42 protein-coding genes and 1 tRNA gene (1 of these 43 running past the window's edge) are annotated in these 57,671 nt (G+C 31.7%); 34 read left to right on the forward strand and 9 right to left on the reverse strand.

Annotation, left to right across the window (positions count from 1 at the left end; all coding sequences use genetic code 11):
- Positions 1-126 precede the first annotated feature (126 nt).
- From pth to Q8S45_RS12185, 3 genes are all read right to left on the reverse strand, one after another.
- On the reverse strand, positions 127-690 hold the full coding sequence (gene pth / locus Q8S45_RS12175; protein WP_305605210.1) for an aminoacyl-tRNA hydrolase: 564 nt from the start codon (positions 688-690) through the stop codon (positions 127-129).
- Between the two features lie 155 nt (positions 691-845).
- Positions 846-1,484, reverse strand: a complete 639-nt coding sequence (locus tag Q8S45_RS12180; protein ID WP_305605213.1) for a 50S ribosomal protein L25/general stress protein Ctc — start codon at positions 1,482-1,484, stop codon at positions 846-848.
- A gap of 24 nt (positions 1,485-1,508) precedes the next feature.
- The gene (locus Q8S45_RS12185; RefSeq protein WP_305605216.1) at positions 1,509-2,450 is read right to left on the reverse strand and encodes a ribose-phosphate pyrophosphokinase; all 942 of its coding nucleotides are present in this window, start codon (positions 2,448-2,450) and stop codon (positions 1,509-1,511) included.
- A 131-nt stretch (positions 2,451-2,581) separates the two neighbouring features.
- On the opposite strand from Q8S45_RS12185, the gene Q8S45_RS12190 reads away from it, so the two are divergent.
- The 30 genes from Q8S45_RS12190 to Q8S45_RS12335 all read left to right on the forward strand — a co-directional run bounded on the left by Q8S45_RS12190 (position 2,582) and on the right by Q8S45_RS12335 (position 48,323).
- A tRNA-Leu gene (locus Q8S45_RS12190) sits at positions 2,582-2,665 on the forward strand.
- A 198-nt stretch (positions 2,666-2,863) separates the two neighbouring features.
- Complete coding sequence (locus tag Q8S45_RS12195) at positions 2,864-3,184, forward strand: DUF6660 family protein (protein WP_305605219.1); 321 nt, start codon at positions 2,864-2,866, stop codon at positions 3,182-3,184.
- A gap of 123 nt (positions 3,185-3,307) precedes the next feature.
- On the forward strand, positions 3,308-7,687 hold the full coding sequence (locus tag Q8S45_RS12200) for a CusA/CzcA family heavy metal efflux RND transporter (RefSeq protein WP_305605223.1): 4,380 nt from the start codon (positions 3,308-3,310) through the stop codon (positions 7,685-7,687).
- Positions 7,688-7,690: 3 nt separating this feature from the next.
- On the forward strand, positions 7,691-8,884 hold the full coding sequence (locus tag Q8S45_RS12205; RefSeq protein ID WP_305605226.1) for an efflux RND transporter periplasmic adaptor subunit: 1,194 nt from the start codon (positions 7,691-7,693) through the stop codon (positions 8,882-8,884).
- 342 nt (positions 8,885-9,226) lie between these two features.
- Complete coding sequence (locus Q8S45_RS12210) at positions 9,227-12,034, forward strand: LuxR C-terminal-related transcriptional regulator (protein ID WP_305605228.1); 2,808 nt, start codon at positions 9,227-9,229, stop codon at positions 12,032-12,034.
- A gap of 226 nt (positions 12,035-12,260) precedes the next feature.
- Positions 12,261-15,275 carry a TonB-dependent receptor gene (locus Q8S45_RS12215; protein ID WP_305605231.1) on the forward strand — a complete coding sequence of 1,005 codons (3,015 nt, stop codon included), beginning with the start codon at positions 12,261-12,263 and terminating at the stop codon, positions 15,273-15,275.
- Positions 15,276-15,287: 12 nt separating this feature from the next.
- The gene (locus Q8S45_RS12220; protein WP_305605234.1) at positions 15,288-16,820 is read left to right on the forward strand and encodes a RagB/SusD family nutrient uptake outer membrane protein; all 1,533 of its coding nucleotides are present in this window, start codon (positions 15,288-15,290) and stop codon (positions 16,818-16,820) included.
- Positions 16,821-16,851: 31 nt separating this feature from the next.
- Positions 16,852-18,564: a LamG domain-containing protein gene (locus tag Q8S45_RS12225; RefSeq protein ID WP_305605237.1), complete on the forward strand. Its 1,713-nt coding sequence runs from the start codon at positions 16,852-16,854 to the stop codon at positions 18,562-18,564.
- 168 nt (positions 18,565-18,732) lie between these two features.
- Positions 18,733-20,097 (forward strand): glucoamylase family protein, encoded by a 1,365-nt coding sequence (locus Q8S45_RS12230; RefSeq protein ID WP_305605240.1) that lies wholly within the window; start codon positions 18,733-18,735, stop codon positions 20,095-20,097.
- A gap of 5 nt (positions 20,098-20,102) precedes the next feature.
- Positions 20,103-21,473 (forward strand): glucoamylase family protein, encoded by a 1,371-nt coding sequence (locus tag Q8S45_RS12235; protein ID WP_305605243.1) that lies wholly within the window; start codon positions 20,103-20,105, stop codon positions 21,471-21,473.
- A gap of 18 nt (positions 21,474-21,491) precedes the next feature.
- The gene (locus Q8S45_RS12240; protein WP_305605245.1) at positions 21,492-22,319 is read left to right on the forward strand and encodes a prolyl oligopeptidase family serine peptidase; all 828 of its coding nucleotides are present in this window, start codon (positions 21,492-21,494) and stop codon (positions 22,317-22,319) included.
- A gap of 11 nt (positions 22,320-22,330) precedes the next feature.
- Complete coding sequence (bglX, locus tag Q8S45_RS12245; protein WP_305605248.1) at positions 22,331-24,643, forward strand: beta-glucosidase BglX; 2,313 nt, start codon at positions 22,331-22,333, stop codon at positions 24,641-24,643.
- Between the two features lie 41 nt (positions 24,644-24,684).
- The gene (locus Q8S45_RS12250; RefSeq protein ID WP_305605251.1) at positions 24,685-26,433 is read left to right on the forward strand and encodes a discoidin domain-containing protein; all 1,749 of its coding nucleotides are present in this window, start codon (positions 24,685-24,687) and stop codon (positions 26,431-26,433) included.
- A gap of 29 nt (positions 26,434-26,462) precedes the next feature.
- Positions 26,463-28,715 (forward strand): glycoside hydrolase family 3 N-terminal domain-containing protein, encoded by a 2,253-nt coding sequence (locus Q8S45_RS12255; protein ID WP_305605254.1) that lies wholly within the window; start codon positions 26,463-26,465, stop codon positions 28,713-28,715.
- Positions 28,716-28,942: 227 nt separating this feature from the next.
- On the forward strand, positions 28,943-30,655 hold the full coding sequence (locus tag Q8S45_RS12260) for an MFS transporter (RefSeq protein WP_305605257.1): 1,713 nt from the start codon (positions 28,943-28,945) through the stop codon (positions 30,653-30,655).
- Positions 30,656-30,771: 116 nt separating this feature from the next.
- Positions 30,772-32,514 carry an ABC transporter ATP-binding protein gene (locus Q8S45_RS12265; protein WP_305605260.1) on the forward strand — a complete coding sequence of 581 codons (1,743 nt, stop codon included), beginning with the start codon at positions 30,772-30,774 and terminating at the stop codon, positions 32,512-32,514.
- 128 nt (positions 32,515-32,642) lie between these two features.
- Entirely contained in the window at positions 32,643-34,601 is a 1,959-nt protein-coding gene (locus tag Q8S45_RS12270; protein WP_305605263.1) for a cytochrome c biogenesis protein CcdA, read from the forward strand.
- 62 nt (positions 34,602-34,663) lie between these two features.
- Positions 34,664-36,199 (forward strand): aminotransferase class V-fold PLP-dependent enzyme, encoded by a 1,536-nt coding sequence (locus Q8S45_RS12275; protein WP_305605266.1) that lies wholly within the window; start codon positions 34,664-34,666, stop codon positions 36,197-36,199.
- 39 nt (positions 36,200-36,238) lie between these two features.
- On the forward strand, positions 36,239-36,823 hold the full coding sequence (locus tag Q8S45_RS12280; RefSeq protein WP_305605268.1) for a HupE/UreJ family protein: 585 nt from the start codon (positions 36,239-36,241) through the stop codon (positions 36,821-36,823).
- Positions 36,824-36,878: 55 nt separating this feature from the next.
- The gene (locus Q8S45_RS12285) at positions 36,879-37,301 is read left to right on the forward strand and encodes a cytidine/deoxycytidylate deaminase family protein (RefSeq protein WP_371133022.1); all 423 of its coding nucleotides are present in this window, start codon (positions 36,879-36,881) and stop codon (positions 37,299-37,301) included.
- Entirely contained in the window at positions 37,298-38,938 is a 1,641-nt protein-coding gene (locus Q8S45_RS12290) for a S41 family peptidase (RefSeq protein ID WP_305605271.1), read from the forward strand. The genes Q8S45_RS12285 and Q8S45_RS12290 overlap by 4 nt, the downstream gene beginning before the upstream one ends.
- Before the next feature lie 18 nt (positions 38,939-38,956).
- Complete coding sequence (locus tag Q8S45_RS12295) at positions 38,957-39,712, forward strand: UDP-2,3-diacylglucosamine diphosphatase (protein WP_305605274.1); 756 nt, start codon at positions 38,957-38,959, stop codon at positions 39,710-39,712.
- 248 nt (positions 39,713-39,960) lie between these two features.
- Positions 39,961-40,968, forward strand: a complete 1,008-nt coding sequence (locus Q8S45_RS12300; RefSeq protein ID WP_305605277.1) for a MoxR family ATPase — start codon at positions 39,961-39,963, stop codon at positions 40,966-40,968.
- Between the two features lie 101 nt (positions 40,969-41,069).
- Positions 41,070-41,942 carry a DUF58 domain-containing protein gene (locus Q8S45_RS12305; protein ID WP_305605397.1) on the forward strand — a complete coding sequence of 291 codons (873 nt, stop codon included), beginning with the start codon at positions 41,070-41,072 and terminating at the stop codon, positions 41,940-41,942.
- Positions 41,943-41,961: 19 nt separating this feature from the next.
- On the forward strand, positions 41,962-42,882 hold the full coding sequence (locus Q8S45_RS12310) for a hypothetical protein (RefSeq protein WP_305605279.1): 921 nt from the start codon (positions 41,962-41,964) through the stop codon (positions 42,880-42,882).
- On the forward strand, positions 42,869-43,876 hold the full coding sequence (locus tag Q8S45_RS12315; protein ID WP_305605281.1) for a VWA domain-containing protein: 1,008 nt from the start codon (positions 42,869-42,871) through the stop codon (positions 43,874-43,876). Before Q8S45_RS12310 ends, Q8S45_RS12315 begins: the two co-directional genes overlap by 14 nt.
- 82 nt (positions 43,877-43,958) lie before the next feature.
- The gene (locus Q8S45_RS12320) at positions 43,959-45,014 is read left to right on the forward strand and encodes a VWA domain-containing protein (RefSeq protein WP_305605283.1); all 1,056 of its coding nucleotides are present in this window, start codon (positions 43,959-43,961) and stop codon (positions 45,012-45,014) included.
- Entirely contained in the window at positions 44,992-45,801 is an 810-nt protein-coding gene (locus Q8S45_RS12325; protein ID WP_305605286.1) for a tetratricopeptide repeat protein, read from the forward strand. The genes Q8S45_RS12320 and Q8S45_RS12325 overlap by 23 nt, the downstream gene beginning before the upstream one ends.
- Positions 45,802-45,805: 4 nt before the next feature.
- Positions 45,806-47,569, forward strand: coding sequence for a BatD family protein (locus Q8S45_RS12330; protein ID WP_305605289.1), 1,764 nt, complete (start codon positions 45,806-45,808; stop codon positions 47,567-47,569).
- Positions 47,562-48,323, forward strand: a complete 762-nt coding sequence (locus Q8S45_RS12335; RefSeq protein WP_305605292.1) for a tetratricopeptide repeat protein — start codon at positions 47,562-47,564, stop codon at positions 48,321-48,323. The genes Q8S45_RS12330 and Q8S45_RS12335 overlap by 8 nt, the downstream gene beginning before the upstream one ends.
- Before the next feature lies 1 nt (position 48,324).
- On the opposite strand, the gene Q8S45_RS12340 is transcribed toward Q8S45_RS12335, so the two are convergent.
- Genes Q8S45_RS12340 through Q8S45_RS12350 form a run of 3 tightly spaced genes read right to left on the reverse strand, consistent with a single transcriptional unit; the run spans position 48,325 to position 50,548 of the window.
- Positions 48,325-48,840 carry a RidA family protein gene (locus Q8S45_RS12340; RefSeq protein ID WP_305605294.1) on the reverse strand — a complete coding sequence of 172 codons (516 nt, stop codon included), beginning with the start codon at positions 48,838-48,840 and terminating at the stop codon, positions 48,325-48,327.
- Positions 48,841-48,857: 17 nt separating this feature from the next.
- Positions 48,858-49,976: a TlpA disulfide reductase family protein gene (locus Q8S45_RS12345; protein ID WP_305605297.1), complete on the reverse strand. Its 1,119-nt coding sequence runs from the start codon at positions 49,974-49,976 to the stop codon at positions 48,858-48,860.
- Between the two features lie 47 nt (positions 49,977-50,023).
- Entirely contained in the window at positions 50,024-50,548 is a 525-nt protein-coding gene (locus Q8S45_RS12350) for a CvpA family protein (protein WP_305605300.1), read from the reverse strand.
- 64 nt (positions 50,549-50,612) lie between these two features.
- Between Q8S45_RS12350 and Q8S45_RS12355 the strand changes: the two genes are divergently transcribed.
- Positions 50,613-50,966: a hypothetical protein gene (locus tag Q8S45_RS12355; RefSeq protein ID WP_305605305.1), complete on the forward strand. Its 354-nt coding sequence runs from the start codon at positions 50,613-50,615 to the stop codon at positions 50,964-50,966.
- Here the strand turns inward: Q8S45_RS12355 and Q8S45_RS12360 are convergent.
- Positions 50,963-51,757 (reverse strand): SDR family oxidoreductase, encoded by a 795-nt coding sequence (locus Q8S45_RS12360; protein ID WP_305605308.1) that lies wholly within the window; start codon positions 51,755-51,757, stop codon positions 50,963-50,965. The genes Q8S45_RS12355 and Q8S45_RS12360 overlap by 4 nt on opposite strands.
- Positions 51,758-51,832: 75 nt before the next feature.
- Between Q8S45_RS12360 and Q8S45_RS12365 the strand changes: the two genes are divergently transcribed.
- The gene (locus Q8S45_RS12365) at positions 51,833-53,179 is read left to right on the forward strand and encodes a thioredoxin-like domain-containing protein (protein ID WP_305605310.1); all 1,347 of its coding nucleotides are present in this window, start codon (positions 51,833-51,835) and stop codon (positions 53,177-53,179) included.
- Here Q8S45_RS12365 and Q8S45_RS12370 read toward each other — a convergent pair.
- Together Q8S45_RS12370 and Q8S45_RS12375 are read right to left on the reverse strand one after the other, a co-directional pair.
- Complete coding sequence (locus tag Q8S45_RS12370; RefSeq protein ID WP_305605313.1) at positions 53,176-53,535, reverse strand: YraN family protein; 360 nt, start codon at positions 53,533-53,535, stop codon at positions 53,176-53,178. The genes Q8S45_RS12365 and Q8S45_RS12370 overlap by 4 nt on opposite strands.
- Before the next feature lie 10 nt (positions 53,536-53,545).
- Positions 53,546-54,568, reverse strand: a complete 1,023-nt coding sequence (locus Q8S45_RS12375) for an LD-carboxypeptidase (RefSeq protein WP_305605315.1) — start codon at positions 54,566-54,568, stop codon at positions 53,546-53,548.
- A gap of 139 nt (positions 54,569-54,707) precedes the next feature.
- On the opposite strand from Q8S45_RS12375, the gene metG reads away from it, so the two are divergent.
- Both metG and Q8S45_RS12385 read left to right on the forward strand, forming a co-directional pair.
- The gene (gene metG / locus Q8S45_RS12380; protein WP_305605318.1) at positions 54,708-56,915 is read left to right on the forward strand and encodes a methionine--tRNA ligase; all 2,208 of its coding nucleotides are present in this window, start codon (positions 54,708-54,710) and stop codon (positions 56,913-56,915) included.
- A gap of 84 nt (positions 56,916-56,999) precedes the next feature.
- Positions 57,000-57,671: the beginning of a Tex family protein gene (locus Q8S45_RS12385; RefSeq protein ID WP_305605321.1), read on the forward strand. Its footprint extends 1,455 nt past the window's final position; the window shows 672 of its 2,127 coding nt (coding positions 1-672); it begins with the start codon at positions 57,000-57,002; its stop codon lies off the right edge, out of view.

Here is a 57,671-nt window from a genome sequence, read left to right on the forward strand (position 1 = left end):
GATGTAAGCTTTTGACTTATTTTCGTTTAAAAGTGTCTCAATTTGCACTCTTTCTTTGTGAGTAAGCCGACTATTCTTTTTACGTATCATATAACAAATCTATAAATTTAGATTTGTTGCGTTAAGTTATTGAGTACAGGTATTCATAGTATTATTTAAGCCACCGGTTCCATAAGACTTTATTAATTCCATTGATTTTTCTAATCGTTCAGGAAGTAATTTAAATTCTTCTTCACTCCATTGTCCTAGAACAAAATCAGATTGTCTCCCTTTCGAAAATTCAGAACCTACTCCAAATCTAAATCGCGCGTAGTTATTGGTTTGAAGTACGTCATTAATGTCTTTTAAACCATTATGACCACCGTTACTGCCATTTCCTTTTAATCGTATAGATCCAAATCCAAGATTTAAATCATCACATATAACCAATAAATTTTCAATAGATATATTTTCTTTGGTAAGCCAATAATTAACAGATTTTCCACTTAGATTCATATAAGTAGAAGGTTTTAATAAAATAAATAAGCGTCCTTTAAATCTAAATTGTGCAATATCTCCTAATTTTTCAGTTTTAAAAACAATGCCTTCTTTTTGGGCGAGTTCATCTACTATTTTAAAGCCAATATTATGTCGTGTATTGTAATATTTTTCACCAATGTTTCCAAGACCAGCAATTAAATATTTTTTCATATTTTCTGTTGAATTTTGTTTCTTTTTAGAACCAAATATTTTTGTTATAAATTGAAATAATTGCATTCGGTAAAAATACTAAAAAAGAAGTTAATTTTTATAAATGAAAAAAGCGCTGCAAAATGCAACGCTTTTAAATTGTATTTTAAAAAAGATTATTCTGATGCTTCAGAAGACTCTTCAGAACCTTCAGATGCATTTTCTTCACCTTCTTCACCTTCTTCTGCATCTTCCTCATCTGATAAAACAGCAGAACGAGCAGTTCTAATTTGAACAACAACAGAATTTTCTGGGTGTAAAATTGTAAATTTATTACTAGCTAAAGCAGTAACATAAAGTTTATGACCAATTCTCATTTTTGAGATATCGGCATTTATAAAATCTGGTAAATCAGCAGGTAAAGCTCTAACACTTAATTTACGCATTGCAAAACGCAAAGATCCTCCGTTAATTACACCTGGTGCAACACCAACTAATCTTACAGGTATGTTCATTGTTACCATTTTATCATCAAATAATTGGTAAAAATCTACGTGTAAAATACTGTCAGAAACTGGGTGAAACTGAATGTCTTGTAAAATTGCATGAAACGTTTTTCCTTCTAATTCAATCGTTGCTGTATATACGTTAGCCGTGTACACTAAATTTTTGAATGAAATTTCATCTGCCGAAAAGTGTAATGGTTTGTCTCCTCCGTATAATACGCAAGGAACCTTTCCAGCATTACGTAAGGCTTTGGTAGCTACCTTGCCCACGCTTTCTCTATGAGATCCGTTGATTGTAATTGATTGCATTTATTTATATTTAGTATTAATTATTTACATTATATATTGTCCACTAATGGATGCATTGTCTTGAACCTTGTGCATAACATCAGCGAATAAAGGGGCGCAAGATACTACTTTTATTTTAGAACTTTCTCTTTTTAAAGGAATTGTATCAGAAACAATTAATTCTAGCAATTTAGATTTTTCTATGCTTTCGTACGCATTTCCAGATAAGATAGGGTGGGTGCAAATTGCTCTAACGCTCAAAGCACCTTTTTCCATCATTAAATCAGCAGCAGTTGTTAAAGTTCCTCCAGTGTCAATCATATCGTCTACTAAAATTACATGGCGATCTTTCACCTCCCCAATAAGTTCCATAGTAGAAATAATATTTGCTTTTAAACGTTGCTTGTAACAAATAACAACTTCACTTTCAAGAAATTTTGAATAAGCATATGCTCGTTTAGAACCTCCCATATCTGGCGAAGCAATGGTTATGTTTTCTAAATTTAGGCTATCTATATATGGTAAAAACATGGTTGAGGCATACAAATGATCAACAGGTTTTTCAAAAAATCCTTGAATTTGATCTGCGTGTAAATCCATGGTGATAATTCTAGTTGCCCCAGCAGTTTGTATTAAATTTGCAACTAATTTGGCTCCTATGGCAACTCTAGGTTGGTCCTTTCTGTCTTGTCTTGCCCATCCAAAATAAGGAATTACAGCAGTTATATGGCGAGCAGATGCTCTTTTAGCAGCATCTAACATTAATAACATTTCCATTAAATTATCTGCATTTGGAAAGGTAGAGCCTACAATAAATACACGACGACCTCTAACTGATTCAGCAAAAGCAGGCTGAAATTCTCCATCACTAAATCTTGTTACAATTACATTGCCAATAGGAGTACCGTAGCATTTGGCAATTTTAATTGCTAATTCATTGCTTTGCGAACATGCAAATATTTTAGGCTCAAGATAAGGACTTTCCATTTTTAAGATATGTTAGGTTAGTTTTTTGTTGTTGGTATTGCAAATTTAAAATTATTTAAAGAGTTATTAAACATGTTTGAAGTTTTTATTTTTTAGAAAAAAAATAATTGTAAATTTGTGTTCCATTATAGGCCTCGATGGCGGAATTGGTAGACGCGCTGGATTCAAAATCCAGTTTTCGCAAGGAAGTGTGGGTTCGATTCCCACTCGAGGTACTTTTTAAACCTGATAATCATATGATTATCAGGTTTTTATAATTTATTTTTAATAGTATTTTAAATGAATATGTAGAGACTTTTATTTTTCAGGTCAAAAAAATAAGTTGGCTATTCTAACAGTACAACATTATTTTATAAATTTGGAAATATTTTTTTGAAATAATAGTGCAACAATTTTATTTGTATATTTAAAACGTGAAATTTTTAACTGTAATATTGGCATTTTACATTTTGTCCCTCAATCTTGTTCCTTGTGAAGATGGTTTTGATGGATGTGAAGATGCGCAAATTGAAATTGTTCAAAATGGTCAAAATGGTCAAAATCATAATGATATTGATTTTTGTTCACCGTTTTGTCAATGTCAATGTTGTCAAATAAATGTAACCTTTAATAGTGTCTTAATCCCTCAAATTATTCCAGATTCCATTTCTACTGAAGTATTCTTGTATATCAACCGACTTGAAAGCAATATTTCATATCCTATTTTAAGACCTCCTCGGGCAGTAATTTGTTAGTTTCTTTATAACAAGAAACGGTTTCAAACCTATTTTATAATAGCAAATTAGAAACAAATTTATTCGAGCAATTTTATCCTATAAAATTGCCTCGAGAAGTTCAACAAAATTAAATTATCAAGTATGCTTAATAAAATTATTAAGTATTCTATTACCCATAAATTGGTAATAGGATTACTCACATTTGCCTTAATTATTGCAGGAATTTATTCCTTAAAACAACTCCCTATAGATGCCGTTCCAGACATTACGAATAATCAAGTACAAGTTATCACTTCCTCACCTACACTTGCGGCTCAAGAAGTAGAACGTTTAATAACATTTCCCATTGAAATTACAATGGCTACCATTCCAGAACTTGAAGAAATTAGGTCATTTTCCCGTTTTGGATTATCAGTAGTCACTATTGTTTTTAAAGAAGATGTAGATGTCTATTGGGCTCGGCAACAGGTTAATGAGCGTCTTTTACAGGCACAATCTCAAATTCCAGAATCAATTGGTAAACCTGGAATTGCTCCACTAACCACAGGTTTAGGTGAAATTTACCAATATGTTATTACCACAAAATCCGGATATGAAGACAGATATAATGCCACTGAACTTAGAACCATTCAAGATTGGGTAATTAAAAGACAATTATTAGGCACGCCTGGGGTGGCAGATGTAAGTAGTTTTGGAGGTTATTTAAAACAATACGAAATTGCAATCCGCCCAGAACGCTTAAATGCAATGAATATATCTATTTCAGAAATATTCAATGTACTTGAAAATAACAACCAAAATACAGGTGGAGCTTATATAGAAAAGAATGATAAGGCTCTATTTATAAGAAGCGAAGGATTAGTTGGTTCTATGGAGGATATAAACAATATTCTTATTAAGCATACTGCTGATGGCATTCCAATTTTAATTAGCGATGTGGCTAAAGTACAGACAGGTAATGCCATTAGATATGGCGCAACTACTCGAAATGGAGAAGGTGAAGTTGTAAGTGCTATTGTAATGATGTTAAAAGGTGCAAACTCAGCAGAAGTTATTAAAAAAGTGAAGGATAGAATAAACATTATTAGTAAAACACTTCCTGAAGGAGTAGTTATAGAACCTTTTTTAGACAGAACAAAATTAGTAGACAACGCTATTAGTACCGTTACTACCAATCTTATTGAAGGTGCTTTAATTGTTATTTTTATCCTATTGCTATTATTGGGTAATTGGCGAGCTGGCTTAATAACTGCATCAGTTATTCCGTTAGCATTGTTCTTTGCGTTTAGTATGATGCACTTATTTGGTGTTTCTGCAAACCTAATGAGCCTTGGTGCTATTGATTTTGGTTTAATAGTAGATGGTGCCGTTATTATAGTTGAGGCAACCTTGTTTCATTTAGGGTCATTAAAACTTAGTAAAAAACTCACCCAAAAAGAAATGGATGAAGAAGTGTTTAAATCTTCAAGTAAAATTAGAAATTCTGCAGCTTTTGGTGAAATAATTATTTTAATTGTGTACTTACCTATTTTAGCATTAGTGGGTACTGAAGGTAAGATGTTTGGTCCTATGGCGCAAACAGTAAGTTTTGCAATTCTTGGTGCCTTTATTTTATCCCTAACATATGTACCAATGATTTCTGCTTTAGCACTCAGTAAAAAATCAGAACACAAAAAAAATATTTCTGATAAAATAATGAATGGTTTTTATAGCTTGTATAAACCAGTAATTTATTGGTCAATGCATAAAAGAAAGTTGATACTCACAATAACATTAGGATTGTTTGTGTTGGCTTTTTTACTATTTAAAAATCTTGGAGGTGAGTTTATTCCAACCCTCGAAGAAGGAGATTTTGCCGTTGAAACAAGAGTAATTACTGGTAGTTCACTTGCAAATACTATAAAAGCAACAACGAAAGCAGAAAAAATATTACTTGATAATTTTCCAGAAGTAATTCAAGTAGTTTCAAAAATTGGCTCTGGAGAAATCCCTACAGACCCAATGCCTATAGAGGCAGCTGACTTAATGATTATTTTAAAAGATAAATCGGAATGGGTTTCTGCAGATAACAGAGAAGAATTGGCGAATAAAATGGCTGAAGCATTGGAAGTTATTCCTGGGGTAACATTTGGGTTTCAACAACCTATTCAAATGCGCTTTAATGAATTAATGACTGGTGTACGACAAGATGTTGCCATTAAAATTTATGGCGAAGATTTAGACCAGCTTTCAAAGTATGCCAATCAAATAGGTAAAATTGCGAGTACAGTAATTGGCGCAACCGATATTTATGTTGAAGAAGTAACTGGTGTTCCTCAAATTGTAGTTGATTTTAATCGTTCGCAATTGGCAAAATATGGTCTCGATATAAAATCGGTCAATATGGCTATACAAACTGCGTTTGCTGGAACCTCAGCAGGATTAGTATATGAAGGTGAAAAACAATTTGATTTGGTGGTTCGTTTAGATGATAAAAACAGAACGAATATTAAAGATGTTCAAAATTTATATATAAATGGCAAAAATGGGGAGCAAATACCTTTGCATCAATTGGCAACAATTGCTATTAAAGAGGGACCTTACCAAATTCAGAGAGATAATACACAAAGGCGAATTATTACAGCATTTAATGTACGAAATAGAGATGTAGAAAGCGTGGTTGAAGAGGTTAGCAATAAAATTGATGCTCAAATCAACTTAGATTCGGGTTATCATATTAGATATGGTGGTCAGTTTGAGAATTTAGTTGAAGCAAAACAGCGCTTGGCAATTGCAGTGCCTTTAGCACTTTTACTTATTTTTATCTTATTATTTTTCACTTTTGGTTCCATAAAACAAGGGGTTTTAATTTTTACCGCTATTCCACTTTCTGCTGTTGGCGGTATTGCGGCGCTTTGGATTCGTGATTTGCCATTTAGCATCTCGGCAGGTGTTGGGTTTATAGCGTTATTTGGAGTAGCTGTATTAAATGGGATTGTACTTATCGCAGAATTTAACCGTTTGAAGAAGGACGGTGTAACAGATGTGTTTGAACGTATTTATACTGGCAGCCATACGCGATTACGTCCTGTAATTATTACAGCTGCTGTAGCATCTTTAGGTTTTTTACCTATGGCAATTTCTCAAACTTCGGGGGCTGAAGTACAGAGACCGTTGGCAACTGTTGTAATTGGAGGACTTATTTCTGCTACTCTTTTAACTTTAATAGTTTTGCCTATTCTTTACTATTATTTTGAAAAAAATATAAAAGTAAAAATCAATAAAAAAGTACTTGCATCTATAATAGCTGTTTTAGGTACTATAGCATACACAAATGCACAAACAACTAACAATATAATTTTATATAAAAGTATTGATGAAGTACTGAATGTTGCAATTAAAAACAATCTGAACATTAAAGTTTCCGAATTGCAAACACAACAACAAAGAGCACTTAAAGGCTCGAGCTTTGATATTCCAAAAACCGATTTTGAAGTTGAATACGGTCAAACTAATGGTAGTAACAATGATACACGTTTTGCAATAAGTCAAACCTTTGCTTTTCCTACCCTTTATTTTAATAAAAACAAAGTATCAAAAACTAAAATCTCACTTGGAGAATTGAATCAGAAAATTGTAAAAAGTGAGGTATTAAAGCAAGTTAAATCTGCGTATTACAATCTTTGGTTTTTTAAGAATAAGAAAATGCTTTTACAAAAACAAGATAGCACCTACAAGCGTTTTGAGAGTGCTGCTAATTTACGTTTTAAAACAGGTGAAAGTAATGCATTGGAACAGGCAACGGCAACTACAGAAGTTGCCAATCTTCAAATTCTAATTCAAGAGAATGATTCAGCCATAAAAAAGTATCAATTACAACTACAACAATTACTAAACTTAACTAACCTTGTTGATATTGAAGTTGGCTCCTTGCAATTAAAATCAATCATAATTTTAACACTTCAAGATACAACGGTTATTGATAATAATCCATTAGTTAATTTCTATAAACAACAAGTAGGAGTGGCAGAAACTGAGAAATCTCTGGTTGCTTCAGAATTGCTTCCAGAAATAACAATAGGGTATTTTAATCAATCATTTATTGGTAATGGAGAAAACACAAATGGTGTTCCTATCGTTTTTGATTCAAATGATAGGTTTTCAGGGGTTCAATTAGGACTTACAATTCCATTATGGTTTAATTCACATTCAGCAAAAATAAAAGCGGCTAAGATTCATATTACAGAAAGTGAAACAAGGCTAAGTAACAGTATAAATAATACAAAAATACAATCAAATTTATTGCTGCATGAACTTCAAAAACATCAAAATAATTTAGAATACTATAGCCAAAAAGGGTTACCTCAAGCTGAGTTATTATTAAAACATGCTCAAAGAGGTTTTAAAGAAGGTGCAATTGGGTATAATGAATATGTTCAAGGGTTAAATCGCGCATTACATATTCAAACCAATTACTTAGAGTTTATCAATCAGTACAATCAAACAGTTATAGAAATAGAACATTTAATCGCAAATAATTAAAAGATGAAAAAAAAAATATTTAGCCTACTAACACTTACAGTTATCATTTTTTTTGTAAGCTGTAAAGATAATTCTTCAGTAAAAGAAGAAGAAAATCACGAAATAGTGAATGAAAACAATATAGAGTTAACGGATGCTCAACTATCACAAACCCAAATTACTATAGGAAAACTTCAAAAGAAAAAAATAGGAAGTGAATTGACAGTAAATGGACTAATTGACGTTCCACCGCAGGGAAATGTCTCAATAACAGTTCCTTATGGTGGTTTTTTGAAGTACACGAGTATGCTTCCAGGAACACGTTTAAAAAAAGGACAACTTATTGCAAAAGTTGAAAACCCCGAATTTATAGAATTTCAGAAAGAATATTTAGAAGCAATTGCCAAAAACGAGTATTTAAAAGCTGATTTTGAGCGGCAAGAAACTCTATATAAAGAAGATGTTAGTTCAAAAAAAGTATATCAACAAGCAAAAAGCAATTATTTAATTAATAAAGCTACCATTCAAACGTTAGAAAGTAAGTTTAGATTAATTGGTATTAGCGCTACAAGTGTTAAAAATGGGACTATAACAACAATCGTAAATATATATTCTCCAATTGATGGCGTGGTTCGTGAAGTATATATAAATACGGGTAAATATTTTGAGGCAAGAGATGTTTTAATGGATATTACAAATGCCGAGGATTTACATGTAGAACTTAAAGTTTATGAAGATGATATTCCGCTCATTAAAAATGGACAACGAATTCGTTTTCGATTTGCAAATGCTCCTGAAGAGTGGATGGAGGCAGAGGTGTTTTTAATTGGTAATAATGTGCGTGAAGACAGATCCATTACTATTCACGGTCATCTAAAAAATAAAAATCAAGAATTGTTGCCTGGTATGTTTGTTAATGCTAAAATTGAAGTTGATACTCATCTAGTTTATGCCATTCCTGAAGATGCAATTGTACGTTTTGAAGGTAACAACTATGTTTTTAAATATAATGGGAAAAGAAAAGAAGGTGAAAATACTATGAATGATTTTGAAATGATTGAGATTGTACAAGGTAATGATGAGGACGGTTTTGTAGCGTTTACGTTAAAAGATACAACCCAGGATATTAGTAAAATATCATTTGTTTTAAGTGATGCATTTACGCTATTGGCAAAAGCCAAAAATAGTGAGGAAGAAGGAGGTGGTCATGGCCATTAAAATCAAATAAATGATGATTTTATAATAAGGGCGTTTTTTTAAGAATATGAAAGAAACTTAAGTTTTATTTTTTTTAAATTAGTATTCTATTGTTTTGAAATTGGTTGAATACATAATTCAAATTATTTAAGTGCTTTAAAAACAATTACTTAAGACACTTATAAATTCTGACATTCAAAGGAATATCTATTGTTTTGTTTTTATTTGACAATAAAAAACACTATTTTTTAAAAGATGCAATGCAATAATTGAACTTTTATTTGTTTAAATTGATCATTTTACATTGTAACTATATTTGCCTAGATTTGTTAGGTTATAATTTTAAATAGGCTAATTAAATTTATGAATATAGGCTTCAAAAATACCACTACTTTCTTTTTCGTTTGGTTAATTGGATACACGATAGGGGTACAAGCACAATTTTCTCATTATTTTCAGAATTATGCGCTTTCAGATTATAAAGCAGGAAATCAAAATTGGGATGTTAGCAAGGCAGATGATGGAAAGCTGTATGTTGCAAATAATGACGGTTTGTTGGAATTTGATGGCCTTAATTGGAATTTTTGGGGAATGCCAAATAAAACAACCATTAGATCTGTTTTAGCGCATAAAGACAAAATATTTGTAGGTTCATATGAAGAGTTCGGATATTTTATCAGAGATGAAAAAGGAATTTTAAATTATTCATCTCTTGTTGATTTAATTGTTGAAAAGGAAAAAAACAACGATGAAGAATTTTGGCAAACAATTGTTTTTAAAGACGCTATTGTTTTTAGATCGTTTTCAAGTATTCATATTTACAATAAAAACAAATTAAAATCGTATTACTTACCCTCCATTATAATGTCGTGTGATATAGTTGAGAACAGGCTATTTGTATCCACATTAAGTAATGGGATTTTTGTATTTAATGGTTCAAATTTTGAACCTTTTTTTGATTCAGAAGTATTAAGAAATTCAAAAATTGTTTCTATTTTGGCATTAGACAACTATCAATTATTAATTAATACTGAATTAAAAGGATCGTTTATAGTAGAAAACAATCGAATTTTTCCTTGGGAAACTGCAATAAATCCTATTCTCAAAAAACATCAATTAAATAGATTTTCAAGGTTTGGAGCAGACAAATTTGTTTTTGGAACCATAAAAGATGGAGTGTATATATCAAATAAAAAAGGGGAAATACTTTTTCATATCAATCGGCAAAGCGGAATTTTAAATAATACGGTATTAGGACAATTAGTAACCAAAGAAAATGAACTTTGGCTGGGACTAGATAATGGAATTGCCTTTATAGATTTGAAAACACCAAATTATTTTTATAATGATGTATCGGGAAGGTTAGGTGCAGTTTACGATATTATAAATTTTAAAAACAGGATTTACATAGGTAGTAACACTGGACTTTATGTTTTGGATAATGAAAGAAACCTTCAATTTATTGAAAACTCTCAAGGACAGGTTTGGGATTTAAACGAAATTAATGGTGAACTTTTTTGTGGTCATAATAATGGAACATATTTAGTTAAAAACAATAAGTTAGAACTAATATCAACTTTCACAGGTGGTTGGGTTATAAAAAAGATACCAGAACAAGAAAATAGTTTTATACAAGGAACTTATACAGGGTTGGTAAGTTTTAAAAAAATAAGCAACAAATGGGAAATTCAGCATTTAGGAAAAACGACTATTCCAGCTCGTTTTTTAGTATTTGAAGATAAACAAACAGCCTGGATTGCTCACGTAAATAAAGGAGTGTATAGGGTTAAATTTGATGCCAATTACACTAAAATTATTGAAATGAAAAATTACCTTGATAAAGGGTTGTACTCCGATTTTTCAGTTAAAATTTATAAAATTAAAAATAATATTACATTTAAAACTTTAAAAGGTTGGCAAAAATATGAGGCATTATTAGACAGTATTGTACCCCATAATTTATTAAGTGAAAATTTTCCGGATAATAGTTATATTATTTCTGAAGATAATGTTTCAAAAGCAGCCTTAATAACAGAAAACGCCATATTATTTAATACTATTTTAAACCCCGAAGGAGGATTTTCTATAGGTAATAAATATTTTAAAAAACGATTAGTTACAGGTTTTGAAAAAATATCGAAACTAAATGATTCCTCATTTGCACTTTCTTTGCAAGATGGTTTTATGATTATTAGCCCCCAATTTCACTCCAATTTAAATCAATTAAGAAAGCCCGTTATAGAACGAATTTATTTAAATAACGAACTTCATAGCACCACATTATTAAGTTTTAAAATACCGTATAAAAATAATTCAATTAAATTAATGGTTTCTTCAGCTTTTTCAAAAGACCATAGTTTTGAATACACACTTTCAAATTCTAGCCGTCAAACAAATTGGATAGAAGCTAAAAAAGGTGTTGTTGAGCTTTCTAAACTTTCTAATGGAAGTTATAATTTATTGATAAGATCTATTAATAACGATGCCAAATCTGAAATTTTGGCTATTGAAATTGAGGTGTTAGCACCTTGGTATAAAAATACAATAGGATTTGTAATTTATGCTTTTTTAATTTTATTAGTTGGCTTAATGATGTATTTAACGCATAAAAGAAAAATGCGAAAAGTGCAAGACTTTCTTCGGGTTAAATTCGAAGAAGAGCAAAGTAAAATGCTCGAAATTAAAAAAAGAGAAAGTGAAAAGGAAATTATAAACCTAAAAACCGAAACTTTAAAAAACGAGGTTAAGTTAAAAAGCAAACAATTAGCAAATACAGCCATGGCCTTGGTTAAAAAGAATGAAATATTGCAAAATTTAAAAGATGAATTAGTAACAAATAAAGATAATTTTAACAACCAATATTCTTTTAAAAAGTTAATAAAGCAAATTAATAACTCTATTGAACACGAAGATCAATGGGAAATTTTTGAATACAATTTTAATCAGGTTCACGAAGAATTTTTTAAACATCTCACGTCATCTTTTCCAAGTTTAACTCATAAAGACCTTAAAATTTGTGCTTATTTAAAAATGAATCTTTCTACTAAAGAAATTGCACCATTGTTAAATATTTCTACACGAGGCATAGAAACTCATAGGTATCGACTAAAATTAAAACTTGGTTTAGAAAAACAAGATAGTTTAAGGGGTTTTTTACAAAAAATTAATTAGACAAGACTTCGCCATTATCATTTTTTCAATAGTTTTACTACGTCATTAATACGCCATTATAAAACACGCAATCGTTGTTTTAAAGCTTTACATATCTTTTTTTAACTACGTCAGCAGGGTTTTTTAAATAAATATTAAAAGTGGCGTACTTAAAACGTATGCTGAATTAATTTTCCGTTTAATTAATTTCTAATTTTAATAATTATTAAACATTAACTTAATTTAAATGAAAGCAAAATTAATTTTCACCTTATTATTAGTATTTCCTTTTCTAATTTTTGCGCAGGAAAGAAATATCACAGGTAAAGTTACTTCTACAGACGGAGTTCCACTTCCTTCGGTAAATGTTTTAGTAAAAAACAAAGCAAAAGGAACAACAACTAATTTTGACGGAGTATACTCGATAAGTGCTTCTAACAATGAAATATTAGTATTTAGTTACATTGGTATGAAAACAAAAGAAATTGTTGTTGGAGTTACTAATGAAATAAATATTATTTTAGAAGATGACTCTCAAAGTTTGGACGAAGTAGTAGTTGTTGGTTATGGAAAAATGAATGTTAAGGATTTAACCTCATCCATTACAACTATTAAATCGGAAGAAATTTCGAAAACACCTACAGGCTCCGCTATGCAAGCTTTACAAGGTAAGGTTACTGGTTTACAAGTTGTAAGCAATGGTTCACCAGGAGAAAGCCCAACAGTACGTGTTCGTGGAGTTGGTTCTTATCCAGGAAGTGGTAGTACAGCTCCACTTTATGTTGTAGATGGAATGTTTTTTGATAATATTGATTTTTTAAACACATCCGATATTACATCTATCTCAGTACTAAAAGACGCTTCAGCTTCAGCAATTTATGGGGTTAAAGCTGCAAACGGAGTGGTGCTTATAGAAACTAAATCGGGTTCGTACAATCAAAAAACAGAAATTTCTTATGATGGATATTCTGGATTTCAAGTTGCTCAAAATGTGCTAAAAATGGCAAATGCTGAGCAATTTACTTCGATGGCTTTAGAATCTGGTTCTCCAGCTGATGTTAGTTTTATATTAAACGCCATGCAACGTTTTGGTAGAAGTAGAATTAATCCGAATGTGCCAGATGTAAATACAGATTGGTATAAAGAAATTCTTCGTCAAGCGGCAATTCAAAATCACAATATTGGTATTACAGGGGGTAGCGATAAAGCTACGTATTCCATTGGTTTAAATTATTTTTCTCAAGATGGTATTTTGGATATGAAAAATGAATATGAGCGATTTAATGTTAGATCAAAAATTGATTTTAAAGCTACAGATTGGCTTACTGTTGGTGGTAATATGATTTTGAGCAATGCCACCAAATTTAATGAAGCATCAGAAGCTTGGAATCAGGCTTATTTTGCTGTTCCAATTTTACCAATTTTTGATGAAGATAACACAAATGCTTGGCCAACAAATTATGCAAGTGCCCAAAGTATTGGATATAGAGGAGGGCAAAATCCTTTCCCAGCATTAGATTTTAATAACGACCGTACAAAAACAAGAAATGTATTGGCTAATTTCTACATGCAATTTGAATTGATTCCTAGTAAGTTGACATTCAAAACAACATACAACCACAGTTTTAAATCGTTAGACAACAGAGATGTTGAACTACCTTATTATATTACAGACGGTTTCCAAAGACCAGTTTCTGCCATTACAAAACGAACAGAAACTTTTTCAAATCAAATTTGGGATAATGTGTTAACCTTTTCAGACAGTTATGGGAAACACGATATTACTGCAATGGTAGGAACATCGTTTAGAGACGATCAGTGGAATATGTTAACTGCAAGAGGTGAAGATATTGCATCTATTGGACAAGAAGTATCTTGGTATATAAGTCAGGCAAGTACCATTAATACAAGCAGTGTTCGCGACGATGGTGTTAGACAATATGGGATGTCTTATTTTAGTAGAATAGCTTATAAATTTGATGAAAAATACTTGGTATATGGTACTTTACGTGCAGACGGAACTTCAAAATATCAAGAAAAATGGGGTTATTTCCCGACTATAGGATTAGGATGGGTTCTTTCTGAAGAAAACTTTATGAAAGACATTAATACTTTTAACTATTTAAAATTACGTGGAAGCTGGGGTCAACTTGGAAACAGCAATGTTCCTGCAAGCGATGGTGCAACCACAACAAGAATTGTTGATACTGCAATTGATGGCGTTCTTGTTTCAGGAACAATAGCTACAAGCACTTTTTCTGCACTTGGATGGGAACTTACCGAAGAAACCAATGTTGGTATAACTTCTAGATTATTTGATAACAGATTAACAATTGATGCAGATTATTACATTCGAGATACCAAAGAAGCTGTTATTCCTGTTGGATTCCCACTAATTGGAGGTGGGGTTAATAAAAGTGTGGGCTCTATAAGAAACTCAGGTTTTGAATTGGCATTAAATTGGAATAACAAAATTTCAGATGAACTTAGTTATAATGTTGGTGCTAATTTTTCAACGCTTAAAAATGAGGTATTAGATCTTTATGGTCAAGAATATTTGGATGGTGGAATGGCCGAATTTCGTCAAAGATCTTATGTAGGAGAACCATTGTTAGCATTTTACGGAAGAGAAATAGTTGGTGTTTATCAAAATGCTGCTCAAGTTCTCGCAGATCCAGTAGCAGTAGCAAATGGGTTGGCGCCTGGAGATTTTATTTATAAAGATCAAAATGATGATGGTTTCATAAATGATGAAGACCGCGTAATTTTAGGCTCTTATTTACCATCATTTATGTATGGTGCAAATTTGAATATAACCTATAAAAACTTTGAATTTTCTACAAGTTTATCAGGACAAACAGGAAATAAAATTTTGAATCGAAAAAGAGGAGAAATGATTTGGACATCGGATGGAAATTTGGATGCAGATTTAGCTATAAACCGTTGGCACGGAGAAGGAACTTCAAACTCCTATCCATCTTCAGCAGGATTAAGAAAAGGATGGAATCAAAAAATGAGTGATTATTTTGTAGAAGATGGCTCTTTTTTTAGAATTCAAAATGTACAAATGGCTTATAACATAAAAAATGGCGAACAAGTTTTTGGAACAATAATGCCTGATATTAGAATTTCATTAACTGCAGAACGGCCATTTACATCGTTCAAGTATAATGGATTTAGTCCAGAAATAGCAAATGGAGTTGATACTCAAACATATCCAATACCTGCTGTTTATACATTAGGAATAAACATTAAAATTTAAAAAAACAGTATTATGAACTATATTAATAATTTTATAAAACTCATGTTACTTGCAGTAGCCTTTTTAGTTACAGGGGCTTGTAATGACAATTTAGACGAGTTAGCAGAAAACAGATCTTTTACAGGAGATACAGATTATACCATTTCATCTAATATGATAAACCCTTTAATAGGTGCATATGCTGAATTTAACGGAAGAGGTTGGGAAGATTTTCCGCTTATTTCTGTTAGAGGAGACGATGTAAATGCAGGTGGACTTGGAGATCAACAAGATTATGCAGAAACAGATAAATACAACTACAATAAAGATTATTGGATGTATAATTCTGTGTGGCAAAATCTTTATTTCGATATTTTAGTAATGCACTCTACTATAGAGCAAATTGAATTGTATAAAGCTAATGGAGGAAACCCTGTGTTGGCCGAACAATACATTGCTGAAGCTAAAGTTCTTAGAGGATTTTTATTACTGCAAGTATCAAGAGTTTGGGGTAATGTGTTTATAACAAAAGGTTCAGACCCTTCAGATTTATTGATAGCGCCAGTTTCTTCAAAAGCAGAGGTTATGCAGCATATTTCTAATCAAATGGATGAAGCAATTCCAGTATTATTAGATGTGCGCCCAAATCAACGTACAGATATTAGAGGTGGAGCAACAAAGTATACTGCATTAGCTATAAAAGCATTGGTTAATCTTGAGTTAAAAAAATATGATGTTGTGGCATCTGCAACAGCTCAAATCATTTCTTCAAGCAAATTTAGTCTTGCAACAGATTTTTACGAATTGTTTAAATTGGATGGAAAACTGAATAATGAAAATTTATTAGAGCTTCAATTTTCTGATTTCGGACAAGGTTCAGGAAATAACAGAGGTCATTTATTTGCATTTTATGGACCAGAAAATTGGACTCCTAGTGTTACAGGTTCTGGTAGTGGTTGGGGCTTTTATGAGCCTAGTTTAAAATACATTAAATTTATGTTAAGCAGAGGTGAACAAGTTCGTTTAGAAACAAGTGTACTGTTTACCAATAGAGGAATTAATGCGATTAAAGCCGATCCAGCATATGCTACTTTGCCAAGTTGGATTACAAATACAACTAGAGATGGTGATCGTATTAATGATTATGCGCGTGCAATGTTTGCAAGCGGAAAACACTACTTACCTTCAAACCAATTAACTACTGGAAGAACCGATTATGGCACCAATAAAAACTTTACATGCATACGTTATGCTGAAATTTTATTAATGCATGCCGAGGCATTAACACAAGGTGCTTCTAGCACTGGATTAACCGCAGCACAGGCCGTTAATTTAGTGAGAACTAGAGCTGGCTTATCTTCACTTTCAGCTGTTACAAATGCTCAAGTAATGGATGAAAAATTTGCAGAGTTGGCTATGGAGTGGGGAACTCGATATTACGATAATATCAGATTAGGAAATATCGCGGCTCTAACATACGATGGTAGAACATTTTCTGAAAATAAAACCTTTTTGCCATATCCTCAAGCGCAAGTTGATAAATTGCCAATATTGAGAGGTCAATAATATAAATTGATTATTTAAAACAATTAAAAAGATGAAAAAATTTAAAAATATAATTCTAGTTATAGTTGTCTCTCTTTTTGCATTTTCATGTGAAGATGGTATAGATGATATTACTAAAGTAGATCCGGGAGCTGACGCTACAGCTCCAATAATAAAGGTAAATTATCCTTTAGAAGGAACCAAAATTCAAGTAAAAGAAATTGTTACCTCCATAAATATTCAATTTGAAGTGACTGATGATATTGAAATTGGAAAAATTGACGTTTTTATAGATAATGTTAAAATAGTTGAATTTTCAGAATTTAAAGATTATCGAAGAGCTATAAAGGAATATTTGCATACAAACTTAACTAATGGTGCACATGTTTTAAAAATTGTAGCTACAGATATTGAAGGGAAAGCCACTATAAAATTGATTAATTTTGAAAAAGTGTCTCCTTATACAACTTTGTTTAATGGTGAAGTGCTTTATATGTCTTTTGATGGCGATTATTTAGATTTAATCAGTTTTAAAACAGCTTCAAAAGTTGGAACACCTGGCTTTACAACTGCAAGTTTTGCTGGTTTAAATGCGTATAAAGGAGCAACAGATAGTTACCTTACATTTCCTACTACAGGGTTATTAAGCGCTGAATTTAGTGCAGGATTCTGGTATAAAGTAGATGCCTCTCCAGATAGATCTGGAATACTAACAATAGGAAAAGACGATAATAGAACTCAGGGTTTTAGATTATTTAGAGAAGGAAGTGGTGCTAAACAAAGAATTAAACTTAACGTTGGAACTGGAAATGGTGAAAGTTGGAATGATGGTGGAGAAATAGATGTTGCAGCTGGTCAATGGGTTTATGTTGCATTTACAATATCCCCTATAAACACGAAAATTTATTTCAATGGTATTTTAATGAACACTGCAGGAACGGGTGCTAGTGTTGATTGGTCTGGGTGTAATTCAATGAGTATAGGTTCTGGAGCTCCAACATTTAGTTATTGGGATCATAAATCTGATAAGAGTTCTATAGATGAGTTAAGAATTTTTAATAAAGCATTATCTCAATCTGAAATTCAAAATATAATAAATGTAACCAATCCTTATACACCTAAATATGCAGGAGAAACATTTTATATGCCATTTAATGGAACAAATACGGAATTAATTACAAATACCGAAGCTTCAAAAATTGGGTTACCAACCTTTGCTGGTTCAGGATTTAGTGGTGGAAATTCCTATAAAGGAGCAACGGATTCTTACTTAACGTATCCTATTAATGGATTATTTGGTAACGAATTTAGTGGTTCGTTTTGGTATAAAGTAAATGGAACTCCAGATCGCTCAGGAATTTTAGTTGTAGGAAATAATGTGCCTGAAAATCGAAATCAAGGTTTCAGATTGTTTAGAGAAGGAAGTCCAACTAATCAACGACTAAAACTAAATGTTGGAACTGGAAATGGCGAAAGCTGGAATGATGGTGGCGTTATAGATGTTACAGCTGGAGAATGGGTGCACGTTGTGTTCACTGTTTCACAAACCAAAAGCACTATTTATTTTAATGGTGTAGAAATGTTATCTTCTACGTTAAGTACAAAAGTTGATTGGACAGGTTGTAATAGTCTTTCTATTGGGTCTGGTGCGCCAACCTTCAGCTATTGGGATCATAAATCAGATCAAAGTAATTTAGACGAATTACGATTGTTTAACAAAGCATTATCGCTTACTGAAGTTCAAAAAATCTACAACGATAAATAATATTGATTAATTTTAAAGGGGTTGTCTGAAAAAAAAATCATTTACTTGAACTTGTTTATGAAGAAATGATTTAGGATCTTTTCAGACATCTCACTTTAATAAAAACATTACAGTAATTGGGGGTTATACTTTTCAAGGTGTAGCCATCTTTATACTATTTCTTTATATATGAACAATTTCAATTCTATTATAACAATTTGTTTAGTTACACTTTTTGTAAACACTAGTTGTGGACCACATAAAAACAAAAGCGCTCAAATTAGTGTAGTAACCGAAAGCGTTGACAATGCTCTTTTAACAAGAGTACAAAAAGAAACCTTCAATTATTTTTGGGAAGGAGCAGAACCAATATCAGGTATGGCTCGTGAGCGTATTCATATGGATAATATTTATCCACAAAACGATCAAGATATTGTTACCTCTGGCGGTACGGGATTTGGGTTAATGGCTATTTTGGTTGGTGTTGAACGCAATTTTATAACCAGAGAACAAGCTTTTCATCGATTTGTGAGAATCACTAATTTTCTTGAAAAAGCCGATCGTTTTCATGGAGCTTGGCCTCATTGGATAGATGGTAAAACAGGTAAAGTAAAAGCTTTTAGCAAAAAAGATGATGGCGGCGATTTGGTTGAAACTGCATTTTTAATTCAAGGATTGTTAACCGTTTCAGAATATTTTGAAAATGGAAATGAACAAGAAAAAGCGCTTATTGCCAAAATTGATAAATTATGGAAAGAAGTGGAATGGAGTTGGTATACTAAGGGAGGTGAAAAGGTGTTATATTGGCACTGGTCACCTAACTATGGCTGGGAAATGAATTTTCCTGTAGGCGGTTATAACGAATGCTTAATTATGTATGTTTTAGCAGCATCATCACCAACATATCCAATTTCTAAAGAGGTTTATGACAATGGATGGGCTAAAAGAGGAGCTATTAGATCTTCAGAAGTGTATTTTGAAGAAGAGGTTGTTCTTAATTATTTCGAACACGATGACGCACCTATTGGGCCTTTATTTTGGGCTCATTATTCCTACTTAGGCTTAAATCCAACAGGTTTAAAAGATCAATATGCCGATTATTGGAAGTTAACCCAAAACCATGCTAAAATTCATTACAATTATAGTATATCCAATCCTAAAAATTACAAAGGTTACGGGGAGAATGTTTGGGGATTAACCTCAAGTTATTCAATGAAAGGTTATTCGGGGCATAGACCAGGTGACGATTTAGGCGTAGTTTCACCAACAGCAGCATTATCATCGTTTCCTTATACCCCAATAGAAAGTATGAAAATGTTGAAATATTTGTATGATAATTCAGATAAGTTGATTGGAAAATACGGACCGTACGATGCTTTTAGTGAACATCATAATTGGTATTTACCTAGATATTTAGCAATAGATCAAGGACCTATTCCTGTGATGATTGAAAATTATAGATCAGGTTTATTATGGAACTTATTTATGAAAAATAATGATGTAAAAGTAGGCTTAAGTAAATTAGGATTCGAAAGTACAGTACTAAAAAATTAAAGGTCATGAAAAAGTATGCGGTTTTATGGATATTGGTAATGTTTGTGTTTTATTCTTGTAAAAAGGATGATTATACCTATACACCTATTGTTTTTCCAGTTGATAATGGCGCTATTATACCAACTATAGGCGATGAAGAATTATTAAATTTTACGCAACGCGAGACTTTTAAATATTTTTGGGATTTTGCCGAAACTAATTCAGGCGCAGCACGAGAGCGCTATCACCCAAATAACCCATCACAAGATGCACATGTAGTAGCAACCGGAGGAACTGGATTTGGTTTAATGAGTATAATTGTTGGTATTGAAAGAGGTTTTGTAACCAAAGAACAAGGTTATATGCGATTAAATAAAATAATAGATTTTTTGACAGCAGCTCAGCGTTTTCATGGTGCTTGGCCTCATTGGATTGACGGTAGAAATGGTAATGTCATTCCTTTTAGCGCACAAGATAATGGTGGCGACTTGGTTGAAACTGCATTTTTAGCTCAAGGCCTTATTTGTGTTAAAGAATATTTTAAAAACGGAAATGATAATGAAAAAGCATTGTCAAATAAAGCTGATGGATTATGGAAAGGGGTAGAATGGAATTGGTATACTCAAAACCAAAATGTGTTGTACTGGCATTGGTCACCTAACAATAACTTTAACATAAATATGCAGCTTAAAGGTTACAATGAAGTCTTGATTACCTATATTTTGGCAGCCGCTTCTCCTGATTTTGGAATTGCCAAAATTGTTTACACCAACGGATGGGCTTCCAACGGAAGTATCAAATCTACAAATATTAAATATGGCCACCCTCTTATAGTTAAACATAATGGCGCTATAGAATATGGGGGTCCTCTTTTTTGGGCTCATTATTCATACTTAGGTTTAAATCCAAACAATCTTGCAGATGAATTTGTTAATTATTGGGATGTAAATACAAATCATTCAAAAATAAATTACAAATATTGTGTTGAAAACCCTAAAGGTTTTAAAGACTATGGAGAAAATTGTTGGGGGCTTACAGCTAGTTATTCTAGAAACGCGAACGGAAGTATTGGCTATTCTGGGCATAAACCTGGAGAAGAAGATATTGGAGTTATCTCTCCAACAGCAGCGATTAGTTCAATGCCTTATACACCAACAGAATCATTGAAAGCGCTGCATTATTTTTATAAAAATAAAGATAAATTACTAGGACCAGCTGGGTTTTATGACGCCTTTAGTCCTCATCATAATTTTTGGGTTGCAGATGCTTATTTAGCCATAGACCAAGGGCCAATTATTATTATGATTGAGAATTATAGGTCTAAATTGATTTGGAATTTGTTTATGCAAAACACCGAGGTTAAAAAAGGGTTAACAAAACTTGGCTTCACCTATTAAAACTTCAAAATTAGAAGAATGAATAGCTTTAATAATTATTTAAAATCATTTTTTTTTGTAAGGTTAAAAATCGTAGTTTGTTTAATAATATTAGGTTTAAGTCCTAATTTAAACGCTCAAGATCAAGAAATTTTTCAAAAAAAAGTGTTTGTAAAAGGGAAAGACACGTTGCTTTATAGAATATTGTATCCTGTAAATTTTTCAAAAGAAAAAACGTATCCTGTGTTGTTATTTTTACACGGAGCAGGTGAAAGAGGGAATGATAATGCATCTCAATTAACACATGGAAGTGCTTTATTTACCAACCCCAATAATAGAATACTTTTTCCTGTAATTGTTCTATTTCCTCAATGTTCACTTGATAATTATTGGTCTAATGTTGAAATAGACCGATCAACAAAACCAATTTCATTTAAATTTCAGAGTGATGAAGCTCCAACTAAATCCTTAGGATTAGTTATTGAATTAATGGATTATCTATTGCAAAAACCTTTTGTTAATAGGCAACAAGTTTATGTTATGGGATTGTCTATGGGAGGAATGGGAACTTTCGAAATATTGGCAAAAAGACCTACTGTTTTTGCAGCAGCAATTCCAATTTGTGGTGGCGGAAATCCTTCAACTGCAACATTATATGCAAAAAATACAGCACTATGGGTATTTCATGGCTCAAAAGACGATGTTGTGAACCCACAGTTTTCAGTTGAAATGGTGAAAGGAATTTTAGATGCAGGAGGAAATCCAAATTTCACATTATTCGGAGATGCCAATCATAATAGTTGGGATCATGCTTTTGCCGAGCAGAATTTATTAGGATGGCTATTCTCAAAAAAAAGAAAAGAATAAAAATAAGAAGAATGAAAATTAGAAAAATAAATATAATTACAAGTAGTGTTTTTACGTTGCTGTTTTTTTATGGCTGCACAAGCACAAAAATAAATACGATAAAGCAGGTATCATCAATTGACCAGAAAGTTGATTCTATTGTAAAATTAATGACCTTAGGGGAAAAATTAGGACAACTAAATTTGCCTGGTGCAGGGGATATAACTACCGGTCAGGCCAAAAGTTCTGATATCGCTAAAAAAATTGAAGAAGGAAAAGTAGGTGGTTTATTCAGCATAAAAGGTGTACAAAAAATAAAGGAAGTTCAAAAATTGGCAGTTGAAAAAAGTAGGTTAAAAATACCATTGCTTTTTGGAATGGATGTTATTCATGGGTATGAAACAACGTTCCCTATACCCTTAGGATTATCCGCTTCTTGGGACATGGATTTGATTGAAAAAACTACTCGAATAGCAGCTCAAGAGGCAAGTGCCGATGGTATTAATTGGACCTTTTCTCCGATGGTAGATATTTCTAGAGATCCAAGGTGGGGAAGGGTTTCAGAAGGTGTTGGTGAAGATCCTTTTTTAGGCGGAGAGATTGCCAAAGCTATGATAAAAGGGTATCAAGGCGATGATTTAACCAAGAACAATACGATTATGGCTTGTGTTAAACATTTTGCTTTATATGGAGCTCCTGAAGCGGGGAGGGATTACAATACCGTTGATATGAGTAGGATTCGTATGTATAATGAGTATTTTCATCCCTATAAAGCAGCAGTAGAAGCGGGGGTTGGTTCTGTTATGACATCGTTCAATGAAATTGATGGTATTCCCGCAACGGGTAATAAATGGTTGCTAGACGAAGTGTTAAGAAAACAATGGGGATTTGATGGTTTTGTTGTTACGGACTATACAGGTATAAATGAAATGATTGAACATGGAATGGGAGATTTAAAAGAAAGTTCGGCCCTAGCTTTAAATGCAGGCACAGATATGGATATGATTGGAGAAGGGTATTTGAAAACTTTAGAATTAGCACTGAAAGAAGGTTTGGTTAATATCGAACAAATTGACAATGCTGTAAAAAGAATTTTAAAAGCCAAATACAAATTAGGATTATTTCAAGATCCATACAAATATTGTGATGAGAACAGGGCTGAAACTGAAATTTTTACAAATGAAAACAGAGCTTTTTCTAGAAAAGTAGCTGCTGAAACAATGGTTTTATTAAAAAATGAACGTCAAGTATTGCCTCTAAAAAAAGCTGGAACAATTGCGTTAATTGGTCCTTTAGCAAATACTAAAGAAAACATGCCTGGCACCTGGAGTGTTGCAACAAAACACAATTTGGCAGTCTCTTTTTTAGATGGTCTTAAAACTGTTGTTGGTGACAAAGCAATTATTTTGTATGCTAAAGGAAGTAATCTAGATTATGATGCTGAATTTGAGAGTAAAGCTACTATGTTTGGTAAAGAATTACATAGAGATAGTAGAACAGATAAGCAACTATTAGATGAGGCTATAGCTATTGCTTCTAGAGCAGATGTAATTATTGCTGCAATAGGAGAATCTTCTGAAATGAGTGGAGAATCTAGTAGCAGAACGAATCTAGAAATTCCACAAGCTCAAAAAGACTTGTTGAACGCATTGCTTAAAATAGGAAAACCTGTTGTGTTAACATTATTTACAGGGAGACCACTAGTTTTAAAGGAGGAAATGAAAACAGTTCCAGCTATTCTAAATGTTTGGTTTCCTGGAAGTGAAGGAGGCTTGCCAATAGCAGATGTGTTATTTGGAGATGTAAACCCATCTGGTAAATTAACGGCAACTTTTCCTCAAAATGTTGGCCAAATTCCAATTTTTTACAATCATAAAAATACAGGGAGACCTCTGGATAATACAGAAGGAAAGTTTGTTAAATTTTTATCTAATTATATAGATGAAAGAAACGAACCATTATTCCCATTCGGTTTTGGACTTAGTTATACAACTTTTGCGTACAGCAATTTAAAATTAAGTACAGATAAAATTACATTTAATGGAACTTTAGAAGTTTCGATTGAGGTTACCAATACTGGAAATTACGATGGAAAAGAAGTAGTACAATTATATATTAGAGACCTAGTTGGTTCTGTTACCAGACCAGTAAAAGAATTAAAAGGATTTAAGAAAATTGAACTAAAAAAAGGACAAACAGAAACTGTGAAATTCCTGTTAACTGTTGAAGATTTAAAATTCTACAATTACAACTTAGATTTTGTTGCAGAACCTGGTAATTTTGAAATTTTTGTTGGAACTAGTTCTGTCGAAAATTTAAAATCAAATTTCAAATTAATTAAATAAAAAAGAAACAACTCTTTTATAGAGGTATTACAACTATTATTATGAAGAAACTATTTTTTTTCTGTGCCGTGTTTTCATTTTTTGGTCTTATTGCACAGCAAAAAACGTATTGTAATCCTGTAAATATTGATTATGGATACACTCCTTTTAAAGTATTTTCACAAGAAGGAAAGCATAGAACAACTGCAGATCCTGTTATTGTAAACTTTAAAAACAATTATTTTTTGTTTGCCACCAATCAAGAAGGTTATTGGTGGAGCGACAATATGCTTGATTGGAATTTTGTGTATAGAAAATTTTTAATAGATGATAAGTATATTCACGATTTAAATGCACCAGGAGTATTTGCAATGAAAGATACGCTGTACGTTCATGGCTCAACCCACCAAAAAGATTTTCCTATTTGGAAAAGCGGAAACCCTACTAAAGATGAATGGTTTATAGCCGTAGACACCTTAAACGTAGGAGCTTGGGATCCAGCATTTTTCTACGACAAGGAAAAAGACAAACTGTTTTTATATTGGGGCTCTAGCAACGAATTTCCTTTATTAGGAACAGAACTAAATACTAAAACGTTACAATCGGACGGATTTGTTAAACCATTAATTTCGCTAAAACCTCAAGATCACGGTTGGGAACGATTTGGAGAATATAATGACAATACTTTTTTAAAACCATTTTTAGAAGGTGCCGAGATTACCAAATACAACAATAAATATTACCTACAATATGGCGCACCCGCTACAGAATTTAGCGGTTATGCAGATGGTGTTTACGTTAGTAAAAATCCTTTAGAAGGCTTTCAATATCAATCTCATAACCCGTTTTCATATAAGCCTGGAGGTTTTGCAAGAGGTGCAGGTCATGGTGCAACATACCAAGATCATTTTGGCAATTGGTGGCATACATCAACCATAATTTTAGGTGTTAAAAATAATTTTGAAAGAAGAATAGGTATTTGGCCAGCAGGTTTTGATAAAGACGATGTGATGTATAGCAACACCGCCTATGGAGATTATCCAACTTTTTTACCACATCAAAATGCAAACCATCTTAATGGGTTATTTACCGGTTGGATGTTGTTAAACTATAATAAACCTGTTCAGGTTTCATCAACTCTAGGAGGCTATAATCCAAATTATGCGGTTGATGAAGATATGAAAACGCATTGGTCTGCCAAAACAAGTAACAAAGGTGAGTGGTTTCAAACCGATTTAGGAGAAATTTCTACCATAAAAGCCATACAACTTAATTATGCCGATCAAGATGTTGAATTTATGGGTAAATCTTTAGGTAAGTTTCACCAATTCAAAATATATAGTTCAAATGATGGAAAGAGTTGGAAAATCTTAATTGATAAAAGTCAAAATAAAACAGATGTGCCACATGATTATATAGAGCTTGGAAACCCAATAAAAGCACGCTATCTAAAAATAGAAAATATTGCGATGCCAACAGGTAAATTTGCCATTAGCGGTTTTAGAGTTTTCGGTAATGGAATGTCTGAGAAACCATCTGTTGTAGAAAAATTTGTGGTTTTGCGTGCCGATCCTAATAGAGATGGGGAACGGAGAAGTGCTTGGTTAAAATGGCAACAGAATAAAGAAGCTGATGGCTACGTAATCTATTTTGGAAAAACACCGGATAAATTATATGGAAGCATTATGGTTTACAGTAAAAACGATTATTCTTTTACAGGAATGGATAGATTAGATACGTATTATTTTCAAATAGAGGCGTTTAATAACACAGGAATATCACCTCGTTCCAACATGGTAATTTCGCAATAAAAACAAAATAAAAGTTTAAATAATTATAAATGACAAGAATTATTAAGTTTTCAGTTCTAATGCTAAGCATCGTATTTATTTTTTCGAACTGTGAAAAAAATAATAAGAATAATCAAAGCGAAGTAGACGATGTAATGGACAATTTTATAGATAGTTTGTTGCAAGAAATGACCTTAGATGAAAAAATTGGTCAAACAGTTTTATTTTCTGCAGGGTGGGAAGTAACAGGTCCTACATTAGATTCTAATTATGTTGTTTATTTAAAAGAAGGTATGGTAGGTGCTATTTTTAATATCCATTCTGCAAAAGGATCAAAAGAATTTCAACGCATAGCAGTTGAGGAAACACGTTTAGGAATTCCATTATTATTTGGTTATGATGTAATACATGGCTATAAAACTATTTTTCCAATTTCATTGGGCGAATCTGCTTCTTGGGATTTGGAGATGATTGAACAATCCGCTCGAGTTGCAGCCGAGGAAGCTTCATCCGCAGGTTTACATTGGACTTTTGCGCCTATGATTGATGTAACAAGGGATCCTCGTTGGGGCAGGGTGTCCGAAGGTTCTGGAGAAGATGTATATTTAGGAAACCAAATTGCAATGGCTCGGGTTAAAGGTTTTCAAGGAGACGATTTATCTAATAACAATACCATATTAGCTTGCGCTAAACATTATGCAGCTTATGGTGCACCATTGGCGGGTAGAGATTATAATACGGTCGATATGTCGGAACGTGAATTGAGAACAACATATCTTCCTCCTTTTAAAGCGGCTATTGATGCTGGCGTATCCACTTTTATGACTTCATTCAACGATTTAAACGGAATTCCAGCATCTGGTAATAAGTTTCTATTAACTGATATTTTAAGAAATGAATGGAATTTTGAAGGTTTTGTGGTTACAGATTATACTTCCATAAACGAAATGATTCCTCACGGTTTTTCAAAAGATGAAAAGCATGCAGGAGAACAAGCCATAAATGCAGGAGTTGATATGGATATGCAAGGCGGAATTTTCTTAAGAAATTTAAAAACCTTGGTTGAAGAAGGAAAAGTATCAGAAAAAACAATAACCGAAGCTGCAAGAAAAATTTTGGTTATGAAATATAAATTAGGGCTGTTTGAAGATCCTTATAGATATGCTGATGAAGAAAGAGAAGCAGCGACACTTAATAAACCAGAATTCTTGGAAAAAGCGCGAGAAATGGCACGAAAATCAATGGTTCTATTAAAAAATGAAAATCAAACATTACCACTTTCAAAAAATACAAAAATTGCATTAATTGGCCCTTTGGTAAAAGATGAAAACCATATTATAGGCTCTTGGTCGGCTCAAGGCGATCGTAATGGAAAAGCAGTAAGTGTTTTTGAAGGTGTTACAGAAATTTTAGGTTCGAGCAAAAATATTCTTTACTCAAAAGGATGTGAAATTGAAGGAGAAGATAAAACTTATTTTAATGAGGCAATTCGTATAGCAAAACAATCGGATGTTGTTGTTATGGTAGTTGGAGAAAGCGAAGGCATGAGCGGCGAAGCTAGAAGTAGAACAAATTTGGATTTACCCGGTGTACAAAAAGAATTAATAGCTGAAATGAAAAAAACCGGAAAACCAATCGTTTTAGTTTTGATGAATGGCAGACCATTAACACTTGAATATGAAAATAAGACTGCTGATGCAATTTTAGAAACTTGGTGGCCAGGTACCATGGGCGGTTTGGCAATTGCTGATGTGCTATTTGGAGATTATAACCCTTCTGGAAAATTACCAATAACATTTCCTAGAAATGTAGGTCAAATACCAATTTTTTATAATGCAAAAAACACAGGTAGACCTTATGATCCTAAGACACCTGAAATTACATATAGATCAAGATATCTAGATGTTGCAAATACGCCTTTGTATCCTTTTGGATACGGATTGAGCTATACATCATTTGAATATTCGAATTTAACAATTAACAAAGCAGAATTTAGCTTAAATGAAACAATTAATATAAATGTAACTATAAAAAATACAGGTAAATACAAAGGAGAAGAAACCATACAGCTATATGTTCAAGATTTAGTCGGTAGTGTTACAAGACCGTTAAAAGAGCTTAAAAGGTTTAAAAAAATAACACTAACACCAAATCAATCTAAAAACATAACATTTACGTTAACAGCAGAAGATTTAGTATTTTACACCTATGATATGAGTTTTAAAGCTGAGACAGGTGAATTTAAAATATTTGTTGGCACAAATAGTCGCGATGTTTTAGAAAATAAATTTATTTTAAAATAAAGTTTTTTCAGAAGTTTCTTGTAAGAATTAAAAAAACCTTATTTAAAATTTACGATTCTTCTAAAATGAATTTTAAAATGCAAGTAAAGAATCAATAAATAAAAATTTTAAAAACTGGAATAACAAAAAATAATTAAATCACTTCAATTTTAACTAAAGTTATAAAAGAATTATCGTATTTTCATCGCTTTAAAAAATTACATAATATTAATTTTAAATATTTAACAATGAATACAACAAAACCAACGAATTACCCAGCACTTTATACCTTAATTGGTGTTTTCTTTTTTTGGGGATTTATTGCAGCCTCAAATGGCGTTTTTATTCCATTTGCAAAATCTTATTTTGATTTATCTCAATTTCAAAGTCAGTTAATCGACTCATCGTTTTATTTCGCCTATTACATAGGAGCCTTTTTATTATTTATATTATCTATTATAGGTAAAAAAGATTTATTAAATTCATGGGGATTGAAAAACGGTATTGTATATGGGTTATTGCTTTCAGTTGTAGGTGCTTTTATGATGTATCCTGCATTAGCATCTAATAGTTTTGGTTTTGTTTTAAGTGCATTGTTTTTAATTGCTTTAGGATTTTCATTACAACAAACAGCTGCACAACCTTTTGCTATTGCTTTGGGAGACGAAAGCACAGGTTCTCATCGATTAAATTTAGCTGGAGGTATTAACTCATTCGGGACTACTATTGGTCCAATTGTATTTGCTTTAGCATTATTCGGGACTACCAAATTAGATGAAAGTTTAATTAAAGGGTTAAATATGTCTACCGTTCAATGGTTGTATGTAATTGTTGGAGTAGCCTTTTTAGTTGCCGCAATTTTGTTTAAATTTTCTAAAAAATTACCTGAAGCGAAAGCTGATTCAACTATCGATAATGAATCTAAAGCTACCGGAATAATGAGTTTAATAACTGTTGTATTGATAGTTGTATTGGCAATGATTTTTTATCAATATACAGGAGATAATGTTGACCATTCAAGTAAAATGGGATTGTATTTGATATTAATTGGGATTGGAACGTTGGTATTTGGATTATTATATTCCAATGCTAAAGCGAAAAAAAATGCCGAAGGTTGGGGAGCTTTTAAATATCCACAATTAGTTTTAGGGATGTTAGCGATTTTCACCTATGTGGGAGTTGAAGTGACTATTCAAAGTAATTTGGGGGAGTATCTAAAACATATGGATTTTACAGCTTTTTTAGGAATAAATCCAGAAACTACTTATGCTGATTTTAGTAAAATGTTATCAGATAAAACGGTTGAAGGTTATTGGGCAGGATTAACACCAATGTTAATTTCGTTGTATTGGGGAAGTTTAATGATTGGACGTTGGGCGGGTGCTATTTCTGCTTTTAGTTTGTCTTCTTCTGCCAAAAAAGTTGCTTTAATTGTTGTTCCTTATGTTGCGTTTTTAGTGATTTTAGCTTCCAATTTTATTGCAGATTTTTCAGTTGATAACACATTAACTATACTTCCTTATGCTGTAGTAATTTTAATTCAAATCTTTGGTTTTTGGTTAGGACAAGATAAACCGGCTAAAACGTTAATGATTTTTGCAATTTTAGGAATGATTGCTATGTTTATTGGAATGTACACAACAGGAAGTATTTCAGTATTTGCATTTGTAAGTGGTGGATTATTTGCTTCGGTAATGTGGCCTGTAATATTCTCTTTAGCGTTACAAGGTCTTGGGAAGTTTACTTCTCAAGGTTCTGCATTTTTGATTATGATGATACTTGGTGGTGCTTTTATTCCACCTTTACAAGGTAAAATAGCCGATATGTTTAACATTACTATTTCTTATTGGGTACCATTGGTTGGTTTTGGTTATTTAACCTTATTCGCTATTATGGTAAAAGGAATTTTAAAAAAGCAAAATATTGATGTCGATACCCTTGCAGCTGCAGCGACTCATTAAAATGTAAGCATCCTTTTAGTGTTGTGAAATAATACTTAAAAAACACGTTAAGAAATTAATGTGTTTTTTTTATTATATTTTTGCAACTTCACATTCCTTAATTTAATACTAACAAAATGACATCAAAAAAGCATAAAGTAACTATTGCGCAAGTATTTAAAGAATTTATTTGGCCACGAAGGAAAATGCTTTTTGTGGGTCTTTTCTTAATAATTGTAAGCCGATTGGCCGCTTTGGTTTTACCTGGCGCAAGCAAATATTTAATAGATGATGTAATTGTAAATAAAGACTTTGAGTTATTGAAAATATTATTATTAGTGGTTGTTGCATCTATAATTGTTCAAGCAGTAACGTCATTTATATTAACTAGATTATTAAGTGTAGAAGCACAACGTTTAATTTCGCAATTGAGGGTAAAGGTTCAAAAACAGATATTAACCTTACCAATAGGTTATTTTGATAATCAAAAATCGGGGGCTCTAGTTTCTAGAATTATGAATGATGTTGAAGGTGTTCGAAATTTGATTGGAACAGGCCTAGTTCAATTAATAGGGGGTAGTTTAACAGCTGTTGTTGCGTTAATTTTGTTAATTAGAATCAATCCTTTAATGACAGTTTATGTACTAGTTCCAATTTCAATATTTGCGATAATTGCCTTAAAAGCATTTGGGTATATTCGACCTATTTTTAAAGAAAGATCCATTATAAATGCCGAAGTTACCGGAAGGTTAACAGAAACTTTAAATGGTGTAAGAGTAATTAAAGGGTTTAATGCAGAAGCACAAGAAATTGCAACGTTTGAAAAAGGTGTTGAAAGATTGTATTTAAACGTAAAAACGAGTTTAACTTCAACAGCATTATTAACTAGTTCATCTACTTTTTTATTGGGAATGGCAACGGCAGGAATTATGGGAATGGGTGGTTATTTTATTATAAAAGGAGAAATGACCTTTGGAGATTTTCTATCTTTTACCTTATACTTGGGCTTTATGATTGCGCCTATTGTGCAAATGAGCAACATAGGAAGCCAGTTAACTGAATCTTTTGCAGGTTTGGACAGAACGGAAGAAATAATGAATATGAAACCTGAAGACAATCCAGAAGTGCGCACAGAGATTTTAACTGAATTAAAAGGCGACATCATTTTTGAAGACGTTTCGTTTTCTTACGAAGATGGAAATGAAGTAATTCATAGTATCTCTTTTGAAGCTCCGCAAGGATCGATAATAGCATTAGTTGGCTCATCAGGTTCTGGAAAATCGACCATCGCTGGATTAGCAGCTTCTTTTTTAAATCCAGATTCTGGTAAAATTACTGTGGACGGAAAAGATTTGGCTAAAATATCGTTGAATAGCTTCAGAAAAAATTTAGGAGTGGTGTTACAAGATGAATTTTTGTTTGAAGGAACCATTAGAGAAAACATTTTATTTTCTAAACCAGATGCTTCTGAAGAAGAAATTCAATTAGCGGTAAAATCTGCTTATGTTAGTGAATTTACAGATCGATTTGAGAAAGGCTTAGAAACAGTTATTGGAGAGCGTGGGGTTAAATTATCAGGTGGTCAGCGGCAACGATTGGCCATTGCTAGAGCTATTTTGGCAAATCCAAAAATTATTATTTTAGACGAAGCTACATCAAGTTTAGATACCGAAAGTGAAACATATATTCAACAAAGTTTAAATCAATTAATTCAAGGAAGAACCACCTTTGTAATTGCACACAGGTTAAGTACAATTAGACAAGCAAGCCAAATATTGGTTATTGAAAATGGTATTATTGCTGAACAAGGGAATCACGACGAATTAATAGCCAAAAAAGGACGCTATTTTGATTTATATACCTATCAGGCTAGAATATAAATGATGAATTATTTACATTAAGAAAAATTTAACAATCTAAAACAGAGGAAATATTCGTATTGAACGACTTAGTTTATAATATTGATTAATTTTACAAATTCTAATAAAAAATGAAATCATTTTAACTGATGAAAAAAATATTATTTTTAATTGTCTTCGTTCTTATAAGTATTAATAATTATGCTCAAATTCACGACCCTGTAAAATGGTCAACATCTGTTGAAAAAATTTCGGACAATGAATTTTATTTGGTGAGTACTGCAACTATTGAAGAGGGATGGCATTTGTATTCTCAAAATGTACCTGAAAATGGTCCAATTCCTACAAATTTTATATATAATTTAAACAGTAATTTCGAATTGGTTGATAAAACTTCGGAAGAAGAAGGACATATTGTTGATGATCCAATTTTTGAAATGAAAATTAAATATTTTAGTACGAAAGCAATTTTTAAGCAACGTGTTAAACTATTAATTGGAGGTGCTCAAACAATTAAAGGAGAAGTGGAATTTATGGTTTGCGATGATACAAGCTGTTTGCCACCAACAATAGAAGATCTTGAGTATTTAATAAAAGAAAACGATGCTAAAATTACAGAAATTGTGGCTCCAGAAGCTTTAAAATCTGATAAAAATAAATCGAGCAGAACTTTATTAAGTATATTTTTAATTGCATTTTTTTCTGGTTTTGCCGCATTGTTAACCCCTTGTGTATTTCCTATGATTCCTATGACTGTAAGTTTCTTTACCAAACAAAGTAAAAATAGAACTACAGGGATAAGAAATGCCATTATTTTTGGAATTTCGATAGTGGTAATTTATGTTGTTTTAGGTTTATTAGTAAGCGTTATTTTTGGTCCAAATGCTTTAAATGCATTATCTACAAACGTGTGGTTTAATGTTATTTTCTTTTTACTATTGTTGATTTTTGCAGTATCGTTTTTAGGTGCTTTTGAATTAACACTACCAAGTTCTTGGGGGACAAAAGCAGATGCTCAGGCCGACAAAGGTGGTATTATTGGTATCTTTTTTATGGCGTTAGCATTGGCAATTGTTTCTTTTTCTTGTACAGGACCAATTGTTGGCTATTTGTTAGTTGATGCTGCAGTGGGTGGAAATCAAATTGGACCAATTATAGGTATGTTAGGTTTTTCATTAGCGTTAGCAATTCCTTTTGGGTTGTTTGCAGCTTTTCCTGGTTGGATGAATTCATTACCAAAATCAGGTGGTTGGTTAAATACAGTTAAAGTGGTTTTAGGATTTTTAGAACTAGCCTTAGCGTTTAAATTTTTATCGAATGCCGACTTAGTATTGCAATTACATTGGTTAGAACGAGAAGTATTTTTAGCCATTTGGATTGCAATATTTGGAACCCTAGCATTGTACCTTTTTGGTAAAATACAATTACCTCATGATTCACCAATAACTCATATTTCTGTGGGTAGATTGAGCCTTGGGTTGTTATCGTTATCATTTACTATATATATGATCCCAGGTTTATGGGGAGCGCCATTAAACTTAATTAGCGCATTTCCTCCGGCACAGCATTATGCCGAGTCACCTTATGGAGTGGGTTTTACCAAACAAAATAACCCAACTTCAATAAGTGAAATGGATTCAAAAATACCAGAGGGAGCTCATTTAATGGCGCCACATAATATTTTGGCTTTTAACGATTACGAAAAAGGATTGGCTTATGCAAAACAAGTAAATAAACCTGTGATGCTAGACTTTACGGGGCACGCCTGTGTTAATTGCAGAAAGATGGAGCAAAATGTATGGGCGAAAGAAAAGGTATTACAAATTTTGAAAAACGAGGTGGTTTTAATTTCATTGTATGTTGATGATAAAAGAGAATTACCAGACGGAGAAGCGGTAGATTCAAAACTAAACCCAGGTAAAAAGTTAAGATATATTGGTCAGAAATGGAGTGAATTTCAAACCATTAAATACGGTGCAAATGCACAACCGTTTTATGTGTTAATGGATCACAACGAAGAAAATTTGATTGATCCGGTTGCCTACACTCCAGATGTTGATGTTTATCATAATTGGTTAAAAGTAGGAATTTCAAAATTTAATAAATAGATTTTGATTGTAACAGATTCATTTTATGTTTATAAATTCAATTTGTTAAATCAATACATATTATGAAATTATTCAAAAATACATTCTTTAAATCTAAACAAGTGAAAGAAACGTCTTTTGAAGATTCAGTACCTTCTAAATTAGAAATATATTTTCAAAAATTTAGAGAAAACATTGTTGGAGTTCATCAAAAATTTCAATCGCCATATGGTGAACAAAAAATTATTTATACTGATTGGACTGCGAGCGGACGTTTATATAGACCAATTGAGGATAAACTAGTAAACGAATTTGGACCTTTTGTTGCAAATACACATACAGAAACTTCAATTACAGGCTCTACAATGACCCTGGCTTATCATAAAGCCCAAGTAATAATTAAGCAACATGTAAATGCATCAAACGACGACGTTTTAATTACCAACGGAACTGGAATGACAGGTGTGGTTAATAAATTTCAACGAATTTTGGGATTAAAAGTCTCGGAGAATTTAAAAAATTATACAATGGTTCCAGATGAATTACGACCAATTGTATTTATTACCCATATGGAACACCATTCTAATCAAACTTCTTGGTTAGAAACTATTGCGAATGTTGAAATAATACCTTGTCAAGATTCAGGTCTTATTTGTTTTGATAGTTTTAAAAAATTGCTTGAAAAATATAAAGAAAGACCGATAAAAATAGCCTCTGTTACGGCTTGTTCAAATGTAACTGGAATCAGGACCGATTATCATAAAATAGCAAAAATTATTCACCAACAAGGTGGACTATGTTTTGTTGATTTTGCTTGTTCTGCTCCTTACGTTCAAATTGATATGCATCCTGCTGACCCGGAAGGTTACTTGGATGCAATTTTCTTTTCACCACATAAATTTTTAGGTGGTCCGGGAACCTCTGGGGTACTAATATTTAATAAAAAATTGTATAAAAATTTAGTGCCAGATAGCCCTGGTGGAGGCACTGTAAATTACACAAACCCTTGGGGAGACCACGATTATATAGACGACATAGAAACCAGAGAAGATGGGGGAACGCCAGGTTTTTTACAAACCATTAAAATTGCTTTAGCAATAAAGCTGAAAGAAGAGATGGGAGTTGTTAATATGCTTGAAAGAGAACATGAGTTAAACACGTTTATTTTTAAAAAGCTATCGAGCATTTCAAATTTGAATATTTTAGCCGCCAACCATACAGATAGATTGGGAATTTTTTCATTTTATATAACAGATGTTCATTTTAATTTAATTGTGAAATTATTAAATGATAGATTTGGAATTCAAACACGAGGTGGGTGTTCTTGTGCCGGTACCTATGGTCATTTTTTGCTTCATGTAGATCAGCAAAAATCAAAAAGTATTGAGGAGAAAATTATGAGCGGTTGTTTAATTGAACGACCGGGATGGATTAGAATGTCGATTCACCCAACCATTACAAATCAAGAAGTCCAGTTTGTTTGTGAAAGCATCAAAAAAGTTGCTGAAAACTATAAAGAATGGGGATTAGATTATAATTATGATGCCATCAAAAACGAATATATTCATAAAACTGCTGCATCAATTGAAAATGAAATAGTAGCAAATTGGTTTGCTTAAATAATGAATTTTAAAATTTATATCAAATAGTATTTATCAATGGATAATTTTATTTTTTATCTTAAACAAGGCTTATTCCACGTATTGGATTGGAATGCTTATGACCACATTTTATTTTTAATTGCATTGGTCGTTATTTACGATTTTAAAAATTGGGGAAAATTGGCGTGGCTGGTAACACTTTTTACCATTGGTCACACATTATCATTAATCTTGGCGGCATACAAAATAGTGAATGTGAGTGGAGATTGGATTGAATTTTTAATACCTGTAACTATTTTAATTACCGCTGTAGCAAATGTTATTTTTTCAAAAAACGTTAATAAATACGCTAAAACAAGCACAAATTTGATTTTTGCATTATTTTTTGGGTTAATTCATGGGCTCGGATTTTCAAGCTATTTTAAAATGATTATTGGAAATGAGGAAGATAAGTTTATTCCATTGTTAGAATTTGCGTTGGGTATCGAAATTTCCCAAATTATAATTGTAATAATTGTACTTATTTTGAGTTTTATTTTTCAATCACTTTTTAGATTTTCAAAAAGAGATTGGGTATTGGTTTCTTCTTCAATTGTTATTGGAATGGTACTTCCAATTTTAAAGAGTTCAATATTTTGGTAAAATTATAACAGTGCATTTGTCTAATTCTTAATATATTGGTAGCATAGAATAAATTATGGATAAAAAACAACTAAAATACGATGAGGCTTATATGCGAATGGCTTTTGAATGGGCAAAATTATCGTATTGTGAACGGAAAAAAGTAGGAGCATTAATTGTAAAAGATAGAATGATTATTTCGGATGGATTTAACGGAACTCCAACCGGATTTGAAAATTGTTGTGAAGAGGAAGGGTCTACAAAGTGGTATGTTTTACATGCTGAAGCAAATGCAATATTAAAAGTTGCTGCATCAACACAATCTTGTAAAAACTCAACGTTATATATTACCATGTCTCCTTGCAAAGAATGCAGTAAATTAATTCATCAATCAGGAATAAAAAGAGTTGTATATGCAAATGCATATAAAGACACTACAGGGCTTGAATTTTTACAAAAAGCAGGTGTAGAATTAACATATCTTAATAACATAAAATGAAAAAAAGTAAAATATATCTTCCATTAATTATTGGTGTTGCTATTGCTGCAGGAATTTTGATTGGCAGCAATTTCAATTTTAAAAATAAGCCAGCCTTTTTCAGCTCAAATTCCAACGAGTCTAAAATAAAAAAGTTGATAAACTTTATCGAATTTGATTATGTTGATAAAGTTGATACTGATAGTTTGTTAGATGAGGCTATTTCTAATATTTTACTAAAATTAGATCCGCATTCTGTATATATTCCAAAAGAAGAATTAAAACAACTTACAGAAAGTATGCAAGGTAGTTTTGTTGGTATTGGAGTCACTTTTTTAATGTACCAAGATACGGTAACAGTAACTAATGTAATTGAAGGTGGGCCAAGCGAAAGAGCAGGCCTTATAGACGGAGATAGAATTTTAATTGCCGGGAGAGATACATTATTTGGCAAAAGTATTGAGAAAAAAGCACATTTAAATGCTATCGAAAAAGGAACTCCAATTGGAAACAGAAAGGTAAGTGATGCGGTAATGAAAGCGTTAAAAGGAGAACCAGACACAAAAGTTGAAATTACAGTTTATAGAAGATCGAGCAATAAAGTGCTAAAAATTCCAATTACTAGAGGAGAGGTTGAAATAAAGAGCGTTACCGCTCATTATATGATTAATAAAAATCTTGGGTATATTAATATTGAGCGTTTTGCTAGAACAACCTATGATGAATTTAAGGGAGCATTAGATGAGTTAAAAGCTAAAGGAATGACAGCGCTGGTATTAGATTTAAGAGGGAATCCAGGTGGCTTTATGGACATTGCGAATAACATAATAGATGAATTTTTAGAAGATGGAAAACTAATAGTTTATACTAAAAATAAATCTGGATCAGTTGAAAAATCATTTTCAACAAAAAAAGGGGATTTTGAGAATGGAGATGTGTATGTTTTAATAGATCAAAATTCAGCGTCTGCAAGTGAAATTGTAGCTGGAGCATTGCAAGACAATGATAAAGGAATAATAATTGGCCGTCGCTCTTTCGGTAAAGGATTAGTGCAACAAGAAATGGGATTAGGTGACGGGTCTGCAGTACGGTTAACAGTTTCACGCTATTATACTCCTACAGGAAGATCAATTCAAAAACCGTATGAACATGGTTCAAATAATGTATATAATAATGACTATATAGAAAGAATTCATAATGGTGAGTTGTTTTCAAGAGATAGTATAAAAGTTGATAAAAAAAGAAAATATATTACTCCAAAAGGAAAAGAAGTTTATGGTGGAGGGGGAATTATCCCAGATATTTTCGTGCCATTAGACACTTTAAATGGTTTTAGTACAGTTTATTATGGACAGATTAACGATTTTATTTTCACTTATATAGATAACCATAGAACAGAAATGAATAAATGGACTATGGATAATTTTGTTGCTAATTTTGATAAGGATGAGAGAATATTTAATCTTTATATCAAAGAATTAGATTTAAAATTCCCCGTAGCTCCATTAATTAGAAAAAACTTAAAAATATATTTTAATGCTGTTGTAGCACGAAATTTATTTGAAGAAACTGGTTATTATTTAATTACTCATAAGGAGGATACCATGATTCAAAAAGTACTTGAGTTAGAGGCTAAGAAGAAAATAAAAACTAAATAAATGGGCATATTTTAAATTTTGAAAATAACAAGAAAAATATATTTTGCCTCGGATCAACATTTTGGAGCTCCTACTTTTGAATTAAGTAAAGTAAGAGAACAAAAATTTGTGAATTGGCTTGATGTTATTAAAATAGATGCCGAAGTTATTTTCTTGTTAGGAGATTTATTCGATTTTTGGTTCGAGTATAAAAAAGCGGTTCCAAAAGGTTTTGTACGCGTTTTAGGAAAATTGGCCGAATTGCAAGATAGCGGAATTCAAATTCACTTTTTTGTTGGTAATCACGATTTATGGATGAATGATTATTTTGAAAAAGAACTAAATATTCCTGTATATCACCAACCAAAAGAGTTTCAATTTAATGATAAATTTTTTTTAATTGGACATGGAGATGGTTTAGGTCCTGGCGATAAGGGTTATAAACGAATGAAAAAAGTATTTACTAATCCGTTTTCTAAATGGCTTTATAAATGGCTTCATCCAGATATTGGTATACGTTTAGCACAATATCTATCTGTATCAAATAAATTAATTTCAGGAGCCGAAGATGTAAAATTTTTAGGAGAAGAAAATGAATGGTTGGCTCAATATTGTAAAAAGAAATTAACAGAGAAATACTATGATTTTTTTATTTTTGGACATCGTCATCTGCCTTTAGAAATAAGTATTTCTGAAACTTCAAAATACATAAATACAGGCGATTGGATTGTTCATTTTACCTATGCCGTTTTTGAGGGAGAAAAATTAGAGTTAAAAACATTCGGGTTAATCTAAATAAAACATTTTTTTAAGTGATTAAAAATAAACAGTAACAGTATTTTAATATTTGATGTAAACATTCGTCAAAAAAAAGGGATGTTTAAAATTTTCAAAAAAAAACTTAATTTAAAGTTGTTAATTTCTTATTAAACCCTTGTTATTCCTTAAATTTTTAACCAATTTTTAACAAAGAAACAGAAAAAAAATCCGCTATTTGCAGTGCGAATTAAAGGGTGCCATTTTGCACAAAAAAATATAGAATTATGATAGAAGATACCAATACTACATTTGATATTAAAGCTATTAATGAAAAAATAGAAAGAGAAAGTGCTTTTGTTGATTTGTTAATGATGGAAATGAACAAAGTTATTGTAGGACAAAAACATATGGTTGAACGACTTTTAATAGGTTTATTAGGCAATGGGCATATTTTGCTTGAAGGTGTTCCTGGATTAGCTAAAACACTTGCTATTAACACCTTAGCTAAAGCTGTTGATGGTAAGTTTAGTAGAATTCAGTTTACACCAGATTTGTTGCCTGCAGATGTTGTAGGAACAATGATTTACAGTGTAAAAGACAATGATTTTACCATAAAAAAAGGACCAATTTTCGCAAACTTTGTTTTAGCAGATGAGATTAACAGAGCGCCTGCAAAAGTGCAATCGGCATTATTAGAAGCAATGCAAGAGCGACAAATTACTATTGGAGATACTACTTTTAAATTAGACGAGCCTTTTTTAGTAATGGCAACTCAAAACCCTATAGAGCAAGAAGGAACGTATCCGTTGCCCGAAGCACAAGTGGATCGTTTTATGCTTAAAACGGTAATTGATTACCCTAAAATGGATGAAGAACAATTGATTATGCGTCAGAATTTAAATGATTCTAGCGCAACGGTTAATTCGGTAGCGTCTTTAGCACAAATTAAAAAAGCCAGACAAGCCGTGAAGGAAGTTTACATGGATGAAAAAATCGAAAAATATATATTAGATATTGTTTTCGCAACGCGTTATCCTGAAAAATACAACTTACAAGAATTAAAAGGTCTTATTAGTTTTGGAGCTTCACCTAGAGGAAGTATCAACCTTGCCCTTTCAGCTAAATGTTATGCTTTTATTAAACGAAGAGGATATGTAATTCCTGAAGATGTACGCGCAGTTGTGCACGATGTGCTTCGTCATAGAATTGGAATTACTTATGAAGCCGAGGCTGAAAACATTACTTCAGAAGACATAATTAATAAAATTGTAAATCAAGTAGAAGTCCCTTAAGCCCCTTTTAATTCCCCAAAGGGGAAATTTAAGAAAGCTTAAATAGTAAAATTTAACAAAAAGTCCTCTTTCCTTTGGAGAGAGGGTTGGGAGAGAGGCCAATGGATACCAAAGAAATACTTAAAAAAGTTCGAAAAATAGAGATTAAGACTCGTAAGCTGTCTGATCATATTTTTTCAGGTGAATATCATAGTTCATTTAAAGGACGCGGTATGACTTTTTCCGAAGTGCGTCAATATCAATATGGAGACGATGTGAGAGCTATTGACTGGAATGTTACTGCTCGATTTAATGAACCATATATAAAAGTTTTTGAGGAAGAAAGAGAGCTAACTATGATGTTGTTAGTTGATATAAGTGGTTCAGAATTTTTTGGAACAACACAACAATTTAAAAGAGACACCATTACAGAAATTGCTGCAACCTTAGCGTTTTCGGCAATACAAAATAACGATAAAGTTGGTTTGATGCTGTTTTCTGATTCGGTAGAGTTATTTATTCCTCCTAAAAAGGGGAAAAGTCACGTTTTAAGAATTATTAGGGAATTAATAGAATTTCATCCAAAAAGCACCAATACTAATATTACCGAAGCGCTTAAATTTTTATCGAGTGTAATAAAAAAGAAAGCGATTGTTTTTATGTTGTCCGATTTTATAGATACCGCCTATGAACAAACGCTTAAAATAGTCGGTAAAAAACACGATTTAACTGGAATAAGAGTATTTGATAAACATGATGTGGAAATTCCAAATTTAGGAATGGTTCATATGTTAGATGCAGAAACAGGGAATACCATTGTAGTTAATACGGCTTCAAAAAAAGTGAGAACAAGCTACAAGGCAAATTATCTAGAAAGTGTCGATTATTTTGAAAAATCTTTTAGTCATAGTGGTGCAGGAGTTATAAGCACAAGAATTGACGAAGGTTATGTTAAAAAATTATTAGGATATTTTAAACGCAAAGGAGCAAGATAGCCAATTGAAAAGAGAGTTTATGCGGAATTTAAGGAAACATTTAGTTTATATATTTTTAGTTATTGGTATTATTGGATATTCCCAGCAAAACCTAATAAAAGTAACTGTTGATACTACTGCTATTAAAATTGGAGAACAAATTCAATATAAAATAAGTGTTGAAGGAAAAAGAAACATTCTTTTTTCAAAATTCGCTTTAGATAGCTTGGGAAAAATAGAAGTTGTTGAATCGTTTCCAGTAGATACCCTTAAAAACAGCTTAGAAAAAAGATATTTACTTACAAGTTTTGATAGTGGTCGGTATGTGATTCCAAAACAACAAGTGCTTCTTAATAATAAAATATACCTTACAGATTCGGTATTGATAAATGTTGCCACCGTAAAAGTTGACACGTTAAAACAAAAAATGTTTGAGATAAAAGCAATTAAAAGCGAACCAAAAACATTTGATGATTATAAACCATTATTATGGTGGATATTATTGATTTTGGCCATAATTGCAATTGCACTCTATTTTATTTTAAGAAAGAAAAAAGTAAAAGAAATACCTGTAATTTATATTGCTCCAATTCAAGAAGCAATGCAACGTTTAAAAGAATTAGACGAAAAGCAATTGTTACAGCAAAACAAAATTAAATTGTATTATACGGAATTAACCGAAATTGTTAGAACGTATATAGAAAAAGAAACTCATATACCAGCACTAGAATCAACTACGAATGAATTGATTGAAACGATTATAGATTTTAATTCATCAAGTAATTTAGGAATTTCTAAAAACACCATAATAGAATTAAAAGAAGTATTACAAAGTGCTGATTTAGTAAAATTTGCAAAGTCAAAACCAATAGTTGAAGAAATTAAACAGCATAGAAACCTATCTGAACAAATTATTCAAAATATAAAAACCATTAAAAAAGAAGAAAATGAACTGGAATAATTTTGAGTTTATGCATCCTCAGTTTTTGTGGCTTTTACTAGTAGTGCCACTTATTGGGTTATGGTTTTTCTTCAATAGAAAAAAGGATACAGCTACCTTAAAAATGGCAAGCACCAAAGGTTTTCTAAAAAGCGAATCATTTATTTCGAAGTTAAAACCTGTTTTATATGGTTTAAGACTGATTTCAATTTCATTATTGTTAGTTGCGCTAGCAAGGCCAAGAATAGTAGAGGTTAGCGAACAAACCAAAACAAATAAAGGAATTGATATTGTTATGGCAATTGACGTTTCGGCTAGTATGTTGGCAAGAGATTTAAAACCGAACAGGCTAGAAGCATTAAAAATTGTAGCCACAGAATTTGTAAATCAGCGTCCAAATGATCGTATTGGAATAGTGGTATATGCTGGAGAAAGTTTTACACAAACACCCATTACAAGCGATAAAAGAATAATTAGAAACACCATTGAAAACATAAAGTGGGGTGACCTTGAAGGAGGAACAGCAGTTGGAATGGGTTTAGGATCGGCCGTAAATAGGTTAAAAGAGAGTAAAGCCACTAGTAAAGTAATTATTTTACTTACAGATGGTGTTAATAATACTGGATTTGTAGACCCAAAAACGGCTACAGAATTAGCGGTTGGACTTGGCATAAAAGTATACACCATTGGTATTGGAACCAACGGAACGGCATCATTCCCGTATGCTCAAGATCCAGTCACAGGGCAATTGTTATTTAGAAATTCGCCTGTTGAAATTGATGAAGAATTGCTAAAATATATTGCAAAAGAAACAGAAGGTAGGTATTTTAGAGCAACAGACAATAGTAAACTAAAAGCCATTTATCAAGAAATTAATAAATTGGAAAAAACAGAGGTTGAGGAATTTAAATATTATAATTACCAAGAAAAATATAGAATATTGGTGATTTTAGCACTGTTTTTAATTGCAATAGAATTGGCGCTAAAACATACCATATTTAGAAGTTTTATTTAGAAAGTTAAATGTTTAGATATCAAAAGTTGAAAATCAAACTATAAACTGAAAGTTTAGAACTTAAAACTTAAAATTAGTAAGAATGTATCAAATAGAAGAACCAACATATTTTATATACCTTTCAATTATTCCGGTAATAGTTGCGATGTTTTTTTGGTTGCTTTGGTGGAAAAAAAAGACTCAAAAAAACTTTGCAGACAAGTTGTTATTGGAAAAATTGAGTCCCGAAAAATCTTCGTTTAAGTCCTTTTTAAAAATAACAGTAATTTGTTTGGCATTGGCTTTTTTAGTTGTTTCTCTAACGAATCCCAAAATGGGAACTAAATTAGAAACAGTTAAAAGACAAGGAGTAGATATTGTTTTTGCATTAGATGTGTCTGCAAGTATGTTAGCCGAAGATATCGCCCCAAGTAGGTTAGACAAGGCAAAACAAATAATAACCAAAGTAATAGATAATTTAGGAAGCGATAGAATTGGTGTTATTATTTATGCCGGAAATTCGTACCCACTTTTACCAATTACTACCGATCACGCAGCGGCAAAAATGTTTTTGCAAAATGCCAGTACCAATATGGTTTCTAGTCAAGGAACAGCAATAAATGAAGCAATTGAAAGGGCTATAACCTATTATGATAATGATGAAAAAACCAATCGGTTTTTATTTATTGTTTCAGATGGTGAGGATCACGAAGAAAACACATTAGAATTGGCTAGAAAAGCCAATGAAGAAAAAATAAAAATATTTACCATTGCGATTGGGACCGAGCAAGGAGGTCCAATTCCTTTAAAAGAAAATAACACGGTAATTGGTTACAAGAAAGACTCAAAAGGGGAAGTAGTTATTACTCAAATGAAAGCTCAAGTATTAAAGGATATTGCTTTAGAAGGCAATGGTAAATATATTGATGGAAACAGAACTCAAGAAACAATAAATACAATTAAAGATTTGTTGGTAAAAGCGGAGAAAAGCGAATTTGAAACCAAACAATTTTCCGATTATAAAGATCAATTCCAGTGGTTTATTGCACTAGGTTTGTTATTTCTTATTTTTGACGCGTTGTTGCTAGATAAGAAAACCAAATGGGTTCAAAAGTTAAATTTATTCAATCAGTCCAATGAAAATAAAAGTAAAAAATAGCATCCATTCATCTTACCTATTTTTACTATTTATAGGGTGTACAACTGTGGTTTTTTCGCAAGAAATATCGCCGGAACAACTGCAACGTGAAGCTAGAAAAGAAGTTAGAGATGGAAATAAATTATACAACGAACTTAAATTTGATGAAGCAGAAGCAGCTTATAAAAGAGCTTTAGCAAAAACGCCTAATTACCCAACTGCTTCATATAATTTAGGAAACTCAGTTTATCAACAAAATAGAAATAAAGAAGCAGTTGGCCAGTTTGAAATAGCTGCAAAAACTGCAAAAGATAAATTTTCTTTGGCAGAATCTTTTCATAATATGGGAAATGCTACTATGAAAGAAAAACAATACGCACAAGCTGTTGAAGCTTATAAAAATGCCCTGAGGAACAATTCAAAAGATGATGAAACACGTTATAACTTAGCTTTAGCACAAGAATTATTAAAAAAAGAACAAGATAAAAACAAAGACGATAAAAAAGATAACAAAGACGATAAAAATAAAGATCAAAAAGATAAAGAAGGAGGAGATAAAGATAAAAAGGACGATAAAAAGGACAACGAAAATAAAGGAAAAGACAAAAAAGACGATCATGGCAATCAGAAAAAAGAGGATCAAAAGCAAGATCAAAAAGAGAAGAAGCAACAACGACCAAGTGAATTGTCTCCTGAACAAATAGCTCAATTATTAGAGGCAATGAACAACGAGGAAAATAAAACACAACAAAAAATTAACGCCAAACAAGCTAAAGGCAAAAAAATAAAACAAGAAAAAGACTGGTAATAGAATGAGAATATTAAAGGTTTACATAATAGCTATTTTAAGTTTTACAACTCAAATCTGTTTTGCTCAAGTTGAGTTCAAAACAATTGTTAGTAAAAGTAATTTAGGCGTAAATCAGCGTTTTAGAATTGAATTTTCTATAAATAAGCAAGGCGCCGATAATTTTCAACCACCTTCTTTTAACCAATTTAGAATTGTTGGAGGACCAAGCTCATCTGTAAATCAATCTTGGATTAATGGTAAGGCAAGTTTTGCGCAGTCGTATATATACATTTTAGAGCCAAAAAAAGAAGGTGTTTTTACCATTGAACCAGCAACTATAGAATATGATGGAGAGGTTCTTAAATCAAATGATGTTGATATTACTGTATCAAAATCAGTTGAAATTCCTAAAGATCCTACTAACCCAGAATATGTAGCCCAGCAAAATATTCATTTAGTAGCGGAGGTTTCTAATACAAATCCGTATGTTGGAGAAGGAATTTATGTGGTATATAAGTTATTTGTTAGTGAAAACATTAGTGTTAACGATTGGCGCGTAAGTGAAAACCCACAGTATAATGGTTTTTGGAATCAAGATATTGAAGTTAATGAAATTAATGTTCAACGAGGAAAATACAACGGTGAAGATTATCGATTTATAGTACTAAAAAAAGCAATATTAATTCCTCAAAAGGATGGTAAATTAATTATTGAGCCAATGAAAATGGATTTTTCCTTAGGTATTCCAACTGGTAGAGGAGATTTTTTTGGAAATATGATTACTAGAAGTATTAATTATTCCGAACAATCAGCTGTAAGAACCGTTAATGTGAAACCCTTGCCAGAAGTTGGAAAACCTGTTGGATTTTTAGGAGCTGTTGGAGACTTTAATTTTGAAGTTGTTGCCAATAAAAGTGTTTTGAAGGCTAATGAAGCTGCCGAAATTAAAGTTACCATAACTGGAAGTGGAAATTTAAAATTATTTGAAATTCCAAAACTTGTTACTCCAACCGAATTGGAAGTATATACTCCCGAGCATAAAGAGCAAGTTGTAACCTCATTAGGTGGACTAAGAGGTGCTATTTCCGACTCTTACACGGTAGTTCCTCAATTTAAAGGAAAGTACAAAATTCCAGAAGTTTCATTTTCTTTTTTTAATCCAAAAACTAAAAAATACGAAACAATAACTTCCTTACAAATGGTTCTTGAAGTTGTTGATGGAAAAGATTTACCTTTAGGTTCTAACGAAATAACAGCATCTAACAAGCAAAAAGTAGTTGCTAGCAATAGTTTTAAATACATTGCCTTAAAAACCCAATTAGAGCCAATAGAACAAGAAAATTTTTTTAAATCGAAGTGGTTTTATTTTGTTTTTTTAGCACCGTTTTTGTTAATTCCAATAGCCATTTTAATTGGGAAACGAAGTGAAGAACGCGCTAATGATATTTTTGGAAATAAAATTAGAAAGGCCGATAAATTGGCTAAAAAATATTTATACGAAGCCAAAAAGCAAATGGGTAAAAAAGAGGCGTTTTACATTGCATTAGAAAAAGCACTTCATAATTTTTTAAAGGCGAAACTGCACATTGAAACAAGTGACATTTCAGTTGAGAAAATTGCAGAAATATTAACTGAGAAAGGAGTTGATAAAAGTACAGTTTCAGAATTTACAACGGTATTGAAAGATTGTGATTTTGCACGTTATACACCATCTACAAACGTAATGATGGAGCAAGAATTTGATAAAGCGAAAACAATTATCACTAAAATTGATAAATATGTCTAATCTAAAATTGTTTTTATTAAATATCGTAATGCTAATTGGCTTTTTTTTAAACGCCCAATCTGCTGATGTTTTGTTTTTAAATGCAAATGGTTTTTATAAAAACGAGAACTATGAGCAGGCTATAAAACAGTATCAAGCTATCGAAAAACAAGGGTTGGTTTCAGCAGATTTGTATTTTAATATGGGTAATTGTTATTACAAACAAAATAGCGTTGCCTATGCTGTTTATTATTATGAAAAAGCTTTAAAATTAGATCCAAATCATTCAGATGCAAGTCAAAATTTAATCTTTGCAAAACGAATGACTATTGATGCCATTGAAGAAATTCCTAAAACTTTTTTACAACGTTTTTCAACCAACATAATTCAAAAATTCGATTATAACACGTGGGCTTTAGGGGCTATTTTAGGTTCAGTATTGACCACATTATTGTTTTTAGTTTATTATTTTTCAGAGAGAAGTAGCATTAAATTGTTATTTTTTAACGCTTCCATTTTTGCAATGTTTTTAATGTCGGTTAGTTTAATTTTCGCATATATTAATTTTGAAACTGTTCAAAAAAATAGTGGTGCGGTGATTTTTAGTCCAAAAGTTGAAGTTACCAATGCCCCGGCAAGTAATGGAGAAGTTAGTTTTGTATTACACGAAGGAACAAAAGTGATTATTTTAGATCAAACAGAAAATTGGCGTAAAATTAAAATTGCAGATGGTAAAGAAGGATGGATTAGAATAACTGAAATAAAAGAAATATAAATTAGTCTTCAATTTCAACAATTACTTCAATTTCTACCACCATATTAAAGGGTAAAGAGTTCATTCCAACAGCACTTCTAGCGTGTTTACCTTTTTCTTTAAATACAGCTACCATAACATCAGAAAATCCGTTTATAACCATGGGATGTTGTGTGAAAGTAGCATCGCAATTTACCATTCCAAGTACTTTTACAATTCTTTTAACCCTATTTAATGAGCCAAGTTCAGTTTTTAAAACAGCTAACTGATGTGATGCCACTAATTTTGCAGCAAGTTTAGCTTCTTCAACAGTAATGGTTGAACCTACTTTGCCAACAATATAGGAGCCATCTGGGTTTTTGGGGCCTTTTCCAGATAGATAAAGCAAATTACCTACTCTAACCACATCTACAAAATTGGCCACCGGAGTAACAGGTGTTGGGAGTTTAATATCTAATTCAATAATCATTTCTTCAGGAGATTGTGCAACAGAAAATGTTGATATAAAAAATAGAAAACACAAGGTAAATATTTTCATAAAATTTAGGTATTAAATTATTCTTTAAAAAGGGAATCAATTTTTTCTTCTAATTTTTTACCATGTAAATTAACTGCAATAATTTTTCCAGACGAGTCTATTAAATAGTTAATTGGCAAACTATTTATTCCATAATTTATAGCAATTGGGGTTTCAAAACCTTCTAAGGTAGAACCATTAGGCCAGTTTCGTTGATCTTTTTCTAAGGCAAATAACCACTTTTCTTTATTAGTATCTAATGAAATCCCATAAATTTCAAAACCTTTATTGCCGTATGTTTTGTATAAATTTATCAATAAACCACTTTCAGTTCTACAAGGCGGGCACCAACTTGCCCAAAAGTCTATAAGGGTGTAGGTTGCTTTTTCTGGAGTTAAAACTATGTTATTACCGTCCTTATCTGAAATTGATACATCTAAAAAGACACTCCCAATACTCGACTTTTTTAGTTGATTTATTCTCGATTTTAGATAAGTAGTACTCTCTAATTTAGGTTTTTTTTGTTCGAAATTGGTTACCAACTTTTGTAAAAATTCAAAATCCACATCGCTTTTCCATCTGCTGGCAGTAGCTAAAATTGCAATAGAAGTACCCATTTTTGTTTTTACAAAATTGGTTAATTCTTTTATATGTTCATTATAATTTTCAACTTCTAAACTTCTAAGTTTTGCAATTTCTTCTTCTGAAGAATTCTGATTTTCTTTAATCTTAATTTCGGCTCGTACAGATTTTACCAATCGATTTAACGATTCAATTCTAAAGGCTTCATATTGTTGTAATAATTGCGTATCAATTGATCCAGAAATGGTTAAATTATCTTTTGATTCTCCTTCAATTAAAATATGTTGCCCTTTATCTATGGCCAAAGGAATTGAAACGCCATCTCCAACTAAGGTAAAAAGGTTTGGTTCTATAAAAAAATGAGTACTAAACGAACCATTTTCATCTACCAATAACGAATCTATAACACTATTCTTTATGGAACTATTTTCACTTTGTTTGGAAAGATAAAGGGTCGTGTTTTTTAAGGTTGGAATTGTGCCAGAAATGGAAAAAACAGGTTCACTTTTTTGTGAGCAATTACTAAAAATTACAAAAACTGAAACTAAAATTAATTGGGATGGTTTTATAAGCATAGGTTATATAGTTGAAACATTTTGGTCGAGGTTATAATCAAAACCTATCATTTAATCGTAGATTTTTTTATTTCTTTCGGATCATCTTTAATAATTTTGACAAAAGAAGGGAATAGCAATGGCGCTAAATTTTTTATGGGTTCGTATAAAATTACAGCTTCTTTTTTTTCAGGTGATAGAAGTGGTATAATGTTGTTTAATTTACTAAACACCAATAAAACAACACTTAAAATAAGCGCGAATTTTAAAGCTCCAAAAACACCTCCAACTATTTTGTTTACAATACCCAAAGAAGCAAATGATGCCAATTTTGTAAATAGTTTACCAAATAATGTGATTACTAAAACAATAAATGAAAAAGTAATTGCAAAAGAAATAAGCGTAATATATCTTTCATTCCAAGATACTTTTCTTGCCAAAAAATTCCCTACAATATCTGAGAAATGAATTGCACAATAAATACCAACAATTAAAGAAACCACTGAAGCAACTTCAACAAAAAGTCCTTTAAATACGCCTTTTACAAATCCAATAATTAATATAACCAGTATAACAAGGTCAAAAGTAGTCATGAAAATTGTTTTTGTAAATATACATTTTTCGATTTGTATATTTGCAATTAACTAAACGAATCAAATGTCAAGAGATTTACAATTAAAAGAAGATTGGGAACAATTATTAGCTATTTTGGCCACTAAATTTGGTGATGGAGAACAATTAAATATGGATGCCATTATTTATCTTATTGGAGTCCAAGAATTGGGTCAAGGGCAGCGGGAATTTAAAAAAGACGATAAAGTAAATTTAATGCATATTGCCATTTGTAGGCTTTTGGAGCCTTTTGGTTATTATCAATTTGATTATTTCGACGAAGATGCTTGGCCTCATTATAAAACCATAGAACAATTGCCTGAATTAAAACCAGGAGAACAAACAGTTTTAATGAAAGAAGCGATTGTTTTGTATTTTAGACAACTGGAGTTAATTTAGGTAACCGCCATTTTTCTGATTAAAAGAGATACTAATTTAGGGTAAAACCGCTTTGCATAAACGCCTAATTTTTCTTTAAATCCGGCTATATAAACTTCTTCTTGTTGTTTTGCAACTGCTTTTAAAAATAAATGAGCAAATTTAGTTGCAGGAATACCATTTTTAGTGGCTTCATCCATACTGTTTTGTGCTGTTCCATTTCCAATTAAAGCATTAAGCGAAATGTCGGTTTGCACAAAACCAGGGCAAATAAGAGTTACATTAATATTGTGTTTATAAACTTCTGCGCGTAAACTATCAAAAAAACCGTGTAATGCGTGTTTTGATGCTGCATAAGAGGAGCGTAATGGCGTTCCAATTTTTCCTACAATGCTGGTTGTAACCACAAAATGACCCTTATTATTTTTTATAAAATGAGGTAAAATTGCCTTGCTTAAGGCTACAGTTCCTAAATAATTAATATCCATAATACGCTTGTCAACGCTTATTAAAGTGTCTATAGCAAAAGAACGTTGACTTACCCCACCATTATTTATAAGGATATCAATAGTTCCAAAAAGTTGCAACGCTTTTTCTACTTTGATAGATAAATTAGTATAATCCTCTAAGTCTAAAGTCAAAATTTTGATATTTTCGGGATGTTTACAGGCGTTTTTTACTTCAATTAAAGCCTCGTTATTTCTGGCTGAAATTATAAGTTTTACATTTTTTTGAGATAATTCTAATGCCAAGGATTTTCCTATTCCTGAAGAGGCTCCTGTTATCCAAACAATTTTATTGGTAAAATACATGGGTAAGTTGTTTATAAAAGTTAAAAATAATTACTTTTGGTGTTATAGTTGTTTAATTTATCAAAAAAGAAAAAAATGGGTAAAAAATTTCTGATTTTAATAGTGTTATTTAATTTTTCAATTTACGCTCAAACTCATATTTCGGGTTCCTTAACTCCGTTTAACACGGAGTATAATTGGGTAATTTTATATCAACTTAAAGGAGTCAAGCAAGTTTATGTAGCGAACACTGAAATTGTGAATGGAAATTTTTCAATAGAGTTGCCTTCAAATTCTCCCAAAGGAATGTATCGATTAATGTATGATTTAGACAAAAATGGGTTTATTGATTTCATTTATAATAATCAGTCTATTAATGTTGCATTTAATCCAAATAATGCTCAGGAAACAATTGTTTTTTCTAATTCTGAAGAAAATAAGCAATATCAAAGTTACCTAAATGAAGCTGAAGGAATTAAACGAAAATTAGATTCACTTCAAATTACTTTTTTAGCTGTAAATCAAACGCAAGAGAAAAGTGATTTTAACGCGTTGTACCAAAAGGTAAAAACCCATTACGATGAGCTACAGCAGCATTACGAAAAAGTAACCAACAATAAATTGGCGCATCATTTTATAAAAGGAAACTTTAAATATTATCCAACTGAGTTAATTGCTACGCCACAATTGTATTTAAATAGTGAAAGGAATCATTTTTTCGATTACATCAATTTTGAAGATAAAGAGTTGTTAAACTCCACTTTTTTGACCGAAAAAATAATCGATTATGTTTTTTATTTAAATAGTTCAGATGATTTTGAAGCGCAGAATAAATTACACCTAGCGGCCATTAAAACTATTATGGATAAAGCCGCTGGTAATTATGAGTTAAAAATCGAATTGCTAACCACGTTATTATATGCGTTTGGACAGATGGAAAATGCAACAATAGTACATTTTGTTCTAAATAATTATTACAATAAATTACCAGCTGAAAAACAAGAGAAAAAGGTTATTGAGGAGGTGTTAGAGCTTGTGAAAACAGCAATTGGAAACGCTGCTCCAGAAATAGAATGGATAGAAAAAGGAAAATCGAACAAATTAACTACCCTTGCAAAAGCTGACCATTATTTATTGGTTTTTTATAGTTCAACCTGTTCACATTGTTTGATAGAAGTCCCTAAATTGTATAATTTTAGTCAAAATTTAAGCAAGGTAAAAGTAATTGCAGTTGCACTTGAAGATAATGATGTGCAATTTAAAATACATGCAGCAACATTTAAAAAATGGAGCAATATTTTAGCACTTGGAAAGTGGGAGAACACTATAGCAAAAAATTATGGTATTAAATCTACACCTACTTATTTTGTGTTAGATCAGCATAAAAAGATTGTTTCAAAACCACATTTATTAGAAGATGTCTTTAAATTTTTCGGTAATTAGAAGTGTAAAAAAGCATCGGTAATATGGTTTATTTTAACCTTATTTTGACTATTTATAATGGCAATAATATCAAACCGAACTTCAACATCTAAATTTTTTGAAATTACATATTCATTTATAGCAGTTACCAGTAATCCAATTTTTTTAGCATTCACAAAATCTTGTGGATTCCCAAAATAATCGGTAGATCTGGTTTTAACTTCAACCACGGCCAGCGTATTATCTTTGGAGGCAATAATATCTACTTCTGCCTTTTGATAGCGCCAATTTTTTTCAAGAATTTTATAACCGTTTTTTAGTAGAAAATCTACTGCTAATTCTTCACCTTTTATACCAAGATTATTGTGTGATGCCATATTTTTTTTGTTATTCAGAAAAGCGAATCGTTGTTTTTTCTTTGCAAACTTTTATTTCAACTTCTCTTCCTAAAAAAAGGGCGTTATTTTCAACTTTATGTCCAGCTGCAACATTAAAAATGATGGGAAAACTATATTCTTTAGTTGCTTCTATTATTATTTCTTCAAGAGTTTTACCGTAAGGTGTTATTAAATTTTCTTTAATATCGCTAAAATCACCAATAATTAATCCAGCAATATTATTGAAATAGCCACTCCTTTTTAAGGAATAAAGCATTCTGTCAATTTTATACAAAGGCTCGCTAACTTCTTCTAAAAATAAGATTTTACCGGTTGTATTTATGGTGGTTGAAGAGCCCAAAACACTTTGTAAAATAGATAAATTTCCCCCAACCAATTGTCCCTTAAATGTTCCTTTGGTGTTTAAAGGAGATGTGTCTATTTTATATGTTACTTTTTCTCCAAACAGTGCATTTTTAAACGTTGAAATTGTATTAGTTAATTCAATTTCTTCAGTTTTCATATTAATAGGCATCATTGCATGCAGCGTTTCATATCCTAAATTATGTAAATGATTGTGTAAAACAGTAATATCCGAATAGCCTACAATCCATTTTGGAACTGCTTTAAAATTTGAAAAATCAAGTGCATCAATAATTCGGACACTTCCGTAACCACCTCTAGCACACCAAATTGCCTTTACCGATTTATTGTCTAGTGCATTTTGAAAATCTTCTCTTCGTTGTTCATCAGTGCCTGAAAAATGAAAATTTGTAACAAAAACATTTTTACCTACCAGCACATGTAACCCCCAACTTTCGGCTAATAATTTTGCTTTTTCAATAGGTTCTGTTTCTTTTATAACACCCGAAGGAGCAACTATTGCTATGGTATCTCCAGCCTTTAAATAACTTGGTTTAATTAGTTTTTGTGGTTCAAAAGGTAATGAACTATCATTTTGTGAGAATACTAATAATGGCAACAAGGCAAAGATTATAATTAGGTTGTTTTTAAAAATAGAATTGAAAGTCATTGCTTATTTTTTTGTAAAAATACCAAAATTTAATGTTTACCATTCAAAATCAACTATTTATTTGTATTGGTTGTTATTGAATTGTTCTCAAACAAGTCAACATTAATTATTACTTTTGTGAATTCTAAATACAACAAAAATGAGTCGTCCAGAAAGATATACAATTACAGCAGCGTTACCTTATACCAACGGGCCAGTTCATATTGGACATTTAGCAGGTGTTTATGTGCCAGCCGATATTTACGCACGCTATTTGCGAAATACAGGTAATGATGTTGCATATATATGTGGATCAGATGAACATGGAGTGCCTATTACTATTAAAGCTAAAAAAGAAGGCGTTTCTCCACAAGATGTGGTTGATAAATACCATGCAATTATTAAAAAATCGTTTGAAGAATTTGGAATTTCATTCGATAATTATTCAAGAACTTCGGCAGAAATTCATCATGAAACAGCTTCGGAATTTTTTAAAAAATTATATAATGAAGGAAAGTTTATTGAAGAATTAAACGAACAATTGTATGATGAAGAAGCAAATCAATTTTTAGCAGATCGGTTTGTTGTTGGTACATGCCCAAAATGTGGCAATGAAGAAAGTTATGGAGACCAGTGCGAAAAATGTGGAACAAGTCATAATGCAACCGATTTAATAAATCCGAAATCTGCAATTACGGGAAATATACCAACAACAAAAATTACAAAGCATTGGTATTTACCTTTGGATAAATATGAAAAATGGCTACGAGAATGGATTGTTGTAGGGCATAAAAACGATTGGAAAACAAATGTATTAGGACAAGTAAAATCGTGGTTAGACGACGGATTAAAGCCTAGAGCAGTAACTCGTGATTTAGATTGGGGAATTCCTGTTCCTGTTGAAAATGCTGAAGGGAAAGTGTTGTATGTTTGGTTCGATGCGCCTATCGGCTATATTTCTTCAACCAAAGAGTGGGCTAAACGCGTTGGAAAAGATTGGGAGCTGTATTGGAAAGATAAAAACACCAAATTGGTTCATTTTATTGGGAAAGACAATATAGTGTTTCATTGTATTATTTTTCCAGCAATGTTAAAAGCTGAAGGGAGTTATATTATGCCAGAAAATGTTCCTGCCAACGAGTTTTTAAATTTAGAAGGAAATAAAATTTCAACGTCTAAAAACTGGGCAGTTTGGTTGCACGAATATTTATTAGATTTTCCGGATCAACAAGATGTGTTGCGTTATGTGTTAACGGCAAATGCTCCTGAAACCAAAGACAACGATTTTACGTGGAAAGATTTTCAGGCTCGAAATAACAACGAATTGGTTGCCATTTTTGGTAATTTTATAAATAGAGTAGTGGTTTTAACCAATAAATATTATGAAGGGATTATTCCTGAACCAAATGAATTTAGTGATGTAGATAATGAAGTTTTAGAGCAATTACAAAAATTTCCTTCCATAATTGCAAGTTCAATTGAACGTTACCGTTTTAGAGAAGCATCTCAGGAATTAATGAATTTAGCACGTTTAGGAAATAAATATTTAGCCGATGAAGAACCTTGGAAAGTAATAAAAGAAAATCCGGAACGTGTAAAAACAGTTATGTATGTTGCACTTCAAATAGCAGCTGGTTTATCGGTTGTTTGTGAACCATTTTTACCGTTTACTTCAGTTAAATTAAAAGGAATTTTAAATCTACGTCGATACCAGGATGGTAACGATGAAGTAATCACATCAAAGAACGAGATTGACAATGATGGAATGAAACGTCATAGCGAGGAGTTTTTCACGACGAAGCTATCTGAATCTGCAACAAACAGATTGCCACAGTTTTTATCAAAACTTCGCAATGACGAATTAAGCTGGAAAGATGTTTCTGAAAAAGTAGAATTAATTGCTCCAAACCACAAAATTGGCAACGCCGAATTGCTATTTGCTAAAATTGAAGATGAAGAAATTCAGAAACAATTAGATAAGTTGGAAGCTACAAAACAAGAAAATGAAGCCGAAAATAAAGTTACAGAACCTCAAAAAGAGACCATTCAATTTGATGATTTCACCAAATTGGATATCAGAGTAGGAACTATTATTGAAGCTGTTAAAATACCTAAAACTAAAAAATTGCTTCAATTAAAAGTAGACGTTGGTATAGATGTTAGAACCATAGTTTCTGGAATTGCAGAAAGTTTTAACTCTTCAGCTATTATTGGTCAAAAAGTAACTGTTTTGGTAAATTTAGCGCCACGTGTTTTAAAAGGTATTGAAAGTAACGGAATGATTTTAATGGTCGATACACCAGATGGAAAACTCGCCTTTATTGAACCAGAAAATGATTCGGTTGCTAACGGTGAGCAAATAAGTTAATAAATTAGTATTCAGTAATCAGTTTCTGTAAACAGTTTTATTTGTTTTTTTGACTGTAAACTGTGTACTGTTACTAAATTCAAAATGCAATTAATAAACTACATACAATCCAACACGAATCTTCCTTCAAACGGAATTCAAAATACAGTTGAACTTTTAAATGAAGATTGTACTATTCCTTTCATTTCCAGGTACAGAAAAGAAAGAACCGGAAATTTAGATGAAGTTCAAATTGGCGAAATTGTTAAGTTTAAAGCGCTGTTTGAAGAAATTGAAAAACGAAAATCAACTATTTTTAAAGCGTTAGAAGAGCAAGAAGTATTAACTAGTGAACTTCAGCAAAAAATTGAAAAATGTTTCGATTTAACCGAATTAGAAGATTTATACCTTCCTTATAAAAAGAAAAGAAATACAAAGGCTGAAATTGCTCGTAAAAATGGTTTAGAACCTTTGGCTAAAATTATGATGAGCCAAAATGCAATGGATATTCAATCTATTGCCTCAAAGTATTTAACTAATGATGTTAAAACAGAAGATGATGCATTGGAAGGAGCTCGATTTATTATTGCTGAATGGATTAACGAGCGAACCGACATAAGAAACAATATTCGTTATCAATTAGTTAAATTTTCTTCTATTAGCACAAAGGTTATTAAAACAAAAGAAGATGATGAAAAAGCGCAAAAATATAAAGATTATTTTGAGTGGAACGAGCCACTAATGAGATGTCCTTCACATAGGCTGTTAGCTATTTTA

The sequence above is a fragment of the Lutibacter sp. genome, from assembly GCF_030692605.1.
Taxonomy (GTDB): Bacteria; Bacteroidota; Bacteroidia; order Flavobacteriales; family Flavobacteriaceae; genus Lutibacter.

What these genes read in the sequence shown, in the direction of transcription:
- pth (WP_305605210.1), bottom strand. Translation starts at nt 690, where the DNA reads ATGAAAAAATATTTAATTGCTGGTCTTGGAAACATTGGTGAAAAATAT.
- Q8S45_RS12180 (WP_305605213.1), bottom strand. Translation starts at nt 1,484, where the DNA reads ATGCAATCAATTACAATCAACGGATCTCATAGAGAAAGCGTGGGCAAG.
- Q8S45_RS12185 (WP_305605216.1), bottom strand. Translation starts at nt 2,450, where the DNA reads ATGGAAAGTCCTTATCTTGAGCCTAAAATATTTGCATGTTCGCAAAGC.
- Q8S45_RS12200 (WP_305605223.1), top strand. Translation starts at nt 3,308, where the DNA reads ATGCTTAATAAAATTATTAAGTATTCTATTACCCATAAATTGGTAATA.
- Q8S45_RS12205 (WP_305605226.1), top strand. Translation starts at nt 7,691, where the DNA reads ATGAAAAAAAAAATATTTAGCCTACTAACACTTACAGTTATCATTTTT.
- Q8S45_RS12210 (WP_305605228.1), top strand. Translation starts at nt 9,227, where the DNA reads ATGAATATAGGCTTCAAAAATACCACTACTTTCTTTTTCGTTTGGTTA.
- Q8S45_RS12215 (WP_305605231.1), top strand. Translation starts at nt 12,261, where the DNA reads ATGAAAGCAAAATTAATTTTCACCTTATTATTAGTATTTCCTTTTCTA.
- Q8S45_RS12220 (WP_305605234.1), top strand. Translation starts at nt 15,288, where the DNA reads ATGAACTATATTAATAATTTTATAAAACTCATGTTACTTGCAGTAGCC.
- Q8S45_RS12225 (WP_305605237.1), top strand. Translation starts at nt 16,852, where the DNA reads ATGAAAAAATTTAAAAATATAATTCTAGTTATAGTTGTCTCTCTTTTT.
- Q8S45_RS12230 (WP_305605240.1), top strand. Translation starts at nt 18,733, where the DNA reads ATGAACAATTTCAATTCTATTATAACAATTTGTTTAGTTACACTTTTT.
- Q8S45_RS12235 (WP_305605243.1), top strand. Translation starts at nt 20,103, where the DNA reads ATGAAAAAGTATGCGGTTTTATGGATATTGGTAATGTTTGTGTTTTAT.
- Q8S45_RS12240 (WP_305605245.1), top strand. Translation starts at nt 21,492, where the DNA reads ATGAATAGCTTTAATAATTATTTAAAATCATTTTTTTTTGTAAGGTTA.
- bglX (WP_305605248.1), top strand. Translation starts at nt 22,331, where the DNA reads ATGAAAATTAGAAAAATAAATATAATTACAAGTAGTGTTTTTACGTTG.
- Q8S45_RS12250 (WP_305605251.1), top strand. Translation starts at nt 24,685, where the DNA reads ATGAAGAAACTATTTTTTTTCTGTGCCGTGTTTTCATTTTTTGGTCTT.
- Q8S45_RS12255 (WP_305605254.1), top strand. Translation starts at nt 26,463, where the DNA reads ATGACAAGAATTATTAAGTTTTCAGTTCTAATGCTAAGCATCGTATTT.
- Q8S45_RS12260 (WP_305605257.1), top strand. Translation starts at nt 28,943, where the DNA reads ATGAATACAACAAAACCAACGAATTACCCAGCACTTTATACCTTAATT.
- Q8S45_RS12265 (WP_305605260.1), top strand. Translation starts at nt 30,772, where the DNA reads ATGACATCAAAAAAGCATAAAGTAACTATTGCGCAAGTATTTAAAGAA.
- Q8S45_RS12270 (WP_305605263.1), top strand. Translation starts at nt 32,643, where the DNA reads ATGAAAAAAATATTATTTTTAATTGTCTTCGTTCTTATAAGTATTAAT.
- Q8S45_RS12275 (WP_305605266.1), top strand. Translation starts at nt 34,664, where the DNA reads ATGAAATTATTCAAAAATACATTCTTTAAATCTAAACAAGTGAAAGAA.
- Q8S45_RS12280 (WP_305605268.1), top strand. Translation starts at nt 36,239, where the DNA reads ATGGATAATTTTATTTTTTATCTTAAACAAGGCTTATTCCACGTATTG.
- Q8S45_RS12285 (WP_371133022.1), top strand. Translation starts at nt 36,879, where the DNA reads ATGGATAAAAAACAACTAAAATACGATGAGGCTTATATGCGAATGGCT.
- Q8S45_RS12290 (WP_305605271.1), top strand. Translation starts at nt 37,298, where the DNA reads ATGAAAAAAAGTAAAATATATCTTCCATTAATTATTGGTGTTGCTATT.
- Q8S45_RS12300 (WP_305605277.1), top strand. Translation starts at nt 39,961, where the DNA reads ATGATAGAAGATACCAATACTACATTTGATATTAAAGCTATTAATGAA.
- Q8S45_RS12305 (WP_305605397.1), top strand. Translation starts at nt 41,070, where the DNA reads ATGGATACCAAAGAAATACTTAAAAAAGTTCGAAAAATAGAGATTAAG.
- Q8S45_RS12310 (WP_305605279.1), top strand. Translation starts at nt 41,962, where the DNA reads ATGCGGAATTTAAGGAAACATTTAGTTTATATATTTTTAGTTATTGGT.
- Q8S45_RS12315 (WP_305605281.1), top strand. Translation starts at nt 42,869, where the DNA reads ATGAACTGGAATAATTTTGAGTTTATGCATCCTCAGTTTTTGTGGCTT.
- Q8S45_RS12320 (WP_305605283.1), top strand. Translation starts at nt 43,959, where the DNA reads ATGTATCAAATAGAAGAACCAACATATTTTATATACCTTTCAATTATT.
- Q8S45_RS12325 (WP_305605286.1), top strand. Translation starts at nt 44,992, where the DNA reads ATGAAAATAAAAGTAAAAAATAGCATCCATTCATCTTACCTATTTTTA.
- Q8S45_RS12330 (WP_305605289.1), top strand. Translation starts at nt 45,806, where the DNA reads ATGAGAATATTAAAGGTTTACATAATAGCTATTTTAAGTTTTACAACT.
- Q8S45_RS12335 (WP_305605292.1), top strand. Translation starts at nt 47,562, where the DNA reads ATGTCTAATCTAAAATTGTTTTTATTAAATATCGTAATGCTAATTGGC.
- Q8S45_RS12340 (WP_305605294.1), bottom strand. Translation starts at nt 48,840, where the DNA reads ATGAAAATATTTACCTTGTGTTTTCTATTTTTTATATCAACATTTTCT.
- Q8S45_RS12345 (WP_305605297.1), bottom strand. Translation starts at nt 49,976, where the DNA reads ATGCTTATAAAACCATCCCAATTAATTTTAGTTTCAGTTTTTGTAATT.
- Q8S45_RS12350 (WP_305605300.1), bottom strand. Translation starts at nt 50,548, where the DNA reads ATGACTACTTTTGACCTTGTTATACTGGTTATATTAATTATTGGATTT.
- Q8S45_RS12355 (WP_305605305.1), top strand. Translation starts at nt 50,613, where the DNA reads ATGTCAAGAGATTTACAATTAAAAGAAGATTGGGAACAATTATTAGCT.
- Q8S45_RS12360 (WP_305605308.1), bottom strand. Translation starts at nt 51,757, where the DNA reads ATGTATTTTACCAATAAAATTGTTTGGATAACAGGAGCCTCTTCAGGA.
- Q8S45_RS12365 (WP_305605310.1), top strand. Translation starts at nt 51,833, where the DNA reads ATGGGTAAAAAATTTCTGATTTTAATAGTGTTATTTAATTTTTCAATT.
- Q8S45_RS12370 (WP_305605313.1), bottom strand. Translation starts at nt 53,535, where the DNA reads ATGGCATCACACAATAATCTTGGTATAAAAGGTGAAGAATTAGCAGTA.
- Q8S45_RS12375 (WP_305605315.1), bottom strand. Translation starts at nt 54,568, where the DNA reads ATGACTTTCAATTCTATTTTTAAAAACAACCTAATTATAATCTTTGCC.
- metG (WP_305605318.1), top strand. Translation starts at nt 54,708, where the DNA reads ATGAGTCGTCCAGAAAGATATACAATTACAGCAGCGTTACCTTATACC.